51 protein-coding genes (1 of these 51 cut by a window edge) are annotated in these 57,391 nt (G+C 74.8%); 26 read left to right on the top strand and 25 right to left on the bottom strand.

Translation table 11 applies throughout. The annotated features are described in order from the left end of the window. Positions 1-90 precede the first annotated feature (90 nt). Positions 91-1,320: a PucR family transcriptional regulator gene (locus tag BUB17_RS05015; protein ID WP_072914324.1), complete on the top strand. Its 1,230-nt coding sequence runs from the start codon at positions 91-93 to the stop codon at positions 1,318-1,320. 256 nt (positions 1,321-1,576) lie between these two features. Here BUB17_RS05015 and BUB17_RS05010 read toward each other — a convergent pair whose 3' ends face one another. Both BUB17_RS05010 and BUB17_RS05005 read right to left on the bottom strand, forming a co-directional pair. After that, positions 1,577-1,861, bottom strand: coding sequence for a hypothetical protein (locus tag BUB17_RS05010; protein ID WP_072914321.1), 285 nt, complete (start codon positions 1,859-1,861; stop codon positions 1,577-1,579). Then, positions 1,858-2,274: a CBS domain-containing protein gene (locus tag BUB17_RS05005; RefSeq protein WP_175561279.1), complete on the bottom strand. Its 417-nt coding sequence runs from the start codon at positions 2,272-2,274 to the stop codon at positions 1,858-1,860. Before BUB17_RS05005 ends, BUB17_RS05010 begins: the two co-directional genes overlap by 4 nt. 509 nt (positions 2,275-2,783) lie before the next feature. Between BUB17_RS05005 and BUB17_RS26640 the strand changes: the two genes are divergently transcribed. From BUB17_RS26640 to BUB17_RS04980, 5 genes are all read left to right on the top strand, one after another. After that, positions 2,784-2,924 carry a hypothetical protein gene (locus BUB17_RS26640; protein WP_175561278.1) on the top strand — a complete coding sequence of 47 codons (141 nt, stop codon included), beginning with the start codon at positions 2,784-2,786 and terminating at the stop codon, positions 2,922-2,924. Between the two features lie 43 nt (positions 2,925-2,967). After that, positions 2,968-4,104 carry a baeRF3 domain-containing protein gene (locus BUB17_RS04995; protein ID WP_072914312.1) on the top strand — a complete coding sequence of 379 codons (1,137 nt, stop codon included), beginning with the start codon at positions 2,968-2,970 and terminating at the stop codon, positions 4,102-4,104. Between the two features lie 61 nt (positions 4,105-4,165). Beyond that, a complete protein-coding gene (locus tag BUB17_RS28515; RefSeq protein ID WP_072914308.1) occupies positions 4,166-4,363 on the top strand; it encodes an RGCVC family protein in 198 nt (65 codons plus the stop codon). Positions 4,364-4,605: 242 nt separating this feature from the next. Then, positions 4,606-5,898 (top strand): MFS transporter, encoded by a 1,293-nt coding sequence (locus BUB17_RS04985; RefSeq protein WP_072914305.1) that lies wholly within the window; start codon positions 4,606-4,608, stop codon positions 5,896-5,898. A 327-nt stretch (positions 5,899-6,225) separates the two neighbouring features. Further along, positions 6,226-6,594: a hypothetical protein gene (locus BUB17_RS04980; RefSeq protein WP_072914301.1), complete on the top strand. Its 369-nt coding sequence runs from the start codon at positions 6,226-6,228 to the stop codon at positions 6,592-6,594. 240 nt (positions 6,595-6,834) lie between these two features. On the opposite strand, the gene BUB17_RS04975 is transcribed toward BUB17_RS04980, so the two are convergent. Both BUB17_RS04975 and BUB17_RS04970 read right to left on the bottom strand, forming a co-directional pair. Continuing rightward, positions 6,835-7,440, bottom strand: a complete 606-nt coding sequence (locus BUB17_RS04975; RefSeq protein ID WP_072914298.1) for a carboxymuconolactone decarboxylase family protein — start codon at positions 7,438-7,440, stop codon at positions 6,835-6,837. 313 nt (positions 7,441-7,753) lie between these two features. Then, positions 7,754-8,302, bottom strand: coding sequence for a ComF family protein (locus BUB17_RS04970; protein ID WP_072914295.1), 549 nt, complete (start codon positions 8,300-8,302; stop codon positions 7,754-7,756). 458 nt (positions 8,303-8,760) lie between these two features. On the opposite strand from BUB17_RS04970, the gene BUB17_RS04965 reads away from it, so the two are divergent. Continuing rightward, a complete protein-coding gene (locus BUB17_RS04965) occupies positions 8,761-9,471 on the top strand; it encodes a histidine phosphatase family protein (protein ID WP_072914293.1) in 711 nt (236 codons plus the stop codon). Positions 9,472-9,540: 69 nt separating this feature from the next. Here BUB17_RS04965 and BUB17_RS04960 read toward each other — a convergent pair whose 3' ends face one another. Both BUB17_RS04960 and BUB17_RS04950 read right to left on the bottom strand, forming a co-directional pair. After that, positions 9,541-10,227, bottom strand: a complete 687-nt coding sequence (locus BUB17_RS04960; protein WP_244276930.1) for an NRDE family protein — start codon at positions 10,225-10,227, stop codon at positions 9,541-9,543. Between the two features lie 566 nt (positions 10,228-10,793). Further along, complete coding sequence (locus BUB17_RS04950) at positions 10,794-12,761, bottom strand: FAD-binding monooxygenase (protein WP_072914287.1); 1,968 nt, start codon at positions 12,759-12,761, stop codon at positions 10,794-10,796. 76 nt (positions 12,762-12,837) lie between these two features. Here BUB17_RS04950 and BUB17_RS04945 point away from each other — a divergent pair, with 76 nt between their 5' ends. Further along, complete coding sequence (locus BUB17_RS04945) at positions 12,838-13,578, top strand: IclR family transcriptional regulator (protein ID WP_072914284.1); 741 nt, start codon at positions 12,838-12,840, stop codon at positions 13,576-13,578. A gap of 334 nt (positions 13,579-13,912) precedes the next feature. Here the strand turns inward: BUB17_RS04945 and BUB17_RS28510 are convergent, their stop codons facing one another. Next, positions 13,913-14,422, bottom strand: a complete 510-nt coding sequence (locus BUB17_RS28510; protein WP_208983313.1) for an amidohydrolase family protein — start codon at positions 14,420-14,422, stop codon at positions 13,913-13,915. 352 nt (positions 14,423-14,774) lie between these two features. On the opposite strand from BUB17_RS28510, the gene BUB17_RS04935 reads away from it, so the two are divergent. The 3 genes from BUB17_RS04935 (at position 14,775) to BUB17_RS04930 (ending at position 19,793) form a co-directional block, all read left to right on the top strand. Then, complete coding sequence (locus BUB17_RS04935; protein ID WP_141242905.1) at positions 14,775-16,304, top strand: GGDEF domain-containing protein; 1,530 nt, start codon at positions 14,775-14,777, stop codon at positions 16,302-16,304. A gap of 457 nt (positions 16,305-16,761) precedes the next feature. After that, positions 16,762-16,935, top strand: coding sequence for a hypothetical protein (locus BUB17_RS26635; RefSeq protein WP_175561277.1), 174 nt, complete (start codon positions 16,762-16,764; stop codon positions 16,933-16,935). A 296-nt stretch (positions 16,936-17,231) separates the two neighbouring features. Beyond that, on the top strand, positions 17,232-19,793 hold the full coding sequence (locus BUB17_RS04930; RefSeq protein ID WP_083606029.1) for a SpoIIE family protein phosphatase: 2,562 nt from the start codon (positions 17,232-17,234) through the stop codon (positions 19,791-19,793). 138 nt (positions 19,794-19,931) lie between these two features. Here the strand turns inward: BUB17_RS04930 and BUB17_RS04925 are convergent, their stop codons facing one another. Continuing rightward, a complete protein-coding gene (locus tag BUB17_RS04925; RefSeq protein ID WP_141242903.1) occupies positions 19,932-20,306 on the bottom strand; it encodes a DUF3040 domain-containing protein in 375 nt (124 codons plus the stop codon). Between the two features lie 716 nt (positions 20,307-21,022). Here BUB17_RS04925 and BUB17_RS26630 point away from each other — a divergent pair. After that, on the top strand, positions 21,023-21,391 hold the full coding sequence (locus tag BUB17_RS26630; protein ID WP_072914273.1) for a hypothetical protein: 369 nt from the start codon (positions 21,023-21,025) through the stop codon (positions 21,389-21,391). 262 nt (positions 21,392-21,653) lie between these two features. Here the strand turns inward: BUB17_RS26630 and BUB17_RS04915 are convergent, their stop codons facing one another. Then, on the bottom strand, positions 21,654-21,908 hold the full coding sequence (locus tag BUB17_RS04915) for a hypothetical protein (RefSeq protein ID WP_072914269.1): 255 nt from the start codon (positions 21,906-21,908) through the stop codon (positions 21,654-21,656). 292 nt (positions 21,909-22,200) lie between these two features. Between BUB17_RS04915 and BUB17_RS04910 the strand changes: the two genes are divergently transcribed. From BUB17_RS04910 to BUB17_RS04900, 3 genes are all read left to right on the top strand, one after another. Next, positions 22,201-24,501 (top strand): winged helix-turn-helix domain-containing protein, encoded by a 2,301-nt coding sequence (locus tag BUB17_RS04910; RefSeq protein WP_072914265.1) that lies wholly within the window; start codon positions 22,201-22,203, stop codon positions 24,499-24,501. A 90-nt stretch (positions 24,502-24,591) separates the two neighbouring features. Continuing rightward, the gene (locus tag BUB17_RS04905) at positions 24,592-25,536 is read left to right on the top strand and encodes an alpha/beta fold hydrolase (protein ID WP_083606028.1); all 945 of its coding nucleotides are present in this window, start codon (positions 24,592-24,594) and stop codon (positions 25,534-25,536) included. Continuing rightward, positions 25,533-26,384 carry a CPBP family intramembrane glutamic endopeptidase gene (locus BUB17_RS04900; RefSeq protein ID WP_072914261.1) on the top strand — a complete coding sequence of 284 codons (852 nt, stop codon included), beginning with the start codon at positions 25,533-25,535 and terminating at the stop codon, positions 26,382-26,384. Before BUB17_RS04905 ends, BUB17_RS04900 begins: the two co-directional genes overlap by 4 nt. 75 nt (positions 26,385-26,459) lie before the next feature. On the opposite strand, the gene BUB17_RS04895 is transcribed toward BUB17_RS04900, so the two are convergent. The 4 genes from BUB17_RS04895 to BUB17_RS04880 form a co-directional block, all read right to left on the bottom strand. Continuing rightward, the gene (locus tag BUB17_RS04895) at positions 26,460-27,365 is read right to left on the bottom strand and encodes a CPBP family intramembrane glutamic endopeptidase (protein ID WP_072914257.1); all 906 of its coding nucleotides are present in this window, start codon (positions 27,363-27,365) and stop codon (positions 26,460-26,462) included. 347 nt (positions 27,366-27,712) lie between these two features. Further along, positions 27,713-28,177, bottom strand: coding sequence for an STAS domain-containing protein (locus BUB17_RS04890; protein WP_072914254.1), 465 nt, complete (start codon positions 28,175-28,177; stop codon positions 27,713-27,715). A gap of 29 nt (positions 28,178-28,206) precedes the next feature. Next, on the bottom strand, positions 28,207-29,487 hold the full coding sequence (locus BUB17_RS04885) for an NAD(P)/FAD-dependent oxidoreductase (RefSeq protein ID WP_072914250.1): 1,281 nt from the start codon (positions 29,485-29,487) through the stop codon (positions 28,207-28,209). Positions 29,488-29,645: 158 nt separating this feature from the next. Then, on the bottom strand, positions 29,646-29,966 hold the full coding sequence (locus tag BUB17_RS04880; RefSeq protein WP_072914248.1) for a TraR/DksA family transcriptional regulator: 321 nt from the start codon (positions 29,964-29,966) through the stop codon (positions 29,646-29,648). 892 nt (positions 29,967-30,858) lie between these two features. Here BUB17_RS04880 and BUB17_RS04870 point away from each other — a divergent pair. Then, positions 30,859-31,188, top strand: a complete 330-nt coding sequence (locus tag BUB17_RS04870; RefSeq protein WP_072914243.1) for a cupin domain-containing protein — start codon at positions 30,859-30,861, stop codon at positions 31,186-31,188. A gap of 108 nt (positions 31,189-31,296) precedes the next feature. Here the strand turns inward: BUB17_RS04870 and BUB17_RS04865 are convergent, their stop codons facing one another. Beyond that, positions 31,297-32,007 carry a helix-turn-helix transcriptional regulator gene (locus tag BUB17_RS04865; RefSeq protein ID WP_072914240.1) on the bottom strand — a complete coding sequence of 237 codons (711 nt, stop codon included), beginning with the start codon at positions 32,005-32,007 and terminating at the stop codon, positions 31,297-31,299. Between the two features lie 122 nt (positions 32,008-32,129). On the opposite strand from BUB17_RS04865, the gene BUB17_RS04860 reads away from it, so the two are divergent. Genes BUB17_RS04860 through BUB17_RS04840 form a run of 5 tightly spaced genes read left to right on the top strand, consistent with a single transcriptional unit; the run spans position 32,130 to position 40,231 of the window. Then, on the top strand, positions 32,130-35,864 hold the full coding sequence (locus tag BUB17_RS04860) for a nitrate reductase subunit alpha (RefSeq protein WP_072914237.1): 3,735 nt from the start codon (positions 32,130-32,132) through the stop codon (positions 35,862-35,864). Then, a complete protein-coding gene (gene narH, locus BUB17_RS04855) occupies positions 35,864-37,591 on the top strand; it encodes a nitrate reductase subunit beta (protein WP_072914234.1) in 1,728 nt (575 codons plus the stop codon). The genes BUB17_RS04860 and narH overlap by 1 nt, the downstream gene beginning before the upstream one ends. Then, positions 37,588-38,268 carry a nitrate reductase molybdenum cofactor assembly chaperone gene (narJ, locus tag BUB17_RS04850; protein WP_072914231.1) on the top strand — a complete coding sequence of 227 codons (681 nt, stop codon included), beginning with the start codon at positions 37,588-37,590 and terminating at the stop codon, positions 38,266-38,268. Before narH ends, narJ begins: the two co-directional genes overlap by 4 nt. Further along, positions 38,265-39,005 (top strand): respiratory nitrate reductase subunit gamma, encoded by a 741-nt coding sequence (gene narI / locus BUB17_RS04845; RefSeq protein ID WP_072914228.1) that lies wholly within the window; start codon positions 38,265-38,267, stop codon positions 39,003-39,005. The genes narJ and narI overlap by 4 nt, the downstream gene beginning before the upstream one ends. Continuing rightward, positions 39,002-40,231, top strand: a complete 1,230-nt coding sequence (locus BUB17_RS04840) for an MFS transporter (protein WP_244276928.1) — start codon at positions 39,002-39,004, stop codon at positions 40,229-40,231. The genes narI and BUB17_RS04840 overlap by 4 nt, the downstream gene beginning before the upstream one ends. Here BUB17_RS04840 and BUB17_RS04835 read toward each other — a convergent pair. Continuing rightward, on the bottom strand, positions 40,228-41,601 hold the full coding sequence (locus BUB17_RS04835; RefSeq protein WP_208983312.1) for a DUF2254 domain-containing protein: 1,374 nt from the start codon (positions 41,599-41,601) through the stop codon (positions 40,228-40,230). The genes BUB17_RS04840 and BUB17_RS04835 overlap by 4 nt on opposite strands. 327 nt (positions 41,602-41,928) lie before the next feature. Between BUB17_RS04835 and BUB17_RS04830 the strand changes: the two genes are divergently transcribed. Further along, positions 41,929-42,849 (top strand): universal stress protein, encoded by a 921-nt coding sequence (locus BUB17_RS04830; RefSeq protein ID WP_072914225.1) that lies wholly within the window; start codon positions 41,929-41,931, stop codon positions 42,847-42,849. A gap of 168 nt (positions 42,850-43,017) precedes the next feature. Next, complete coding sequence (locus BUB17_RS04825; protein ID WP_072914223.1) at positions 43,018-43,827, top strand: inositol monophosphatase family protein; 810 nt, start codon at positions 43,018-43,020, stop codon at positions 43,825-43,827. A gap of 207 nt (positions 43,828-44,034) precedes the next feature. Here BUB17_RS04825 and BUB17_RS04820 read toward each other — a convergent pair whose 3' ends face one another. Next, entirely contained in the window at positions 44,035-44,535 is a 501-nt protein-coding gene (locus BUB17_RS04820) for a MarR family winged helix-turn-helix transcriptional regulator (RefSeq protein ID WP_175561275.1), read from the bottom strand. Positions 44,536-44,578: 43 nt separating this feature from the next. On the opposite strand from BUB17_RS04820, the gene BUB17_RS04815 reads away from it, so the two are divergent. Both BUB17_RS04815 and BUB17_RS04810 read left to right on the top strand, forming a co-directional pair. After that, complete coding sequence (locus BUB17_RS04815; RefSeq protein WP_072914217.1) at positions 44,579-45,055, top strand: YflT domain-containing protein; 477 nt, start codon at positions 44,579-44,581, stop codon at positions 45,053-45,055. Positions 45,056-45,203: 148 nt separating this feature from the next. Next, complete coding sequence (locus BUB17_RS04810; protein WP_244276926.1) at positions 45,204-45,794, top strand: copper chaperone PCu(A)C domain-containing protein; 591 nt, start codon at positions 45,204-45,206, stop codon at positions 45,792-45,794. A 17-nt stretch (positions 45,795-45,811) separates the two neighbouring features. On the opposite strand, the gene BUB17_RS04805 is transcribed toward BUB17_RS04810, so the two are convergent. Then, a complete protein-coding gene (locus tag BUB17_RS04805) occupies positions 45,812-47,167 on the bottom strand; it encodes a glucose-6-phosphate dehydrogenase (RefSeq protein ID WP_072914215.1) in 1,356 nt (451 codons plus the stop codon). Continuing rightward, on the bottom strand, positions 47,164-49,008 hold the full coding sequence (locus BUB17_RS04800; protein ID WP_072914212.1) for a glycoside hydrolase family 15 protein: 1,845 nt from the start codon (positions 49,006-49,008) through the stop codon (positions 47,164-47,166). Before BUB17_RS04800 ends, BUB17_RS04805 begins: the two co-directional genes overlap by 4 nt. Positions 49,009-49,303: 295 nt before the next feature. On the opposite strand from BUB17_RS04800, the gene BUB17_RS04795 reads away from it, so the two are divergent. Continuing rightward, positions 49,304-49,957 carry a trimeric intracellular cation channel family protein gene (locus BUB17_RS04795; protein WP_072914209.1) on the top strand — a complete coding sequence of 218 codons (654 nt, stop codon included), beginning with the start codon at positions 49,304-49,306 and terminating at the stop codon, positions 49,955-49,957. Between the two features lie 10 nt (positions 49,958-49,967). Here the strand turns inward: BUB17_RS04795 and BUB17_RS04790 are convergent, their stop codons facing one another. From BUB17_RS04790 to BUB17_RS04760, 7 genes are all read right to left on the bottom strand, one after another. Next, the gene (locus BUB17_RS04790) at positions 49,968-51,227 is read right to left on the bottom strand and encodes an amidohydrolase (protein ID WP_072914207.1); all 1,260 of its coding nucleotides are present in this window, start codon (positions 51,225-51,227) and stop codon (positions 49,968-49,970) included. A 115-nt stretch (positions 51,228-51,342) separates the two neighbouring features. After that, on the bottom strand, positions 51,343-52,974 hold the full coding sequence (locus BUB17_RS04785) for a phospholipase D-like domain-containing protein (RefSeq protein ID WP_072914204.1): 1,632 nt from the start codon (positions 52,972-52,974) through the stop codon (positions 51,343-51,345). 290 nt (positions 52,975-53,264) lie between these two features. Next, positions 53,265-54,740 (bottom strand): MFS transporter, encoded by a 1,476-nt coding sequence (locus BUB17_RS04780; protein ID WP_208983311.1) that lies wholly within the window; start codon positions 54,738-54,740, stop codon positions 53,265-53,267. Positions 54,741-54,846: 106 nt separating this feature from the next. Then, a complete protein-coding gene (catC, locus tag BUB17_RS04775) occupies positions 54,847-55,275 on the bottom strand; it encodes a muconolactone Delta-isomerase (RefSeq protein ID WP_244276924.1) in 429 nt (142 codons plus the stop codon). Continuing rightward, on the bottom strand, positions 55,272-56,126 hold the full coding sequence (gene catA / locus BUB17_RS04770; protein ID WP_072914201.1) for a catechol 1,2-dioxygenase: 855 nt from the start codon (positions 56,124-56,126) through the stop codon (positions 55,272-55,274). Before catA ends, catC begins: the two co-directional genes overlap by 4 nt. A 47-nt stretch (positions 56,127-56,173) precedes the next feature. Further along, positions 56,174-57,274, bottom strand: a complete 1,101-nt coding sequence (locus BUB17_RS04765; RefSeq protein WP_072914199.1) for a mandelate racemase/muconate lactonizing enzyme family protein — start codon at positions 57,272-57,274, stop codon at positions 56,174-56,176. Next, positions 57,271-57,391, bottom strand: the end of a protein-coding gene (locus BUB17_RS04760; RefSeq protein WP_072914195.1) for a LysR substrate-binding domain-containing protein. The gene runs 824 nt beyond the window's last position; 121 of the gene's 945 nt are visible here — the last part of the coding sequence; the start codon falls outside the window, past its right edge; it ends in the stop codon at positions 57,271-57,273. Before BUB17_RS04760 ends, BUB17_RS04765 begins: the two co-directional genes overlap by 4 nt.

Below are 57,391 nucleotides of genomic sequence, written 5' to 3'. Positions count from 1 at the left end.
CGTCGGGCGGGGGCTGGACACCACGGGTCCCGTCGGTCAGATGAGGCAGACTGTTCTTGCCGATCGTCGGCAATGTCGTGAGGAGGGATCATGACCCGCAGTCAGCCTGACCCGCGTTCCGGCCGGCCGGCGGCGCCGTCGGCCGACGATGACTGGCTGGCCCCGGTCGGGGCCTCGGCGGCCGCCGCCTGCAAGGCGCCGGTGGAGCTGCTCGGCGGGTATCTGCCGCTGCTGGCCGACGCCGCGATCAACGGCCGCCGTCCCGACTCGTTCGAGCTCGACGCCGTCCGCGAGCTCGGGCGGCGCGCGGCCGCGCAGGGAGTCGGCGCCCGCCGTGCGGTGGAGCTCTACCTGTCCGCCGCGTGGCGGCTGTGGCGGCAGCTGCCCGTGGTCGTCCGCTCGTCCGATCCGGAGAAGGTCCGCCGCTCCGCCGAGGCGGTGCTGCGGGTGCTCGACGACGCCGTCGGCGTGCTGGTCGACGGCCACCAGGCCGAGCGGCGGGAGATGATCCGCCACGAGGAGGCGCAGCGAGCCGAGTTCGTCGACGACCTGCTGCGCGGTGACGCCGACGTCTCCTGGCTGGTGGAGCGCGCCGAGCCGTTCGGTCTCGACCTCGGCAAGCACCACCACGTCGTCCTCGTGGACTCGCGCGATCCCAACGGCGCGGCCGAGCGTGCGGCTCCCGCCCTGGAACGGGCCGTGGTCGAGCGGTTCGGCGACCGGGAGGTGCTCGTCGCGACCAAGGACGGCCGCGTGGTCGTCATCGTCCCCGGTCGATCGGCGCCGGCGTTCGCCCGGACACCGGGTGATGACGTGGGCATCGTGCTCCACGAGGACCTGCGCCGACTGCGGGTCGCCGGCAGCTGGCGGGTGGCGGCCGGTCGCGCCTTCCCCGGGGCCTACGGCATCCCCCGCTCCTACGAGGAGGCCCGCGAGGCGCTCGTGTTCGCCGACCGGCTCGGCCTCGACACCGACGTCGTCCACGCCCGCGACCTGCTCGTCTACCGGGTGCTGGGCCGCGACCAGGCGGCCATCCTCGACCTGGTCCGCGACGTGCTCAGCCCCCTGGACCAGGTGCGCGGCGGCGCGGAGGTGCTGCTGGAGACCCTGCGGGAGTACTTCAACGCCGGCGAGGTCGCGACCGAGGCCGCCCGCCGTCTGCACGTCTCGGTCCGCACGGTCACCTACCGCCTGGCCCGGGTCGCTCAGCTCACCGGGTACAGCGTCTCCCGGCCCGACCAGCGGTTCTCGCTGCACGCGGCCGTGCTGGGCGCCCGGCTGCTCGACTGGCCCGCCACGCCGCTGCCCTCCGAACCCTGACCCGCTCCCGGCGTGCGGGGAGGCCGACCGGAGCGCGCCACACCGAGAGGAGGTCCGCCGGCCGCCACGCCCACCGCCGTGGCGGCCAGGCGGGGGAGGCCTCGTGCCGTCGCCGGGACCGGCGGCCGCGGAGGGCCCACCGGCGCGCGAGGCCACCCGGTTCCCACGCCGAGGGCCAGGGCGGTTCCAACGGGCGTGAGGACCAACAGCACGGCTCGGCGCAGTCGGCTGGTGGCGACGATGTCCTCCCGTTCCGTCAGCCAGGGGCGGTGGGCCTGGACACCGGGGAGTCGCCGCCCACGCGAACGCCGCCGATGTCCGCCGCGGTCCGGTCGAGGTGCGCGCGCACTCGGGCCTCGGTGATGCCGGCCGGTCCGCGGCGCACCCCGGCACGCAGCAGCTCGGCGCGGCAGCGGGTCACCGCACGGATGACGGTCCCGGCCGGCAGGGCGGGATGGAACTCGCGGACGAGGGACTCGGTGCGCGCGAGCAGCGCCTTGCGCTCGGCGACGATGATCGCGGCGTGACCCACCGCGGTCACCCCTCGCCCGTCGGTCGGGCCGCGGATCCTCCCGGTGGACCTTGCCGGCCGCCGCCCGCGGCCAGGTCAGCGAAGTGCCACAGCGTGACCAGGCCGAACAGGCGTCCGTCCCGGTCGACGACGGGTACCGCGTCGGCCCGGGCGCCCAGCATGGTCCGAGCCACCGCGGCCACGTCGTCAGCGCCGCGTACCCGGGGCCGGAGCCGGTCGCGCAGCAGCGTGTGCACCGGCGCCCGGCGTGCACCCATCGGTCCCGGCGGCCATTCCAGCGCGATGGTGCGGTCGTCGAGCACCCCGATCGGGCGCTGGCGATCATCGACCACGACCAGGTGCTGGGTGCGAGTCCCCTGCAGCCGATCCCAGGCGGTCCACATCGAGGCGCTCTGGTGCACCGTCGCGGGGAAGCGGGTCATCACATCGGCGGCGGTCCTCGCCCGGCGCCGGGATGTCCCTGCAGGGATCAGGGTGCCGTGAACGGCCTCCGCTTCCGTCTCCTCAGGGCCCTCCGGCTCCCCGCGCGTGATGGCCGCTCGACCCCGATGGACCAACGAGCTCATCTCGCCTCCCCTTCCGCGGACTCCGCTGCGTTCCACCCGGAGTGTGCGTGGGGACGAGGGGGTCCTCGACGTCGTCCACCGGACGAGCTGCCCGGAGGTTGCTTGCCGGAGGTCGGAAACGCGAACAGCAGACCGCCGGTATCGCTCGGTGTCCGGCCACCTCAGCGAGATACCACCCGGGTGAGCGAGGGCTGCATCCTGCCGGTCATCGGCAGCTGTGGCGTGTCCGAGTTGACCGGGCGCGGCCGTGGGCGATCCGGACGGCCGGGAGCACGCTGGGGAGCACACCCGGAAGAAGTGGAGAGACCGACATGTACCTCGCGCTTCCCAGAGACCTGGAACCGGGGTCCTCCCAGGTCGCAGTGGTGGACCTCCGGGCTGCCCCCAGCGGCGTGCTCACGCCCCGGCCGGCCGACCGGGTCGGGCAGGGCCGTCGGCTGATCGACATCGTCGAGGAGTGGGGATTGCAGTCCTTTCCCGCCAGCGATCCGCCGGCGAACTGGTGAGACCACCCACGGGACGGTGATGGCGAGAGCTGACGGAGGCGACGTGAACGAGGTGCTGTCGGGCGATCTGGTGCGGCTGAAGCGGGAGACAGGGGGTCCCCGGTTGTCCCTCTTCCTCCCGCTGTCACCCGGTTCGCCGCGATCGATGAAGACCCGGGTCCGCGCGAAGAACCTGCTCGCCGGGGCCGGGCACGCCCTGCTCTCCGACGGCCTGTCGAGCGTCGAGGTGACCGACCTGGTGGGCCGGGTCCGCCAGGCGCTGGAGCAGGCGCGACCGTTGAGCGACAACCACCTGGGGCTGGCGGTGTTCGCCGACACGGATCACGTACGCGCCTACCACGTCCCCCTGCGCCCGCGCGAGCTCGCCGTGGTCGGCGACCGGTTCACCATCGCGCCCTTGCTGCCCACGATCAACGTGCAGGGACAGTTCTTCCTGCTGACGCTGACCCAGGACGACATCCGGTTGTTCACGGGCACGGCGCTGGCGCTGGCGCGGGTGGACGTGGAGGGGCTGGAGTTGGCGGCGTGGACCACCATGCCGCGACCCCGTGCACCACAGGTGCACGCCTTCCTCGCCGACCGGGGTGGCCGAGGAACCCGCGCCGTCTTCCACGGTGTCGGACGCGACTCCGACGAGCGGAAGACCCGGGCGCTGCAGCACTTCCGCGGCATCGACCGAGCCCTACGAGAGGTGCTCGGCGAGCAGGCACCCCTGGTCCTGGCCGGCGTGCGGCACCTGCAGGCTCTGTACCGCGCCGTCAACACCCACCCCCGTCTCCTCGACGAAGGCATCGACGGCAACCCGGAGCAGCGGAGCCGGGCAGAACTGCACCGGCGCGCGTGGGCACTGGTCGAGTCGGAGATGCGCCGCGACGCGTCCACCGCGATCGAGCGCTACCACGACCTCCGGGGCACCGGCCGCACCGTGGACGGCCTGCAGGAGAGCCTCCGAGCCGCCATCGAGGGGCGGGTGGAGACGCTGCTGGTCAACGTGGCAGCCTGCACCTGGGCATCCCCGAGCAGTGGTCGACCGGTTCTCCGGCTCGGTTCCCCGCCGACGGTGGAGGAGCGACTGGAGTCCGCCGTCGTCACCACCCTCAGCCGCGACGGTGCGGTGTTCGTCGTCCCCGATCTCGAGATGCCCGGGTCATCCCCAGCAGTCGCGATCGTGAGGTCCTGACCCGCAGCGCCGCGCGGGAACGCACCAGATCCCCACCCCTCACCCCTCGCGAAGGAGCCCCATGCCAGCCTCGGCATCGACCGCCTCCCGTACCGTCCGGCACGAGCGGCCGCTGGCGGCCACGCCCCCGTCCGTGGACGACCCGCGTTGCGACGTGTGCCCCCACCCGGTCGACGACCACGACGCGATCGCGCTCCGGTTCTGCCGAGCCACCCTGGCCGCGGCCATCACCCGAGGCTGCGTCTGCCAACCCGCCTGAGGCCCGACGGGAAGGGGCCGGCAGCGGGCTCACGCACGGGAGCGGCCCACGGACCACCAGCCGCACGGCGAGCACAGGCAGCGGCCGGCCGCCCAGCGCGCCGGCGGTGACCCCGTGGGCGTGGACCCGTGCGTGCACCCAGCAGCACGGGAGCGAAGCCCTGCCCCCGTCGCCGAGGGCTTCTCGCGGTGGCCGCGACCGTGTGGTGCGGAGCGGAGGATGACGATCAGGAAGACCGGCTGATGACGACGGCGAGCCTCTACGAGCGGCTGGTCCGTGCACCCGACGGCGCCCGCGCCGGCATGACGGACGACACCGCCCGCGACGTCGCCGCCAACGGTCTGCGCCAGATCGCCGCCCATGCACTGCAGAGCACCGGCGACCAGGTGGTCAACGCCAAGACGGTGTTGCCGTGGCTGTTCTCCGCGCTGGGTGTCCCGGCTGCGCTGGTGGGCCTGCTCGTGCCGATCCGCGAGTCCGGTTCCATGCTGCCCCAAGCGCTGATGGTGCCCTGGGTGCGCCGCCGACGGGTGCGCAAGTGGCTGTGGGTGGCGGGCTCCGCCGGCCAGGCAGCGGCCATCGCCGTCATGGCCGTCACCGCGGCGACCGCGACCGGCGCGGCGGCCGGCGTCGCGATCCTCGGAGCCCTCGCCGTCTTCTCCCTCTTCCGTGCCCTGACCTCGCTGGCCAGCAAGGACGTCCTCGGCCGCACCATCCCCAAGGGGCAGCGCGGGCAGATCACCGGGCTCGCCACGGTCGTCTCCGGCTTCGTCGCGATCACCGTCGGGATCGGCATCCGCCTGCTCGGCGGCGATGACGCCGGACCGCTCGTCGCCCTGCTCGCCGCCGCGGCGCTCGCCTGGACCGCAGCGCTCGCCGTCTACGCGGGGATCCGTGAGCCCACCGAGGACGCCCGCCCGACCGCGGACGACGGCCCGGGCTGGGCCCGGCGCTCCCTCGAGGTCCTGCGGGCGGACGCCGCCTTCCGGCGCTTCGTCCTCGTGCGGACCCTGCTGCTGGTCTCGGCCCTGAGCCCACCCTTCGTCGTCGCCCTCGCCGCCGAGCACGGCGGCGGGCTGGGCGGGCTGGGCTCGTTCGTCATCGCGTCAGGGGTGGCGAGCCTCGTCGGCGGGCGCCTGTTCGGCCGCTGGGCCGACCGCTCGAGCCGGCAGGTGATGATCTCGGGTGCCGCCGCCTCCTCCACCGTGATCCTCGCGTTCCTCGCGCTGCTCGCCGTCCCCGGGGCGCGGGGGTGGATGCTGCTCCACCTCTCGGTCTACCTGCTGCTGGCGCTGACCCACACCGGGGTGCGAGTGGCGCGCAAGACGTACGTCGTCGACATGGCAGGGGGAGACCGCCGCACCGAGTACGTCGCCGTGGCGAACACGGCGATGGGCGTGCTGCTCCTCGGGGCCGGGGCGGTCTCCAGCGTCCTGGCCTCGTTCGGTCCCGAGGTGGCGCTGGTGTTCCTCGCGCTGCTCGGGGCGGTCGGCGTGGTCACCGCGCGCATGCTGCCCGAGGTCAGCGCCCGCTGACCGATCCCGGGCCGTCATGCCCGGGGTCGGCGGTTGCTCGCCGGCCACGCCGGCAGCGGGGACGCAGCGCGTCCGGCCGGCCAACGGCCGCCCGGTGCCCGGGGGACCCCACCGGCTCCGGTGGAGGCGTCCAGGACCGACCACTGCACGCGGTCGGACCAGCCGGGGTCGGTGGCGTCGCTGCCCCGGTGCGGCGCGGGGATGGCCGTCCCGTCGTTCGCTGCGGTTGCCGACTCCCGGCAACGACCGCGTGCATCACCTGACCGACGAGGCCCCTCGTCCACCTGTCCGGCCTCGGGCAGGCTGGGGACCAGCAGGAGGTGGACGATGCTCAGCCACGACGAACAGCGAGCCTGGGACGAGATCCGGCGTCGTTATGCGAGGGAGGCCGAGGAGCCCGCTCTCCCGGTCATCGACCTGGAGGTCCGGCGGCCACGCTCCCCGACGCCGGCCGCCCTCGCCGCGGTCGTCGCCGGCGGCAGCCTCGCCGTTCTGCTGGTCGTCCTCGGAGCTCCGGTCGCCGGACTGGCCATCGCCGTCGCCACCGTCCCCCAGTGGCTGCTGTGGCGCTACTGGCCGCTGCTGGACGGCGGTCTCGCGCTCTCCGCACGGACGGCGACCCGGGACGTCCCCCGCGACGGTGAGCACCACCCGTCGTCGGAGCCCCGGCACCGACGCAGCCCGCGGACGGCGTGAGGGTGCTCGGCGTCACATCCCGGGTCCACGTGCAGTCGGCGAAGGCGTCGTCAGCGAGCGCCTCGGCGGCGGCCGGGACGTCGTCGAGCGCCGCCGCGCGCACCTGCGGTGTCATTCGGTGCGAACCGGCGGCCGACGGCTGGGCGTCGAGGGCCGCGGGATCACATCCCGTCAGCCCGACAGCGAGACCGCCGCTCAGGGGCGGGTCAGCCGTCGTCGTGGGCTCACACGGAGGCAGCATCAATCCCGTGACGGTCCACCAGGGCTGTCAGCGGTGTCGTCTGCTCGGTCGTCTTCCACCGGGACACGGCAGGCATCGAGCACCCGCGGCACCATGGCATAGAAGCCCGCAGTGAGGATGAGCTCGACGCGCTCGGCATCGGTGAAGTGCCGCCCCAGTTCGTCGTGCACCGCATCAGGGACGTGCCCGGTGAGCATGGCGTCCGTGAGCATCAACGCCGCTCGTTCATCCGGCTGATACAGCTCCGAGGTCTGCCACGCCACCACGGCGTCCACCTTCTCCCTGGGTACGCCGGCGTTCCGGGCCATGGCGACGTGCTGGTGCCACTCGTAGTCCGAACGCATGACCACCGCGGTGCGGAGGATCATGATCTCGCGAAGAGTGCGTGGCGTCTGGCAGCGTTCGCGCAGGGTCCAGGCCCCGTCGATCCACGCGGTCAGCAACTCGGGCGTGTGGGCCAGGGCGCGGTACAGGTTGACCTGCTTGGCGCCGAGTCCCCGGACCCGCTCGGCGAGGGGCCCCTCGAGGTCCACGAGAGGCACGCCGCGGCCAGCAGACCCGCGCGGATCCGTGGAGTCGCCCGGGGCGGCTGCGGATTGGGTCATGAGCTCGGTCTCCTCGACGGTGTGGCGGGGTCCGTACGCAGGCTCGAGGCAAGGATGGCTGCGTCCCCCGCTCCGGTGTGCACCGGCGGCACCGGGGCGTGCTCACGAAGCGGCCGGCCCGGATCCTCCATCGCCCCGCTCTCGAGCACGCGCGCCTTTGCGGTGGCGGCGAAGACGCGGAACCCGCCGACGCGGAACCGCGGCCCGCACCTCGATCGTCGCGGGGGCGAGGTCCACGACGGGTCGGGCCTGCCCGGGCTCGATCGCGGCTGCCGGCTCCACGCGTGCGGGGCCGCTCGGCCGCAACGCTGTGTCAGCCGCCCTTGCGGCGGGTCAGCACCAGACCCGCCACTTCGGTGGCGCCGGCCGCCAGCAGGACGCGGGCCATCTCCCTCAGGGAGAAGCCCTCGGAGTACACGTCGTCGAAGACCAGGACCCGCCGGCCGGCGATGCGGGCCGGCTCCGGGACGGACAGGGCGGCACGCAGCTCGCCTTCGGCGATCTGCTGACGGGCCTGCGGGCTGATGCCGAGGAACCGCGCCGTCGGCCCGGACTTGGCGATCAGCCCGGGTGCGAAGGGCCAGTGCGGCCCCTCGCGCGCGGCCGCGTCTAGGATCAGCGAGAGGTAGTCCCACAGCCGCTGTGCTCGTGGCCCCACGTAGATGGCACCGGTCGTGATCAGGTCGTAGCGCTCGAAGTCCTCCCGACGGTCGTCGAGGAACCCGACGAGGATCCGCCCGAGGACGTCGGCCCACGAGCGGTCCTCGCCGTACTTGTAGCTCGTGATCGCGTCCCACATCTCCTCCGGTCGGTCGCAGACGGTGTGGATGCGGGCGAACAACGGATCGTCGAGGGTGCACACCCTGTTCAGGCAGGGACCGGCCCCCTCCAGTGGCTGACCGCACAGGGCGCACGTCGGTGCGCTGACCACCGGGCTCCCCGCGGTGGCACACGGGAAGCAGATGGCCGGTGTGCCCGACCTCCGGTACACGCACGCCGGGCACGCGTGGAAGCCGACCGCAGACGGCTCCAGTTCTTCCAGGTCAGCTGGCATCCCAGACTCCGACGAGCCGCTCGGTGAACAGGCGTGGGGCCGCACCGTAGGGCACGGACGGTCCCGTCGAGCGCTTCCGGCGCGTGCGGGCGCCGGCCGACCGACTGGCCGCTCCAGGTGGGAGGTCTCAGCCGCGGCCCTCCTGGTGCGGCGGCGCGCGTGCCTTCCGCACCCGGGCCGGCCGGTGCCCTCCCCGCCACAGCAGTGCACCGGACTGTGCGGAACGCTGTCGCGGCGGGGTGGCGGGAGTCTCCGGGGAGGACGCGGTGGCGACGGAACTGTTCCTGGTGCGGCACGGCGAGGCCGTGGCCAACGTCGAGCCGGTGATCGGCGGCATGCGTGGGGACGCGGGCCTGACGCCGCGGGGGAGGGAGCAGGCCCGCCTGCTGCAGGAGCGGCTGTCGGACCGGCCGATGCAGGCCGACCGGCTCGTCGCCAGCACTCTGCCGCGGGCGCTGCAGACCGCCGAGTACGTCGCGCGGGCGCTCGGCCTGCCGGTGCTGCGGGACGACGGGCTGCACGAGCTGCGTCCTGGGGAGGCCGACGGGCTGACCGTGGAGCAGTGGCGGGCGAGGTACCGCGCCGGCGAGGAGCCGCCGGGGACGCGGGACCCCTACCGGGTGTTCTCCCCGGGCGGCGAGAGCTGGGCGACGTTCCTGGCCCGCGCGGGCGGCGCGCTGTCCCGTCTCGTCGCGCGGCACCGGGAGGAGACGGTGGTCGCGGTGTGCCACGCGGGGGTCGTGGAGGCGTCGTTCGCGCTGGCGTTCGGCCTGGGCGCGAGCGGGAACCGGGTGGACTGCGCACCGCTGAACACCAGCCTCACCCACTGGCGGCACCGGGTCACCCCCACCGGCGAGCCGGAGTGGACGCTGGTCTCGTTCAACGACGCCGACCACCTGAGGGGCAGCGCCGTGCCTGCCTCCCCACCGCACGACGCCGTGCCGCTTCCCGGCGAGGAGCCTGCCGCGGACGATTGAGCAGCGAGCGGCTGCTGCCGAGTCCGAGCGGTGCGCTCGATCAGCGGCCCTGCGGTTCATCCGCGCGACTCACGACCAACACTCGACCGGTGACCACGGATGGAGCCAGGGCCGGCGGCTGTGCTCCATGCGGAGCCGACCCGGTCGGGCCTCGATGAGCGCGCCGAAGACCGTCGCGAAGACCAGACCGTCCTGTTCGTGGTGGACCGCCAGGGCGCCGGGGTCGTCCCGCGGAGGTGCTGCCTGCACGAGTCGGCGCCAGCCGTCCGGGTGCCCGGCGTCGGTGAACAGCGGCAGGAACCGGTCGGCCTTGTTGTCCTCCGGACCGCCGGAGGTGACCATCCAGGTGCCCTCCGGGTGCTCGGTGGTCACCAGTCGCTCGCCGTCGAAGTCCCAGGTGGTCATGCGGTCCGGAGCCGCCAGGACGAGGAGGAAGCTGGCCATGCCGTCGAGGCGGACGGCCGACGGCCAGGCGGCTCCGTGTTCGGCGCCGAGCAGCGGCAGGGCTCCCCGGCTCGGTGCTCCGGGGTCGGCCACCTGCTTCTGCGGCCGGTTGAGCACCAGGGCGGTGGCCCCGGTGTCGACGCGGGTCGCGCACCACGTCCCGCCCGCGAGACGGTCACGGCCCCCGACGAGGGCGGGGTGCTCCGGCCACCACCGCCCGGGGTCGTCGAACTCCCGGCTGGTCAGCTCGTCCCGGAGGGCGAGCAGCCGCACGGGCGCTCCGCGGGTCCACCGCACGACCACCGTGCACATGCCGCCGATCGTCCCAGGTCCGGCTCCTGCGCCCGTGGGAGCGGTCGGCCCCAGTGACGCGGAGCAGCCGCACGGGTCGGGACCGGTGCACGTCGGGCGCGAGGGGGACGCGTCGCCACCGGTCGCGCCGGGACGGCGACGAGTGCGCGCCCGTCTCAGGGGCGACGGACGCCCCGCACCATCGACCTCGTGAGCAGGCCGGCCGCGGCGGCCGCGGCAGCGGCGATCGCGGATCGGAGCACACGGTGCCTGCGGCTCATGGCATCCTCCCGGGGCAGGGCGTGCCGCATCTCTACTCCTGCCGGCCCGACCGGCTCAACAGTCGGCCATGTCCAGTCGTTGCCACGAGCAGCGCCTCGGACCACGGCAGAAAGGCCAGGACCGGGCGGGCGGCGCGGTCGCCGCCGCGGTCACCGACAGCGTCGGACCGGCCCGGCGGCTGGCCGTGGCCTTCTGCGGCGACGCTGCTCGGCCGCCCGGTCGAGCACGTCCTCGCCCGGGCGCTGGGGCTCGCGGAGCGGTTCAGCTCCTTCGACGACGACCCGGTGCCCGACCGACTGCGCAGGTCACGCCCCGAGACGAGCGCCTCGGTCGCCGGACCGGTCTGCGGCATCGACCAGGACCCCGGCGAAGAAGTCGGCCAGTTCCTCGTGCGCATCGAGAGGCAGCACGTGCGCCACGTACTGGTCCGGGCGGACGACGACCACGCACCCCGCATCGCGGTCGATGCCGCGCAGGTCGAAGACGTCGCCCGCCCTCGGGTCCGGGCAGAAGGCCTTCTCGTAGTCGATCAGTCCGAACCGGCCCTTGCGCGGCAGCAGGGCCGGCGGCAGCTCCTCGACAGCCAACTCGCGGTGTCCCTGCTGGAACACGGCGCGGACGTCGATCACCGAGTCGGGGTCGGCGCCGGCCGGCGTGGACCGCGCGAGCGGCGACTTGTCCGATTCCAGGAACTCGCACAGCGCACGGGCGCGCGACTGCGGGCTCGCCGGGTCGTGCCGGTCAGCGAACACGTAGAGCCGCCAGGCGCCGTCCGCCCGGGCGACGTGGCCGAGCTGCACCGGCTTGGCGTCGGCCAGCCGGACCACCGGAGCGGAGTGGAAGCGCATCCCCACCGGGAAGCCCTCCGCCAGGTGCTGGGAGTCGGTGCGGCCGGTGATCATCGACGGTGCGTACCGGGTCGCGACGCCCGCGGTGAAGCGGCCCTGCCGCACGAAGTAGCGCTGGAACTCCGCCGGGTCGACCCCGTCGCCCTCGGCGTCGTCGTAGGACTCCTTCGGCGGGGCGCTGAACATCCGGGCGAACTCGAGGTCGAAGTCGATGAGCTCCTGGGCGACCACCTGCCGCTCCTCGGAGTAGGTGTGCAGCAGTTCCGGGCGGGCGGTGCCGCGCAGGACCGCGGCCAGCTTCCACCCGAGGTTCCAGGCGTCGGCCATGGAGACGTTCATGCCCTGGCCGGCCTTGGCGCTGTGGGTGTGGCAGGCGTCGCCGGCGATGAACACGTGCGGCAGGCGGGTGTCGGTCTCCTCCGCCGGCACGTCGTCGAACCTGTCGCACAGCCGCTGGCCGATCTCGTACACCGACCACCAACCGACGTCCCGTACGTCGATCGTGTACGGGGAGAGGATCCGGTTGGCCACGGCGGCCAGCTTCTCCGGGGTGACGCTCCTGTTGTCGAGCATCTCGCGGTCGTGGACCTGGTCCAGCTCGATGTAGAGCCGGACCAGGTAGCCGCCCTCGCGGGGGATGATCAGCAGGTTGCCCTGGTTGGCCGAGTGGATCGCCGCCTTCAGCCGGATGTCCGGGAAGTCGGTGACCGCCAGGACGTCCATGACGCCCCAGGACTGGTTCATCGGGTCGCCGACGAGCTCCCGGCCGATCGCCGTCCGGATGCTGCTGCGCGAGCCGTCGCAGCCGACGACGTACCGCGCCCGGATCGTCGACGTCCGGCCGGTCTCCCGGCCGCCGTCCAGGTGCTGCAGGGTGAGGGTCACCGGGGAGTCCGACGCGCCGCTGGGGTCGACGTGGAGGGCGGCGGCGTGCAGCCCGTAGAACGGCTGCAGCCGGCCGGCGGACCGCGCCATGTGCTCGCGGAGCCAGGCCTGCATCCGCGCCTGGTTGACGATCACGTGCGGGAACTCCGACAGGCCCTCCTCGGTGTCCTGGACGCGCCCGGTCCGGGTGATGCGGGTGCGGTCCTCCGGGTCCGGGCGCCAGAAGGAGACCTCGTTGACCCAGTAGGCCTCGGCGACCAGCCGGTCGGCGAGGCCGAACGCCTCGAACATCTCGACGGTGCGGCAGGCGACGCCGTCGGCCTGACCCACCTCGAGCGGCCCGTCGCGGCGGTCGACGACGACTGTGCGGATGTCGGGGAAGGCAGCGAGCTGTGCGGCCAGGACGAGGCCGGCCGGACCGCAGCCGACGATCACGACATCGGCCTCCTCCGGCAGGGCCTCCGACCGCTCGGCGACCGAGGGGTGCGGCGGTTCGATCGACGGGTCGCCGGTCCGGTAACCATCCAGGTAGAACTGCACGATTCAACTCCCTCGGGGTGGGCGATCACCTCCAACCGTGCCCGCCGTCCCGGAGGCAGGGATAGCCTTTTCTGCTGTGAAGAACCGACCGGCCTACGCCATCGCGTCCGTCGACTCCGCGCTGCTGCTCGCGACCCTCCTGCAGCAGGAGGGCGCGATGCGGGTGACCGACGCCGCCGCACGGTTGGAGGTCTCGGTCTCCACGGCGCACCGGCTGCTGGGGATGCTCGTGTACCGGGACTTCGCCGAGCAGCTGCCCGATCGTCGATACGGCCCCGGGCCGGTCCTGCGCCGTGGCCCGGTGCAGCAGGCGTCGGTCGCCACCCTGCGCGACGCCGCCCTGCCGCACCTGCGGGAGCTGGTCGAGGCGGTGGGGGAGACGGCCAACGTCATGGTGCTGACCGGGCCGGACGTCCGGTTCGTGGCGACCGTGGAGAGCGCCCATGTGCTGCGGGTCGGCGACCGCACCGGCCGGACGCTGCCGGCGCACCTCAGCTCGGGCGGCAAGGCGGTACTGGCCACGCTCGACGCCGAGCGGCTCGGTGCCGTTCTCGCACCCCTGGACGGAGCCGTGTCGGCGAGGCTGGAGCGGGAGCTGGCCAGGGTCCGGCGCCGCGGGTTCGCGGTCAACGACCAGGGGACGGAGGCGGGGCTGACCGCGGTGGGCGTCGCCGTCCCGCCCGCCGGCGGGTTCGACGGCGCCGCGCTCTCCGTCGCCGCGCCCAGGGTGCGGTACTCCACCGACCGGCTACCACTGTGGACGGCCCGCTTGGCCGAGGCGGCCGGGGCCGTCGCACATGACCTGAGTGCTGGTTGATGCCGAGCGGGCGCGCGGTCGCCCGCCGGCGTGGCCGCGTGGACGCGTCGGGAACAGCCGAACTTTCTCGACCACTTCGTTGCGCGGCGCTCCTGACCGGACGCAGCCGCGGGGAGGGCAGGGCACATCGTGTCTCACGCCCCTGGAGGGGTGGCCGACGTCGGAGGGCCCCGAGTGCGCCTCCCGCACGAGTCCCAGCAACCGGCACGTCGGCTCGAGGCTCGAGCCGCGGAGGTCCGGGGCGGTGGGTCCTCGATGGGCGGACCACCGCCCACTGCGGCAGGGCGCGACCTGTCGGGCATCGCGCCGGGGCGGGCCGCGGGCGGCGCGGCGCTCAGGCGCCTCGGTGGGTCGTGATCCCACCGGCCACGGTCCGGACCACGGCGGCGTCGAGCAGGGAGTCGACACCTTCGGTGAACGGGTTCCGGTCGATGACGGTGAAGTCCGCGCGACGGCCGGCGGAGAGCAGCCCCCGCTCGTGCTCGGCTGCACAGGACCAGGCGGCGTCGTAGGTCGCATGAGGGAGGGCGTCGGCCAGTGGCAGCGCGAAGCGGGGACGTCGGGCGGCAGCGACGGGTCCAGAGCCGACCGACGCGTCGCGGCGATGTACAGGTTGCGCAGCGGGGAGTGCGGCGCGGTGGGCGCATCGGTCCCGAAGGCGAGCCGGGCGCCGGCGCCGGAGAACTCGGGCCAGCGGGAGGACCCTCTGGCTGGAGGTGTACCGGGTCGGCCGTGACCGGCCTCGGCCGCGTGGCCGTCGACCACCGACTGCGCGAGGCCGTCGAGCCCCGCGTCCTCGCCGGGGTCGGGGGCGTCGTCGGCCGGGGGCGCGGCCGTCCGTCACGGTGCGTGCGGCCGGCGCACCGAGGCCGGCCGGCGTCTCCACGGCCTGGCGGGCGACGTCGGGGGGTGCGGAGCCGTCGAAGTCGCCGGGAATCGCGCTCGACGTGGCCGAGGATGTCCCCGGCCACGTCGAGCGGAATGCCGCGCAGGAGCACCAGGCCGGCGGCCGGGTGCCGGAGCGTGGGCAGCCCACCGTGCGGCAGGCCGGCCGTCACCGCCGCGACCCGTTCCTCCCGATCACGGCGAGCGCGGTCGGTCACCCCTCCGAGGGGTGCAGACTCATGATCGGCGGTGGCGGGCCGATCGCGGAAGCAGGAGAGCCGTCGGTGCTCTCGCGAGGGAAGGCGCTCGCCATGACGGACCGGTTCGCCCGCCCACCCCGTGCCGGGGTCGTCGTGGCCGCGGTCGTCGTCGCCGCGTTCCTCCTGGCCACCTCCCGGCTCCCCCCCACGTCGTCGGCGATCACCTCGGACGTCGTGCAGCTGCTCGTGGCCGGCGCCGCGGCAGCCACGACCGCCACCCGTGCACGGCGCTGCCCACCCGGGCGGGTGCGCACCGCCTGGCTGCTGCTGGCCCTCAGCTGTGCGTCCTGGTGCGCCGGCCAGGGGTACTGGAGCTGGCTGTCCGCCCGTGGTGAGGCGCCCTTCCCCTCACTCGCCGACGCCGGCTTCCTCGGCTTCGCCGTGCTCGCCGTGGCCGGACTCGTGGTGCACCCCGCCGGTGGTGGTCGCACCGGCTCGTGGCAGCGGGTCCTCGACTCGGTGATGACCTGTGGTGCGGTGAGCCTGCTGAGCTGGGAGACCGTGCTCGGCGCCGTCGTCGCCGTCGACAACGGGTACGACGACATCGCCCGGACCCTGTTGCTGGCGTACCCGGTCGCCGACGTGGTGATGGTCGTGCTCGCCGTCCTGCTGCTCGCCCACACCCGCGGCGACCGGACGGCGCTCAACCTGGTCGGCCTCGGTGTCCTCGCCCAGGCGATCGCCGACAGCACCTTCGCCTACCTCACCGCCACGAGCAACTACGACGGCGGCTCGGTCGACGTCGGCTGGGTGGTCGCCTTCCTCCTGATCGCCCTGGCCGGGACGTGTCCGGTCGACAGCCCCCGGCCGGCGGACCGGCGCCCCGGCGCTGGGCCGCCGAGCGTCCCGGTGTCCGTCGTCCCCTACATCCCCGTGGTCGCCGCCTTCGGCGTCGCACTCGGCGCGACGTTCTCGGGCCACCCGCTGACCTCGGGTGAGCTCCTGGTGGTCACGGTCGTGGTCGGGACGCTCCTGGCCCGCCAGTACGCCACCGTCCGGGAGAACACCCGACTGGCCGCCGACCTCGCCGCCCGCGAGGTGGAGCTGGAGCACCTGGCCTTCCACGACCCGCTGACCGGCCTGGCCAACCGTGCCCTGTTCCGCGACCGGCTCGAGCACGCCCTGGAACTGCACACGCGCGACCCCCGCGGGGTGGCGCTGGTCTTCCTCGACCTCGACGACTTCAAGGCCGTCAACGACACCTTCGGCCACGGCGTCGGCGACGAGCTGCTGACCCGGGTGTCCGAGCGGATCACCGGCGCGCTGCGCGGTGGCGACACGATCGCACGACTCGGCGGCGACGAGTTCGCCGTCCTGCTCGAGGACGGCGGCGATGGCCTGACCTCCGCGACCCGGATCGCCGACGCCCTGCGGGCACCGTTCGTGCTCGCCGGCCGCACGCTGCAGGTCGGGGCGAGCATCGGCGTCTGCGCTCTGGAGCCGACCGACCCGTCGGTCGGCGCCGACGCCCTCCTGGCCCGCTCCGATGCCGCCATGTACCAGGCCAAGCACAACGGCAAGGCACGCGTGGTGAGCTACGACGTCGAGGCCCCCGCGTCCCCGGCAGCACCCGTCGGCTGACCCCGGCCCACGAGGGCGACGTCCACCCGCACGGCGCCCACGCCCGTGTGCGGCTGACGACGTCGGCAGCTCCGGTCGGGTGCAGACCGTCCGAGCAGTCCGGACGCACACGGGACCAGCAGCGTCCGCCGGGCCGGAACCCGTCTCCCTGGTGCGTTCCGTGCGCCAGCGGCAGCGGTGGAGGCGCGCGGCGAGGTCCAGCACCGAGCGGCGGGTCCAGCACCGAACCGTCCCGGGACCGTCCCGGGCCGCTTCGGATGGCAGTACCTCCGGACTCCCGTCACGCTGTGTGCATGCGCCCCGAAGGTGCCCCGTTCCCCACGCTCCTCGACAGGCAGGCCGGCCGCTACCCGTCGAGGGCCGCGGGGTACCGGCAGGTGTTCCCGGCGGCACGCCACCGTCGGCGGGCCGCCCGCCTCCGGGAACCCCTGGCCGTCGCTGACGACGAGCTGTCGCGATGAGCTTCGATCTCCACCGAGCAGACGGAGAGGTCATCCGCTACGGCGACGAGGCGCGGTTCAGCTTCACCGCCACCGGCCACCTCGTGATCTACGACGGCGGGCACAAGGTCGTCTTCAGCCACCACAGCTGGGACCGCCTCGAGGAACCGGTCCCGTCACCCGGGAAGTGATCCCCGGGCCTCGCCGTCATCCGAGGGCCCGCCGTCCCAGGGCGGGGGTGCTCCGTCGTTCTGCTCGATGACCCCGACCGTGTCAGGTGCTCCCGAGCTCCCACTAGCATGCGCTGACGGTTCCCCGAGGGCCTGTCCTCCCAGCGGGCCGCGGGGACGGCGAGCCGCCTGCGCGTGCGGGCGGACTCCAGGGGCGGACCCGGGCAGGGGCCTGGACGAGGGAGGCGCAGGGGTTGGGGACTGACCCGACCGGCCCGGTCCGACCCCCGCGTCCGGCCGCGGTGCCCGGTTCCCCGGTGCGGTCCGTCCCGCCCGAGGGGGCCGGCGGTGGGGGCGGCCGAGGGCTCACCGGCGCACGGCGCACGACGGCGCTGAACCAGATCGCGGCGCTGGCTGCCCGTCTCGTCGGGTCATCGGCGTCCCAGGTGTCCCTGCTGTCCGACGTGCAGACCGTCGCCGGCGGTAGCGGCCTGGCGCCCGGTGCGGTCGGCAGCCAGGGGCCGCTCGAGGACTCCCTGTGCACGGTGACCGCCGACCTCGGTGGGCCGCTCGTCGTGCCCGACGCGGCCCTCGACCCGCGGGTGTCCGGCCTGCCGCCGGTGGCCTCCGGCGCGGTCGGGTCCTATCTCGGGGTCCCGCTGGCCGATACCGACGGCCGGCCCCTCGGGGCACTGTGCGTGTTCGACCCCGGGCCCCGGCAGTGGTCGCCGTCGGACGTCGCGGTGCTGCAGCAGCTCGCCCGCGCGGTCGTCACCGAGCTGGAGTTCGCCGCGGTCAGTGCCGCACACCGCGCCGACCGGGCGCGATGGGACCTCGCCGCCGAGGCCGGGGGAGTGGGGACCTTCGACCTGGACCTCACCAACGGTGCGCTGCTCCTGGACGACCGGCTGCTGGAGTTGTCCGGGCTCGACCGGGCCTCCTTCGGCGGCCGGGCCGAGGACGTGTACGCCCACGTCCACCCCGACGACGTCGAGGACGTCATCTCCCGCGTACAACGCGCGGTCGACACGGCCGGCTCCTACGAGGCCGAGTACCGCATCGTGCTGGCCGGCGGGTCCCACCGGTGGGTCACCGCCCGCGGCCGGGTGGTGGACGACGACGGCGCCGCGCACCTGGTCGGCGTCGCGCACGACACCACCGCCCAGCGGGAGCCGATGCAGCGCACCGCGGAGATGCTCGAGGGTCTGGCCGTGGCGTTCATCGCGATGGACCGCGACTGGGTGATGACCCACGTGAACGCCGAGGCCGAGCGGATCGCCGGCCGGCCCCGCGCGGAGCTGCTCGGCCGCACGCTGTGGGAGGTGTTCCCCGCCACGGTCGGGACGGAGTTCGAGGAGAACTACCGCCGCGCCGCCGGCACCGGCGTGCCCGTCGTCTTCGACGCCCACTACCCCGCGCCGCTCGACGTCTGGGTGGAGGTGCGCGCGGTCCCCGGACCGCACGGGCTGGCCCTGTACTTCCTGGACATCACCGAGCGGGTCCGCTCGCAGCGACGCGTCGAGCTGCTGGCGCAGGTCGCCGCGGAGCTGTCCGGCACCCTGGACGCGGCGGTGGCCGTCGCCCGACTGGCGCAGCTGGTGGTGCCGGCGCTGGCCGACTGGTGCCTGGTGACGCTGGTGGGGGAGGACTGGCGGTCCGGCCCCCGGCGCGGGCTGCGGGACGTGGGGTGGTGGCACGCCGACCCGGACCTCCTCCCGGTCGTCGCCGACTACGCCCGGGAACGCGTCCCCGCGCTCACGGACACGTCCTTCGTCGCTCGCGCGCTGAGCACCGGTCGGCCGGTGGTCGTCGAGGAGGACGCGACCGCCCGCATCAGGGCGGTGCTGTCGCCGGGTCCCGCCCACGAGCTGCTCGAGCAGCTCGCGCCGGACGGCTTCGCCGTCCTGCCGCTACGGGGGCGGGGACGCACCGTCGGCCTGCTGACCCTCTTCACCGGCTCCGGTCGGGGGCCGATCAGCGCGGTCGACCTCGCCACGGCCACCGACATCGCCGGCCGGGCCGGCCTGGCGCTGGACAACGCGCGCCTGTACCGCCAGCAGCGGCAGCTCGCCGAGGACCTGCAGCGGTCGCTGCTGACCGCCCCGGCGCAGCCGGACCACCTGCAGGTCGTCGTGCGGTACACGCCGGCGGCTGCGGCGGCTCAGGTCGGCGGTGACTGGTACGACGCCTTCCTGCAGCCCGGCGGCGCGACCGTCGTCACCATCGGCGACGTGCTCGGGCACAACACCGAGGCGGCCGCGGTGATGGGCCAGCTCCGGTCCATGCTGCGGGCCATCGCGGTGACCACCGGGGCCGGGCCGGCAGAGGTCCTGCGCCGAGTCGACGAGGCGATGACCACGCTGCAGATGGGCACCACCGCCACCGCCGTCGTCGTCCGCCTCGAGCAGACCGAGGACCAGGCGCTCCGTGGCGTCACGCAGGTGCACTGGTCCAACGCCGGGCACCCGCCACCCATGGTGGTCAACCCCGACGGCACGGTGCTGCCCCTCACCGGCCTGAGGGCCGACCTGCTGCTGGGCGTCGACGACAGCGCGCGGCGCCGCCAGTACGAGGTCACCCTGGACCGAGACGCCGTCCTGGTCCTCTACACCGACGGCCTCGTCGAACGCCGGGACCAGGATCTCGACCACGGACTGGACCGGCTGCGGGAGGCGTTGGAGGACCTCGCCGGCCGGGACCTGGACGAGCTGTGCGACGAACTGCTGACCCGCATGCTCGACGGGCACTCCGACGACGACGTCGCGCTGATCGCGCTGCGCCTGCACCGCCAGGACCGCCCTCGGCCGCCCGCGGCCGGTCCGAATCGCATCCCGCCGAACGTGGCCGACAGCCCCGACGTCGTCCCGCAGCCGGACTGACCGGCGCGAGCTCTGCGGCGCGGTGCCATCGACTCCGGCACATCCGGGCGGTTCCGAACCCACCTCCGCCGAGGCGGTCGCACGACGGTCCACCGGGCGCCGAGCACCGGGGATCGCCCCACCACCCACGGCAGGGGGTCAGTCGGTGTCCGACGCACGCCGCAACCGCCGGTGCCACGGCTCGTCCGCACGCACACGAACCGCCGCCTCGCCCGTCGGCCCCGCCGCGGCGACGTCCCGTCCGCCGCGCAGCAGCGACCAGTGGCGCCACAGCCACCAGCCCAGCGCCGTGGCCGCACCGACCGCGAAGCCGGCGACCAGGACGCCGAACAGGATCAGCAGGATCGCGCTCCACGCGCCCGCCACCACCGCGACCGGCAGGTCGCCCGCTCCGCGGCCGTCGCGCCGGTGCCGGAGCGCCGGGTGCGGGACGGGCAGGACGGGCTCCTCGGCCTCGGCGGCGTAGAACCGCTCGATGTCGTCCCAGATCCGCTGTTCGTCCCTGCTGAGCACGATCCACCTCCTGCTGATCCTCACCATGCCCGGCGGGGCGTGCGCCCCACCAGGGACGGCGCCGGTCAGCTGGTGCCGGCCGGCCTTGCCGACCGTCGGCAACGGCTGCGCGGAGTGAGCGTGCAGGCAGGGAGGGACGACGTCCGACCGGCAACCGAGGTCCATGGGAGCTCCGGCGGGCCGGGCACGGGGGACGTCCGGCCGGCGACGGTCGCGGCGTCCGCCGCGACCGAGGCCGCGCTCGGCGCCTGCACGTCTCCGTCCGCACCGTGACCTGCCGGCCGGCCCGGGTCTGCCAGCTGACCGGGTACAGCGTTCCCTGGCCCGACCAGCGGTTGCCGCTGCACGCGGCCGTGCTCGGCGCCCGGCTCCTCGAGTGGCCGGCGCGGCCACTGCCCGTCGACCCCTGCCCGCCGGTCGCGCCCACGGTTCGGCCGTCCCGCTCCCCGGCAGGCGCGGCGCCGCGGGTCCGGCCGCGCCCGCACCGGACGGCGTCCACCCGGCAGCCCCCTCCGAGCGGCACGCCCGCGGATCCCCCGGGTCGGTGGCGTCGTCGCGTCGATGAGGACGACGACCGGCCTGCCGCCGGCCGCGGTTGCCGACCCTCGGAAACGACGGAGTGCCGAGCCTGGCCGGTGGAGACCCTCGTGCACCTGCCCGGTCGCGGGCAGGCTGGGCCGGCAGCAGGTGGACGGTGCTCCCGCAGGAGGTGGACGGTGCTCAGTTCCGACGAACGACGCGCCTGGGACGAGATCCGGCGTCGCTGTGCGGAGGAGGTCGAGGAGCCCGCTCGCCCGGTCCTCGGCACGAGGGACCGGCGGCCACCCTCCGCGGCGCCGGTGAGCCTTCTCGCCACGGTCGTCGCCGGCGGCTGTCTCGCCGTCCTGCTGGTCGTCTGCGGCGCCCCCCTCGCCGGCCTGGCCGTCGCCGTCGCCGTCGCACCCCGGTGGCTGCTGTGGCGCTACTGGTCGCTGCTGGACGGGATCGCCGGGCCGTCCGCACCGACGGCGACCCGGGACGTCCCCCTCGACGGCGGGGTTCACCCGTCGTCGGGGTCGTGCCGGCGGGCGCCGCGGACGGCGTGACGGGAACGCGACGCCGCAGGAATCCTGCCGGTGTCCGGGGCGCCTCAGGTCGATCCGCGATCGACTGGTCGTCGGCGAGCGGAGATCCTGAGCGGACGGCGCGGCGCGGGGGACCCGGTCGGGTCCCGGTAGCGGAGAGCCGCACCAGCACCTGGCCAGCGGGGACGCTGGTCGGCGGCGCCGGTGCCGGCGTTCCACCGGAACGCCGACGGCTCCGGGTCGAGCAGCTCCTGCCAGGCCCGCGGCGGCACTCGCGGACCGGCTAGCGGGCCAGGCGCAGCGCCGGCGCGGCCGGGACGGGGCCGTCGGGCGGTGCCGACCCTCCGGGGAGGACGACGAGCGCCGGACGGGCACCGGCCGCGCGCGGTCCGCCGAGCCCGGCGTCGAGGAACGTGTTCGCGTAGCCGGCAGGGAGCCGGTGACACTCGTCGTGGGCGGGCGACGGCGCCGCGGGCGCGGCGGGGTACTGCGCCAGGTGGACGTAGACGATGTGGTCCGCGGGGTCGTAGGTCCGCATCTCGTCCTCGCCTCCTCCTGGACCCGCCGGTGCGGTGGCCGCGTCTGCGATGGCGACACCGGCGGTGCGATCCGGTCAGGCACAGCATGGCCGGGGGGTACGACAGAAGCAGTCCCCGGCGTGCAGTGGTGCAGCAGGGGTGGAGGCGGTCGCCGGGCCCCGTTCCGGTGCGGACCGGGCCGCTCGCGGTGCGGCTCGTCCGGACGACGGGGTGCACAGCATGGACGGCCGGCGCCCGCGCCGGTACACCTCCTGCCGAGGGCGGCACGCGCCGGCCCGGGGAGGAGCGGTCGTGTCGGGGCCGACGGGCGCAGGCGGTCCACTGCTGGCCGGGAAGCTCACCGTGCCGCCGGTACCTCCGTCGCTCGTTCCTCGCCCCCGCCTGCAGCACCAGCTCGACGCCGTCCGCACGACACCGGTGACCGTGGTCGCGGCGGGTGCCGGGTACGGCAAGTCGACGCTGCTCGCCGCCTGGGCCCGGCACGCCGGGATGCCGGTCGCGTGGGTCACCCTCGAGCGCAGCGAGGACGATCCGGCGCGGTTCTGGACGTACGTGGCCACCGCCCTGGCCGGCTCCGCCCCGGACGTGGCCGGTCCTGCCCTGCGCGCGCTGACCGTGCCCTCGGTCGACCCGCTCGACGTCGCCGTCCCCGAGCTCCTCAACGGCTTCGCGGCTCGCGACGAACCCACCGTGCTGGTCCTCGACGACCTGCACGAGGTCACGGACGCCCGGGTCGCCGAGGGGCTGGAGTTCCTCCTGGACCACCTGCCCCCCGCCCTGCGCGTGGTCCTCGCCAGCCGCACGGAGCCGCCGATCGGCCTCGCCCGGCTGCGGGCCCGCGGCCGGCTGGCCGAGCTGGTCGCCGCTGACCTGCGCTTCACCGCGAGGGAGGCCCGCGCCCTGCTGACCTCGGTGGTCCACGGCGGTCCTGGCGATCCCGGGCCCGAGCCGGCAGCGCTGGCCGGGCTGCTCGCCCGCACCGAGGGCTGGGCCGCCGGCCTCGTCCTCGGCGCCCTCACGCTGCGCGACCGTGCCCGCGGCCGGGCGGTACCGCACGGTCCGCCCGGTCTGCGTTCCGCTGTGGACTACCTGATCGTCGAGGTGCTCGCGGGCCAGGCGCCGGACCGGCGCGAGCTGCTGCTGCGCAGTGCCCCGCTCGACCGGCTGTGCGGTCCGCTCTGCGACGCGGTGCTCGACCGTGCCGGCTCCGGCGCGATCCTGGCCGGTCTGGAGCGGGACGGCGTCTTCGTCACCGCGGTGGACGGCGCCGGGCGCTGGTACCGCGTGCACCCGCTGTTCCGGGCGGCGCTGCGACGTGAGCTGGACGACCCTGCGGGCGTCGCCAGGGTGCGGCACCGGGCTGCGCTGTGGTTCTGGGAGCAGGGCCTGGTCGAGGAGGCGATCCGCGCCCGGCTCGACGCCGGCGACTCCGCCGGGGCCGCCGACTGGCTGGTACGGAGCACCGGGACGTTCCTCGCCACGGCGCGCGTCGGCGTGTTCGCCGAGCTCGGCAACCGGCTCGACCCGGCCGTGGTCGCGGACTCGGTCCCGCTGCTGCTGTCGCTCGCCTGGGCTGCCGGGGTCACCGGCCGGCTGGACCGGGTGCCCGAGCTGCTCGACCGGGCCGCCGAGCAGGTCCGCGCGGGCCGCCACGGCGCCGGCTTCCCCGGCTTCGCCGGCCCCGTGGGGGCGATCGCCGCCCTGCGCGCGGTCTACGGGACGACGGCCGAGGCCTCCCCGGAGGTCGCCCTGGACACCGCCCGCGAGGCGGTGGCGGCCGAGACCGATCCGGAACTGCCCGGCTGGGTCGTCGCCCGGGTCGCCCTGGGCGGCGCGCTGCTCACCGCCGGACGGCAGGCGGAGGCGCTGGCCGAACTCGACGCTGCCTGGCAGGCCCCCGCCGCATCCGCCCTGCCGGTCTTCTCCCGCCTGGAGGTGGCCGGGCTGCTCGCCTGGTGCCTGGTGCAGCCCGGCGACGGCGACCCCGACCCGGACCGCGACGCGCGCGCCGAGCGGCTGCTGCGGTCGACCCGGGCGGACGCCGCGGCCCTGGAGGCGCACCTGGGGGACGCCGCCGCGGCAGCGCTGGCACTGCTGCACGCCGCCGCCGCGGTGCTCGACCGGCGCGCCGGCCGCCTCGGGTCCGCCCGCGCGCGCTCGGACCGTGCCGCCGTCCTGGTCGGCGTCCAGGCGCACCCCGCAGTCGCCGTGCTCGTGCTGGTCAGCGCGGCGGAGACCGCCCTGGCAGCCGACGACCCGACGGCCGCGCTGGGCTTCCTCGACCGGGCCCGCGAGGCGCAACTGAGCGCGCCGCCCGCCCCGGTGCTGGACCGGCAGGTCGCCGCCGTGGAGGCGCGGGCCGGCCGGCGCGCCGCCACGCGGGTGCGGCCGGCACTGCTGGAACCGCTGACCGAGCGGGAGGTCTCGGTGCTCCGGGCGCTGCGCGGCCCGCTCAGCCAGCGAGAGGTGGGCGCGGCGCTGCACCTGTCGATCAACACGGTGAAGAGCTACACCAGGAGCCTGTACCGCAAGCTGGACGTCGGATCCCGGCGCGAGGCCGTCGAGCGGGGACGCGCACTGGGGCTCTGCTGAGCCCACCCGGGGTGGTCCGGCGGGCGGAGTGGTGCGCGACCACCCCGGGGACCGGGAGCGTTCCGGGCACCCGATCCCGAGGAGCCTCCCGTGTCCCTCCCTCCCGCCCTCACCAGCCCCGGGACGCCGGTGGCGTGGCCACCCGGCGCCGTCTCAGCGACCACCGACCTCGACGGTCCCGTCCGTCATCTCGACCTGGGCGGTCCGGCCGGCGCGCCGGTCGTGCTCTGCGTGCACGGCCTGGGCGGCTCGGCCCTCAACTGGGGCCTGCTCGCCCCCTTCCTGTCCCGGACCCACCGGGTCCTCGCCGTCGACCTGTTCGGCCACGGCGGCAGCGGGGTGCCCACCGGGTCCCGGCCGGACGCGGTTCCCGCGGACCGGCGGCTCCTCGACCGGTTCGTCCGCGAGGTCGTGGGCGGTCCGGTCGTCCTGGTCGGGCACTCGATGGGCGGCGTCCTCACCGTCCTGCAGGCGGCCGCGGCACCGGAGACGGTCCGCCGGCTGGTGCTGCTCAGCCCGCCGGTGCCGGGCACGGCCGGCCGGCTGGACCCGGCCATCGCGGCGAAGCTGGCGTTCCTCCGGCTGCCCGGTGTGGCCGGCGCGGTCGCCCGTCGGATGGCCGCGCTGCCGCCCGAGCAGGTGGTCGACCGGCAGCTGCGCCAGGCGACGCCGCACCTGCACCGGATCCCTGCCGACGGCATCGCGGCCGCCGTCGCCGAGACCCGCGACCGGGCCGCCCGCCCCGACGCCGCCGCCGGTCGGGCCGAGCAGTGGGCGGCCCTGCTGGGCACCATGGCCCTCCTCGCCCGGCCGCGTGCCTGGCGGCGGACGGTCGCCGCCGTTCCCGTCCCGACGCTGTGGCTGCACGGAGCGGACGACCCGCTGGCGGAGGTCGGCCGGGCCAGGGCGCTCGCCGCGACCCGGCCCGACTGGACGTTCGAGGTGCGGCCGGGCATCGGGCACCTGCTCGCCCTCGAGGACCCGGCCTGGACGGCCGACCGGATCCTCGCCGGCGACGGGCCGGGCTCCCGGTGACCGGGACCCGCACCCCGGTCGCCCGGTCCGCACGCGAAGGGGGAGCGCTCACCGGCTTCCTGCTGCTGGCCTTCGCGATCACCTGGGCGGTGTGGGTGCCGCGTGCGCTGGAGTCGACGGGGGTGCTGGACACCCGGTGGGCGTCCGGGCTGGGCGCGGGGTGGACGTACGGCCCGGCGATCGCCGCCGTCCTGACCGCGGCGTGGACCGGTCGTCCGGCGCTCCGGGAGCTGGGCGCCCGGCTGACCCGGTGGCGGGTCGGCGTCCGCTGGTGGGCCGTGGTGCTCGCCGGGCCCGCCGTGCTGTGGCTGACCACCGCGGGGCTGCACGGAGTCCTCGGTGGCGGGTGGGCCGAGGTCCGGCCCCGGGCGGTCGAGGCCGGCCTGGCCGGACTGGTCCCGCTGTTCCTCGTGCTGGCCCTGACGGACGGACTCGGTGAGGAGCTGGGCTGGCGCGGGTTCGCGCTCCCACGGCTGCTGCGGCGCAGCGGGCCGGTCGGAGCCAGCCTGCTGCTCGGCGCCGTCTGGGCGGTCTGGCACGCCCCGCTGTACTGGACCAGCGGGGCGGTGCTCGAGCACACGCCGGTCTGGCTGCTGCTGGTGCAGCTGCCGGCCTGCGCCGTCGGGTACACCTGGGTGTTCCTGCACACCGGCGGCTCGGTGCTCCCGGCGGTCGCCCTGCACAGCGCGCTCAGCCTGTTCGCCGTCTCGCTGCCCCGGACCGACGGCGACTGGCGCCCCTACCTGCTGTCCGTCGGACTCCAGGTCGCCGTCGCGGCCGTGCTGGTGGCGACCGGCGGGCTCCGGCTGCCGCGGTCGGACGGCGGTAGCAGGTCCACACCGGGCTGAGGACGTGCGCGGGCGGGCACGCCGGCGACCAGCGCCTGAGCCCATCCGCGCCGCACCGCGCCGGTGCCCTCCTGGTCAGCTGCTGACGACGGCGATCGACGCGAAGACGACGAGGTCGACGGCGAAGTGGATCAGGAGCGGCCAGCCCAGCCCCCTGGTCGCGACCATCGCGCCGCCCAGCAGGAGTGCCAGCGCGCCGGACTGGAGCACTCCATCGAACCCCTCGGGGACCGAGCCGGAGTAGTGGGCGAGCCCGAACCAGACCGACGTCAGGAGGACCGCCTGGCGTGAGCCCACGACGCCGATCAGCGTGGCCAGGGGGCCGGATCGGTAGACCACCTCCTCGCTGAGTGCGTTGAAGGCCGCGCAAGCGATGACGAGCGGCAGCACGGGAACGAGCCGTTCCCACGCCGCCGGCTCCAGGCCGGACTCCAGCCAGACCGACGTCGCCAGGAGAGCGAAGAGGCCGCCGGCCGCGACGGGCCCCAGGACCGCCCAGCTCACCCCGCGCGACCTCCCCGGCAGTCTCAGCCCGCTCGGTGCGGCCAGGTGCCCGGGCGTGAGGAGCGCCTCCCTCGGTGTCATCCGGAGGCCTCCGACGAGCAGGCCGGCGACCGCCGCCGCGACGACGAGGAAGACCGTCTTGCTGGCGAGGGCCTGGCTCAGGGCCGATCCGCCGGTCCCGGTCCAGCCGCCGAGCAGCGGGGGGAGCAGGTAGGCCACGCCGAAGACGACGAGCATCACCAGCAGGTACCGCCGGACGGGTCGGGCCGGCCGCCAGGCCCAGGCGAGAGCGGACAGGGGGACGGCGGCAGCGGCCGTTCCCCAGTGGGCAGCATCAGGACGCACTCCGGCGAGCTCGACCGCGACGATCGCGGGCAGGCTGCTCAGGACCAGGGTCACCAGCCAGGCGAAGGCCAGCGTGCGTCCACAACGCCGGACGCCTGCGGACCGGCTGCCGATCAGGCTCGTCGAGGTCACGGCTGTCCTCCCAGGGATCTCGAGCAGTGCGGCGGTCGTCGTCCGCCCCCGCGATCACGGTGGGTCCCACCCGGGTGGACCGGCACCACCCAGCCGGTCGGGTCACCCGGGTGGTGCGCGGGGACGACGCCCGACCGGCCGGGTCGACCGGCGGCGGTCCCGGGGGAGGAGGCCGACCCGGGGCCGGATCGTCGCCGTCCCGCGGTCCCGGCGCCCACTCGAGCGGACGAACACCGAGCACCGTCGCCTGCAGGGAGGGAGGAGCGCGGGCTACGCGACGAGGCCCACCATGCACCGGTGGGCCGCCACCCCGGCGCGCATCGGCAGCGGCGGCCGGACCGTGCCGCTCAGCGGCACACCCGGCGGGGGCGCCGGATCGGTGCCTGCCGCGGCCGGGGGCGTGGTCGCGCGGCCGTCCGCGGACCCCGGACCTGCGGCTCCAGCTCGGTCGGGTCGACCGCGACGAGGTCGGCGAACCCGGTGAGCTGCAGCGCGCGGAGCAACCGGCGCTCCCCGCCGGTGTGGACCACCAGCCGGGCGCCGCGCATCCGGCACCGGCGGTGTGCCTGGGCCAGCGCGGTGATGCCGGCGGCGCCGAGGAAGGCCACCTGGCTCAGGTCGACGACGACCTCGTGGACGCCTCGCCGTCTGGTCTGCGAGTGCAGGCAGGCGTCCAGCACCGGAGCGGTGTGGGCATCGACCTCGCCGGTGACCTCGACGAACACCGAACCGGGGCGGGTGCCCGGCACGGCGGTGACCGACAACAGCTGACCGGCGTCGGGCGCGGCCGGGGAGGCGGGCGTGTGCAGCACGGGGAGCTCCGAGCGGGGAGGGGAGGAGGTCAGCGCAACGGGTCGAACGGGGCCAGTTCCGGTGGGGCCTCGCCCTTGAGCACGGTCTGGGCGACCAGCTGCCCGGTCAGCGGGCCGAGCGCGATGCCCCACATGCCGTGGCCGCCGGCGACGTGGACCCGCGGGGAGGCGGTGGGGCCGAGCAGGGGGAGCCCGTCGGCGGTGCACGGGCGCGAGCCGACCCACTCGTCGCGCCGGTCGTCGAGGTCGGCTCCGCTGAGGAACGGGCGGACGGCGTCGACGATCGCGGCGATCCGGCGGGGGTCCAGCGGGTCGCCGGGGCGGCGGAACTCCATCATCCCGGCCACGCGCAGCCGGTCGCCCAGCGGCGTGCAGGCCACCCGCTGGGCCGGGAAGTAGAGCGGGCCGCGGGGCATCTGCTGCACCGGCACGCTGAAGCTGTAGCCGCGCCCGGCCTGCACCGGCTGCCGCACGCCGAACCGTCCGGCCAGCCGGCCGAGCTCGGCGCCGGTGGCGACGACGACCGCATCGTGCCGCTCCCGCTCGCCGGTGGTGGTGGTGACGGTGACCCCGCCGCCGGTGTCCTGCAGGTCGGCCACGCCGACGTCCTCGGCCACCTCCGCACCGCGTTGCCGCACCGCGGAGGCCAGGGACCGCACGTACTCCGGTGGGTGCAGGTACCGCTGTCCGGAGATCTGCACCGCGGCGCCGACGCGGTCGCTCAGCGCCGGCTCCAGCGCGCGGGCCCGCTGTCCGGTCACCGGCTGGAAGCCGACCTCCTGCCCGGTGTCGCGGATGTGCGCCAGCTCGGCCAGCAGCACCCGGGCGTCGCGCTCCCGGCGGAAGCAGGCCAGGAACGGCTCCGCCCGCTGCGTCGCCGCGGGCACCCCGCCGGCGGCGAGCACGTCGAAGGCCTCCAGCGCCCGCTCGTTCAACGGCACGTAGGCGGCCATCCCGCGCCGCCACCGCCGGGCGGTGCTGTGCGCGGCGAACCCGGTGAGGAAGCGCAGCAGCGTGCGGTCGGCGCGCAGCGGCAGGTACACCGGTGAGCGGGGGTCGAGCACCGCGCGCAGCCCGTAGCGCAGCACCGCAGGCTCGGGCAGTGGCGCGGTCAGCGCCGGGGTGAGCCAGCCGGCATTGCCCCAGGAGGCGCCGGCGCCGATGGAGTCGCGCTCGTAGACGGTGACCTGCACGCCGGCCTCCTGCAGGAACCAGGCGCAGGAGAGGCCGACCATGCCGGCGCCGACCACGGCGACCTGCCGTGGCGCGCCGGGCACGAACACCGGACCGTGCTGCTGGGACGAGGACATGCCCGCTCCTTCCCCGGCGCTCGGGTCGCCGGGACGGGTCGATCGGGCAGTGACCGGCACCGGATGCGTGCCGGCACCGGTCGGACGCGCGGGCCGGACCGGTGGCTGCCCGGGAGGTGGATGGCCGGGGTGGAACGCGCGGCCGCGGCGTGGTCCGCTCAGCGGGTCTGCTGACAGGAGACGCAGGCGGCCGCGAACGGCCGGAACTCCAGCCGCTCGGTGGGGACGGCGCTGCCGCAGTGGACGCACGTGCCGTAGGTGCCGGCGGCGATGCGCTCCAGCGCCGCGTCGATCTCCTCGATCGTGCGCAGCAGGCTGGCCGCACGGTTGACCGCGACCGGGTCCGGCATCGACGTGGCCGTCTCGGCCAGGGCGAGCTCGCGCTGGCCGACGCAGTCGGCCCGCTGGGCCTCGAGCAGCACCCGGAACGGCGCCCAGTCCGGGGTGGCGGGGGTGGGAGCAGGGCTGAGGGTGGTCATGGAGTTCTCCTGGTATGACGAGAGCGCGTCCCACCGGAGCGGAACGCGCGGAACGAGGGCGGACGACCCGGAGGGGTCAGGCACTCGCCGGCGGTGCGCGGTCCTGACTGCGGCGCAGCACGTCCAGGCCGCGCAGGCCCCGGCCCCGCAGGCTCGTGGCCAGCAGTCCGCCGCCGGTCACCGGGAACGGACAGCGCGCGGGTGACCCGGCGGGTACGGCCGGGCCACCGGGCGAGGCCTGTGCGTTCACCGGGGTCACCCCTTCCTCCCGTCGTGGGTCGGCGCGGGCTGGGGAGCCCTCGGCCGGCTGGAGCAGGTGGGCCGGCAGCAGCCGGTCCACCGGTGTGCCGGTGGTGCACCGAGCACTCCCGTGCGCGATCACGTCGCGGCCGGCAGCCGAGGTCCGGAGGAGCGCGGGTGTGCCACGCCCTCCGCGGACCTAAGCCCACCGTGCCCGCCCAGCACGGGCCCGGACACGGCAGCGGTCGGCCAACTCCGGCGGCCCGAGGTTGCCGACGACCGGCAACGGACCGGACGAGTGTCGCGGGTGGCGGCCGTGGCCGGGACCGCAGGACCGCCTCGACGATCGCCAAGGACAGCGGGCCACCCGGCCGCACGTCGACGCGGTCGCCGGAGCCGGGCGACCCCGCCGGCGTCCTCGGCGACGGCGGGCAGCGTGGCCCGGACGACGCGTCGGGATCGGTCGGGAAGCACGCGAACTCCCCGGCCCCGGGCGGACGGCCTGGCCGTCGGGTCCGCGCGGCCCCGACCGCAACAATCCTCTGTCGTAGTTACGACTCGTACTGGTACAAACGGACCGCCGGAGTTCTGTCGTCCGCACCGGGGCGGCGGTCCTGGGGTGTCGTTCCCGTGTTCGACGACAGGGGGGCCCGTGCAGAAGATCAGCCTCGAGGCGCTGGCTCGGCAGCTGCGGCAGACGGCCGGCAGCAACGGGAGCGGACGCGCTGCCGACACCGTCCACGGCGGCCACGAGAAGGCGCTGCGGCAGACGGTGGTCGTCCTGGTCGCCGGTCAGGTCCTGGCCGAGCACGAGAACCCGGGAGAGGCCACCGTGCTGGTCCTCGACGGCCGCGTGCGGCTCGTCGCGGGCGAGGACTCCTGGGAGGGCCGTCGCGGAGACCTGCTGCTCGTCCCCCCGGCGCGCCACCGGCTGGAGGCGATGGCCGACGCGACCGTGCTGCTCACCGTGGTGAAGCGGTGACCGGCGCCCGGCGGGACCCGTGCTCCGCGAAGCCACCGGACTGCGGGCGCGTCGGCGCTGAGCCGGCGGCTGCCCACCCGTCGCGAGCGACCGGGACCTGACCCCGTGTCAGCGCGACGGGGGCGGTGGCGTCGGCGCCGTGTCGATCGGCGCCAGGTGGGCCACGCACAGCGACGGCTCGACGAAGGGGACCAGCCGATCGGCCGTCACCGGCGCCCCCATCTCGGCCAGCGCACCGCGCATGAGGCCCAGGTGGATGGCGCAGACGACCTCGCGGTGGGCCTCGGCCACCTCGCGGAAGGGACAGTGGGGGATCCGGATCTGCCGGGGGTCCTCGGCGGCCAGCTCGGGGGCGAAGCCGATGTCGTCGAGGATGCGCAGCAGCCGGGTGACCGCCTCCTCCTCCGGGACGCGCCGGTAGGGCGCCGGTCGCTCGGTGAGGTAGCGGCCCCACGTGTGTCCCGCCTCCACGGCGGCGGCCGCCGGCCGGTCGACCGTCCCGGCGACGTAGCTGGCGAGGATCTCGGCGAGGAACTGGTAGTTGCGGCTGTCGCGGGCGGGGTCCGGCCGCGGGGCGGCGGTGAAGGACAGCCGGGGTCGGCCCGGCTCGGCCCGCTCCTCGACGTGCCGCTGGGCCAGCCCGTCGGCGACCAGGCGGTCGAGGTGGAAGCGCACGGTGTTGGTGTGCAGGCCGGTCCGGTCGGCGAGATCCTGCACGCCGAGCCCCTCCGGAGTCGCGCGCAGCAGTTCCAGGACCCGCTGCCGGCTGACACCGGCCCGCACGGACTCCTGTGCGGACCCCTGCGGAGGCACGGCCATCCCACGAGTCTCACAGACCGGCGCGGCGGCATCCCGTCGTCCGCCACTCACCTCGCTCGTCGGGGTCGGGGAGCCGACCGCCCGTCCACGTCTGGCGGCACCCGCCGCCCGGGAGGAGCAGCGTGACCAGCACCCGCCGTCCCGAGGCCGGCCCGACCGACTCCGCAGCCGGCTTCGACAGCGGGCTCTCCGAGGCGCTGGTCCGCACCTCCCGCTTCTTCCGCAAGGGGGAGGTGAGCGCCGACCTGCGGTCGCTGCACCAGATCGGCGGCCGGGACGCCGACAGCTTCTACCGGGACCGCTGGGCGCACGACAAGGTCGTCCGCTCCACGCACGGGGTGAACTGCACCGGCTCGTGCTCGTGGAAGGTCTACGTCAAGGACGGGATCATCACCTGGGAGGCGCAGCAGACCGACTACCCGTCCACCGGGCCGGACCGGCCCGAGTACGAGCCCCGCGGCTGCCCCCGGGGCGCGGCCTTCTCCTGGTACACGTACTCGCCCACCCGCGTCCGCTACCCGTACGTCCGCGGCTCGCTGCTGCAGATGTACCGGGAGGCCAGGCAGCGCCTCGGGGACCCCGTGCTCGCCTGGGCCGACGTGGTCTCCGATCCGGTCCGGGCGCGCGTCTACAAGTCCGAGCGGGGCAGGGGCGGGCTGGTCCGGGCGAGCTGGGACGAGGCGACCGAGATGATCGCCGCCGCCCACGTGCACACCATCAAGGAGCACGGCCCCGACCGGATCGCCGGCTTCTCGCCGATCCCGGCCATGTCGATGGTGTCCCACGCCGCCGGCGCCCGGTTCATGTCGCTCATCGGCGCCCCGATGCTGTCGTTCTACGACTGGTACGCCGACCTGCCGGTCGCCTCCCCGCAGGTCTTCGGCGACCAGACCGACGTCCCCGAGTCCGGTGACTGGTGGGACGCGGCCTACCTCGTCCTGTGGGGCTCCAACGTGCCGGTCACCCGCACGCCCGACGCGCACTGGATGACCGAGGCCCGCTACCGCGGCCAGAAGGTCGTCGTGATGAGCCCCGACTACTCCGACGCCACCAAGTTCGCCGACGACTGGCTGGCTCCGCACCCGGGCACCGACGGCGCGCTCGCGATGGCGATGGGACACGTCGTCCTCAGGGAGTTCTTCGTCGACCGGCAGGTGCCGCGCTTCGTCGACTACGTCAAGCGCTACACCGACCTGCCGTTCCTGCTCACCCTGACCCCGCGCGGCGAGGACCCGGGAGCCGGGTACGCCCCCGGCAAGTTCCTCACCGCCGCCGACCTCGGCGACGTCGACGAGGGCGCGGAGTGGAAGACCGTGCTGGTCGACTCCCGCACCGACCGGCCGCACGTGCCGAACGGCACGCTGGGCGACCGGTTCACCGAGTCCGGCAAGGGCCGGTGGAACCTCGACCTGGGGGACGTCGACCCGCTGCTGAGCCTCTACGCCGAGGGCGCCGAGGGCGCCGAGGTCGCCCCGGTCGACCTGGCCCGCTTCGACACCCCGCGCGGCGAGGGCGCGGTGCTGCGGCGCGGGGTGCCGGTGCGGCGGATCGGCAAGCACCTGGTGACGACGGTGCACGACCTGCTGCTCGCCCAGTTCGGCGTGGCCCGCTCCGGGCTGCCGGGGGAGTGGCCGACCGGCCCGGACGACCCGACGCAGCCCTACACCCCGGCCTGGCAGGAGCAGTTCACCGGCGTCCCGGCCGCCGCCGCGGCGCGGATCGGACGGGAGTTCGCGCGGAACGCCGAGGAGTCGAACGGCCGCTCCATGATCATCATGGGCGCCGGGACCAACCACTGGTTCCACTCCGACACGATCTACCGGGCCTTCCTCACGCTCACCACGCTGACCGGCTGCCAGGGGGTCAACGGCGGCGGCTGGGCGCACTACGTGGGGCAGGAGAAGTGCCGGCCGGTCACCGGCTGGATGACGCTGGCGTCGGCACTGGACTGGGCGCGGCCGCCGCGGCAGATGATCCAGACCGCCTACTGGTACCTGCACACCGACCAGTGGCGTTACGACCGCACCACCCTCGACTCCTTCGCCTCACCGCTCGGCGAGGGCCGGTTCGCCGGCCGGGCCCCCGCCGACGTCCTCGCCCAGTCCGCGCGCATGGGGTGGATGCCGAGCCACCCGACCTTCGACCGCAACCCCCTCGACCTGGCCGACCAGGCAGCCGAGGCGGGCAGGGAGCCGGGCGAGTACGTGGTCGGGGAGCTGAGGGCCGGCCGGCTGCGGTTCGCCTGCGAGGACCCGGACGCCCCCGAGAACTGGCCGCGGGTGCTCACCGTCTGGCGGGCCAACCTGCTCGGCTCGTCGGCGAAGGGCAACGAGTACTTCCTCGAGCACCTGCTGGGCACCGACTCCAACCTGCGGGCGACCGAGGCCTCGCCCGGGGCGCGGCCCCGGGACGTCGTCTGGCGGGACGAGGCACCCCGCGGGAAGTTGGACCTGCTGCTGGCGCTGGACTTCCGGATGACCAGCACCACGGTCTTCGCCGACATCACGCTGCCCGCGGCCACCTGGTACGAGAAGCACGACCTCAACACCACGGACATGCACCCGTACGTGCACTCGTTCAACCCGGCGATCGCGCCGCCGTGGGAGACCCGCACCGACTTCGACGCGTTCGGCACCATCGCCCGCCAGTTCAGCCGGCTGGCCGCGCACCACCTGGGCGTCCGCAGGGACCTCGTCGCCGTGCCGCTGCTGCACGACACCCCGGACGAGACGGCCAACCCGCGGGGCGTCGTCCGGGACTGGAAGGCGGGGGAGTGCGACCCCGTGCCGGGCCGCACGATGCCGAGGTTCGTCGTCCAGGAGCGGGACTACGGCGCGGTCGCGCAGAAGTGGGCCGCGCTCGGGCCGCTGGTCGAGGAGCTGGGCCTGCAGGTCAAGGGCGTGACGACGAAACCGGACGAGGAGGTGGAGTACCTGCGGCACCGCAACGGCGTCGTCCGCGACGGCGTCGCGGAGGGGCGGCCGGCGCTCGCCCGCGACGTGCACTGGTGCGAGACGATCCTGGCCCTGTCCGGGACGACGAACGGCCGGCTGGCCACCCAGGGTTTCCACGTCGCCGAGGAGCGCACCGGAACCCGGATGGCCGACCTCGCCGCCGAGCACGAGGGCAAGCTCATCACCTTCGCCGACACCCAGTCGCGGCCGACGCCGGTCATCACCTCGCCGGAGTGGTCGGGCAGCGAGCACGGCGGGCGCCGGTACTCGCCGTTCACCATCAACGTCGAGCGGCTCAAGCCCTGGCACACGCTGACCGGGCGGATGCACTTCTTCCTCGACCACGACTGGATGACCGAGGCCGGCGAGAACCTGCCGGTGTTCCGCCCGCCGCTTGACATGACCGCGCTCTACGGCGAGCCGCGGATCGGCGAGGTCAGCGACCTCGGCGTCGCGGTGCGGTACCTGACCCCGCACAACAAGTGGTCGATCCACTCGGAGTACCAGGACAACCTGTTCATGCTCTCGCTGTCCCGCGGCGGGCCGACGATCTGGATGAGCACCCAGGACGCAGCGAAGGTCGGGGTGCGGGACAACGACTGGATCGAGGCGGTCAACCGCAACGGGGTGATCGTCGCCCGGGCCATCGTCTCGGCGCGGATGCCCGAGGGGACCGTGTACATGTACCACGCCCAGGACCGGCTGATCGACGTCCCGCGGTCGGAGACCACCGGCAGGCGCGGCGGGATCCACAACTCCGGCACCCGGCTGTTCCTCAAGCCGACCCACCTCATCGGCGGCTACGCGCAGCTGTCCTTCGCCTTCAACTACCTGGGCCCCACCGGCAACCAGCGCGACGAGGTCACGGTCATCCGCCGCCGCAACCAGGAGGTGACGTACTGATGCGCGTCATGGCCCAGATGGGCATGGTCATGAACCTCGACAAGTGCATCGGGTGCCACACCTGCTCGGTGACGTGCAAGCAGGCGTGGACCAACCGCGCCGGCGTCGAGTACGTCTGGTTCAACAACGTCGAGACCCGGCCCGGGCAGGGCTACCCACGCACCTACGAGGACCAGGACAGGTGGAAGGGCGGCTGGGAGGTCGGCCGCAACGGCAGGCTGAGCCTGCGCACCGGCAGCCGGCTCAAGCGGCTGCTGACGATCTTCTCCAACCCGATCCAGCCCTCGATCGACGACTACTACGAGCCCTGGACCTACGACTACGAGACGCTGACCAACGCGCCGGTGCAGGAGCACACCCCGGTCGCGCGGCCGCGCTCGCTGTTGAGCAACGAGCCGATGAAGGTCGAGTGGAGCGCCAACTGGGACGACGACCTCGGCGGCGCCCCCGAGCTCACCCAGGCCGACCCGGTGCTGCGGAAGATCTCGGCCCAGGTCAAGCAGCAGTTCGAGCAGACGTACATGTTCTACCTGCCGCGCATCTGCGAGCACTGCATCAACCCGTCGTGCGCGGCGTCCTGCCCGTCGGGGGCGATCTACAAGCGGACCGAGGACGGCATCGTGCTGGTCGACCAGGACCGCTGCCGCGGCTGGCGGATGTGCGTGACCGGCTGCCCGTACAAGAAGGTCTACTTCAACCACCGCACCGGCAAGGCGGAGAAGTGCACCTTCTGCTTCCCGCGGGTCGAGGTCGGCATCCCGACGGTCTGCTCGGAGACCTGCGTGGGGCGGCTGCGCTACATCGGGATCGTCCTGTACGACGCCGACCGGGTGCTCGAGGCGGCGTCGACGCCGGACGAGGAGGACCTCTACGACGCGCAGCGGTCGCTGATCCTCGACCCGCACGACCCGGAGGTGATCCGGGCCGCCCAGCAGGCCGGCATCCCGCGGGACTGGATCGACGCGGCGCAGCGCTCGCCGATCCACGCGCTGATCAACCGCTACGAGGTCGCCCTGCCGCTGCACCCGGAGTACCGGACCATGCCGATGGTCTGGTACATCCCGCCGCTGTCGCCGGTCGTCGACGCGCTGACCGCGACGGGGCACGACGGGGAGGACGTCGGCAACGTCTTCGGGGCCATCGAGTCGCTGCGGATCCCGGTCGAGTACCTCGCCGAGCTGTTCACCGCCGGCGACACCGAGCGGGTCACCGGCGTGCTGCGCCGGCTCGGGGCGATGCGGTCCTACATGCGCGACCTCAACCTCGGCCGCCCGGCGGACGAGTCGATCGCCGCCGCGGTCGGGATGACCGGTCGTGACATCCAGGATCTGCACCGGCTGCTCGCCGTCGCCAAGTACGACGAGCGCTACGTCATCCCGACCGCGCACGCCGAGCAGGGCCCGGAGATGGAGGAGCTCGACACCGGCTGCTCACTGGACTACGAGGGCGGCCCGGGGATGGGGGGCTGGGGACCGTTCGGCGAGACCTCGGGCGGGGTCACGCCGATCGCGGTGGAGAACTTCCACATGCTCGCCCGCCGGCAGACGACCGACACCCTGGCCGCTCCGGGGGACAGGGACCAGCGGGTCAACCTGCTCAACTGGGACGGCAAGGGATCGCCGGAGGGGCTGTTCCCGCCCCGCCCCGACGAGCGGGAGGGCCTGCACGGCCCGGACGGCGGAGGCGTGGGCCCCGACTCGCCGAGCGCGACGGAGCCCAGGCCGTGAGGCGGCAGGTCGCCTCCCCGGCCCACCTCGCCACGGCCCGCCAGGTCGCGTCCCTGCTGCTGGGGTACCCGGACGGGGAGCTGCTGGACCGGCTGCCGCTGCTGCGGGCCGTGACCGCGCCGCTGCCGGCCGGGCTGGCCGGGCCGCTGTTGCGGTTCCTCGACCACCTGGAGACCACGCCGCCGGCCGACCTGCAGGCCGACTACGTCGCGACCTTCGACCTGCGTCGCCGGTGCAGCCTCTACCTGACCTACTACGCCCACGGGGACACCCGGCGGCGCGGGATGGCGCTGCTGCAGGTCAAGCACCTGTACGGCCGGGCCGGGATGCAGCTGGCCGACGGGGAGCTGCCCGACCACCTCGCCGTCGTCCTGGAGTTCACCGCCACCGGGGACGCGGCCCGTGGTGAGCGGCTGCTGACCGAGTACCGGGCCGCCCTGGAGCTGATCCGGTTGGCGCTGGAGGAGCGGCGCTCGCCCTGGGCCGCGGTGCTCCAGGCCGTCTCGGCGACCCTCCCGCCGGTCGCCGCGGCCGACCGGGAGGCAGTCCTGCGGCTGGCCCAGCAGGGTCCGCCGACCGAGGAGGTCGGCCTCGACCCGTACGGCACGACGCCGTTCGCCCCGCCCGAGTACATGCCCTCGCCCGTCGCCGGCGCGCCGACCGGAGCTCCTCGATGAACGTCCTCGACATCCTGCTGTGGGTCGTCCTGCCCTACGTCAGCCTGGCCGTCTTCGTCGTCGGTCACTACTGGCGCTACCGCTACGACAAGTTCGGCTGGACGACGCGGTCCACCCAGCTCTACGAGCGCCGACTGCTGCGCTGGGGCAGCCCGCTGTTCCACTTCGGCATCCTGTTCGTGCTCGTCGGGCACATCGTCGGACTCGGCATCCCGAAGTCTTGGACGAACGCCGTCGGGCTGTCCGAGGAGGCCTACCACGCCGTCGCCATCGGGATCGGCGCCATCGCCGGCTTCTGCACCCTCGCGGGCCTCGCCGTCCTGATCTACCGGCGCCGCACCGTGGGACCGGTTTTCTCCGCCACGACCAGGAACGACAAGTTCATGTACGTCGTGCTCACCGCGACGATCCTGTTCGGCCTGAGCAACACCGTGCTGGGCGCGCTGGGTCACGAGGGTGCCGACTACCGGGACACCGTCTCGCCGTGGTTCCGGAGCATCTTCTTCTTCCAGCCGCAGCCGGAGCTGATGAGCCAGGCCGGCCTGGGCTTCCAGCTGCACGCCCTCTCGGCGCTCGTGCTCTTCGCGATCTGGCCCTTCACCCGGCTGGTGCACGTCTTCAGCGCGCCTCTCGGGTACCTCACCCGGCCCTACATCGTGTACCGCAGCCGCGACCAGCAGCTGGGCGCGCGAACGCCCGCCCGCGGCTGGGAGCGGGCGGGAGGTGGTCGGCGGTGAGCGGCGCGAGCGCCGGCCGGACGACGACCACGGCGGCCGTGCCGCGCGAGGCGTGGCGGATGCTGGCCGTCGCCACCGTCGGCTTCGCGATCAACTTCTGGGCCTGGGCGCTGGTCAGCCCGCTGGGCGCCTTCTACAGCGAGGCCCTCGGGCTCAGCGCGCTGGAGAAGTCGTTGCTCGTCGCCGTCCCGGTCGTCGTGGGGTCGCTCGGCCGCATCCCGGTCGGCGCCCTCACCGACCGCTTCGGCGCGCGCGTCATGTTCCCGGTGGTCAGCGCGCTGACCATCGTGCCGGTGCTGTTCATCGGCTACGTGGCCAGCGACTCCTACCCGCTGATGCTGCTCGGCGGCTTCGTGCTCGGCCTGGGCGGCACGACGTTCGCGATCGGCGTCCCGCTGGTCAACGCCTGGTTCCCGCCGGCCAAGCGCGGAACGGCGCTGGGCGTCTTCGGCGCGGGCATGGGCGGCACCGCCATCTCGGCCTTCAGCACCGTGCAGCTGCGCCGGTCCGTCGGCCTGGAGTTCCCGTTCACGCTGGTCGCCGTCCTGCTCGCGGTCTACGCCGTCGCCTCCTGGCTGCTGCTCCGGGACGCACCGGACCGGCCGTCCTCGCCGGGTGGCGGCGTGGTGCGCAGGACGTGGGAGACGTTCCGGCTGCCGGTCACCCTGCAGATGTCGTTCCTCTACGCGGTCGGCTTCGGCGGGTTCGTCGCCTTCAGCGTCTACCTCCCGACCTACCTGCGCGACGCGTTCGGACTGGATGCGGGCGATGCCGCCCTGCGCACCGCCGGCTTCGTGGTCCTCGCCGTGGTGATGCGCCCGGTCGGTGGCTGGCTGTCCGACCGGCTGCACCCGGTGCCGGTGCTGGCGGCCTGCTTCACGGTGGTGACCGTCTTCGCCGCGGTGTCGGCGCTCGAGCGCCCGCTGCAGCCGATCGGGACCCTCGCCTTCCTCGCCATGGCGGCGGCGCTCGGCGCGTCGTCCGGGGCCGTGTTCGCCCTCGTCGCGCTCGCCGCCCCTCCCGGCGAGGTCGGCGCGGTGACCGGCATCGTGGGTGCCGCCGGCGGGTTGGGCGGCTTCGCCCCGCCGCTGGTGATGGGCCTCGTCTACGGCTGGACGGGGAACTACCGGCCCGGGCTGTGGCTGCTGTCGGCGACGGCGCTGATCGCCGCCGTCTACACCGCCCGGGGCATGCGCACCGTGGGACGGGCCGTCTCCTCGACCTAGCGGACCTGCGCGCCGGCGGCCCCGTCGTCACCGCGCCCGCCGGCGTCGTGGTCGGCCGGGTCCCGGGGCGCGTGCGCGATGGTCTCCAGCCGGGCGAGGTCCTCCGGGTGCAGCCCGGCCTGCCGGACGGCATCCAGCAGGCGGTCGCTGTGGCTCTGCAGCACCGGCACCAGCTCGGGCCGCCGGCTGCCCTCGGCGTGCAGCGCGAGCATGCGCAGGACCCGCAGCAGCGTGGCGACCACCTGGCTCTGGGACGGCGCCGCCTGGCGGAGCTGGTCGAAGGCGTGCGCGACGTACTCGTCGTGCGACAGGTCCCACGGCCGCAGCAGCACCCGGCCCTCCGCCCCGGCCACGGTCCGGGGTGGCAGCTCGGTGTCGAACAGCTTGCGCAGCAGGCTGCCCAGCCGCAGCGTGACCTCGACGGCGGTGGTCGGGTCGTTGATCGCCGAGCTGAGCGCCCGCAGCCCGATGTCGACGAGCTGCCGGATCACGAAGTCGACGTCCTCCTGCATCGTCCGGGTGTTGGCCACCACCACGGTGGCGGCCAGCCTGTCCCGCGCCGCCTCGGCGTCGGCCGGCACCGGCCAGAGGGTGACCAGCGGCTCGCCCTCGTGCACGTAGGCGCCGTTGCGGGTCTCGAACCGCACCGTGGTGCCCGGCGGGACCGCCGCGAGCATCCGGTCGCTGGGCGCCTGCGTCACCCACCCGTCCCGTGGCGCCGGTACGAGGAGGCCGCCCCTGGGGTCGGGTGACCTGACGTCGGGCCCCGGGTGCTCGCCGAGCGACCCCTGCACCATCGCGTCGATCACCTGCTCGCCCTCGCCCGCGATGCTCCGTGCCACCTCGCCGACCTGCAGGCCGCGGGCGAGGTGGTCCAGGTGCGCGACGATGAGCAGGACCGTGGTGACGGTCAGCACGACGGCGACGGTCAGGGAGATCCGGGGCCCCGGTGCCGTCGCCTCCCCGCTGATGTGCCGCAGCGTCAGCACGCTGTACACGAAGGTGGCGATGAGCAGGCCGATCACCACCTGGCTCAGCCGGTCCCGGATGAACGAGCGCATCACCCGGGGCGAGAACTGGCTGCTCGCCAGCTGCAGGCTCACCACCGTCAGCGAGAACACGACGCCGGCGGTGGTGATCGTCGCGCCGGCGACGGTGCTGAGCAGCCAGGTGGCTGCGTTGCTGTTGATGTCCAGGGTCAGCGGGATGGACCGCTCGCTGCTCAGTGCCTGGTCGAGCGCCGCGGTCGCCTCCGCCAGACCGGCGCCGACGAGCACGATGATCGCGGGGAGGAAGAAGAGGCTCTCCCGGAACCGGTAGAAGGCCGCCGCGATCCGCAACTCCGGCAGCGGCCTGGGCCGCCTGCTCACCCGGCCGCCCCCCTGGTCCACCGCATCGGCGGTCCGTCCCGGGCGACGAGGGCAGAGGTGGTGCCGTCGGCGTCGAGCGCGTGGTGCTCGATGGGCAGGGGCCCGTCGACGCGGGACGGCGGTCGACCTGGCATGCCGCACCGGTCCTCTGTTCATCGGCTCGTCGGGAGGTGCCTGCCCGCCACCCGGTGTCCTCAACCGCTCGGCACCGACGCCCGCACGACCTCTCCGCGTCATGCAGGGGATCCGGCGCGCTCGTCGGGGTAGAGGTCGGCCGGACGGGACCGCGGACCGCGGACCTCGGAGTTGCCCGCGGAGGGAGCACGGATGGACGAGGTGGTGACGACCGACGAGGTCGTGGTGGGGGTGGACGGTTCGGACGGCGCGCGCACCGCCCTCGCCTGGGGCCTCCGGGAAGCGCAGCTGCGCGGAGCAGCGGTCCGGCCGGTCACCGTCTGGCCGGAGGACCAGCCGCCGCACGCCCACGAGGGCGGGATCGGCCGGCCGAGCATCGCCGACTTCGAGCAGGACGTGCGGTCGAGGATGAGCGCCGAGGCCGCCGAGGTCGCGGCGGCCACGGGGTGCCAGGCCGTCCCGGTCCGCCCGGAGGTGCGGTACGGGCAGTCGGCCCAGCAGCTGGTCGACACCGCCGGCGGGGGGCTGCTGGTGCTCGGCTCCCGTGGCCGGGGCGGCCTGCGTGGTGCCGTCTTGGGCTCGGTCAGCCAGCAGTGTGCCCAGCACGCCCGGGGACCGGTGGTCGTCGTGCGCGACGACCCCACCACGCACGGCGCCGTCCTGTGGCAGGGAACCGCCAGCCGGGTCCTGGTCGGTGTCGACGGCTCGGCCGGCTCGGTCGCCGCACTGCGGTTCGCCGCGGCGGAGGCCCGGCTGCGCGGCGGCGAGCTGCACGTGGTGCACGCCTGGACGGACACCGTGTCCGGCTACGGCGGTGCTCCGTGGGCGCGGCCGGTCACCACGCTGCGGGAGGAGGCCGACACCACCCTCCGGCAGAGCCTGCAGGACGCGTGGCGGAACGGGTCTCCCGGTGTCCAGGTCCGCGCGGAGACCATCGAGGGCGTCGAGTGGGACGTCCTGACCGAGGTCGCCGACGCGGCCGACCTGCTCGTGGTCGGGTCGCGCGGGCGAACCGGCTGGTCGAGCCTCCTCCTGGGGTCGGTCAGCCTGCGCTGCATCACGTACGCCCCGTGCCCCGTGGCGGTGGTCCGCGCGTCCCGGGCCGAGGGGTGAACCGTCCGATCCAGCGCTCCTCGGTCGTCCAGGTCCGACCCGGCTGTCCGTCCGGGCCGGGTGGGACCCGTCGTCCAGCGGTGTGCGCACTGCGCTCCGCTGCGATGATGCTCGCTCAGTCGGCTTCGCTGGGAGGCCGGGGAGTCCACCGTGACCTGGTGATCGCTCATGACGTGCGGTGACGCCCAGCCGAGGCCGACCTCGGCGGGTCCGGACGGCGGGCTCCGGGACACCGCTGTCGAAGCCGTGCGGGCCGGGGCGCTCGCCGTCCGGGACGTCCTGGCCGGTGGGCGGTTCGACGTGCGCGGGAAGTCCGCCAGTCACGATCTCGTGACCGACGCCGATCGAGCCTCGGAGCGGGCGGTGCTCGCCGTGCTGCGCAACCAGCGTCCCGATGACGCCGTACTGGCCGAGGAGAGCGGCGTCCACGAGGGGAGGTCCGGTGTCCGTTGGCTGGTCGACCCGCTCGACGGAACCACGAACTTCGTCCACGGACGCCGCGACCACGCCGTGTCGGTGGCCGCAGAGATCGGTGGCGACTTCATCGCTGCCGCGATCCACCGGCCGAGCGACGGCGAGTGGGCGGCAGCCGGCAGCGGTGACCTCATCGGGAGCGCAGACGTCGTGGGGATCACGGCACCACCGGACCTCCGACGCGCCCTGGTCGGCGTCGGGTTCCCCTACGACCTCGAACTGCGCATGCAGGCGCTCTCGTCTCTCGGCCGTCTGATCCCCGCCATCCGGGACTTCCGGAGGATCGGCTCCGCTGCCTGCGACACGCTCGCCCTCGTCCAGGGCCGGCTGCACGTGTTCGTCGGCTTCGGCTTGGCCGAGTGGGACACGGCGGCAGCACGGGCGATCGTCCCTGCGGCAGGCGGGGTCTGCGCCGACCTCACGACAGCACGTGGCCTGACCGCCTTCGTCGCCGGAGCGGACAGCGTCGTGGATGCCGTCGTGAGGCTCGTCCGTGAGGGGTGAGGGTGCACGGCGCGCGGACGGTGCTCCGCAGGGGGTGGAGCTGCGGGTACGACGACTGCTCCCCGAGGCGCGGTAGGGCATCGGTCCGTTCCGGTGCGGCTGGCCGCTCACGGATCGCTCCGTCCACGCGGTCGTAGGACCCCGCTGGGCGTCCCGGCCCGGTGTCTCCTCGGCTGCGCCCGGGCGGGGACCCCGCTCCGCCGTTGATCACCGGGCCCGCGGGCCGGGGCCGAGGTCGTCGGCGAACCGCGACACCAGCCGGGCGAGGTCGCGCCGGTCGGCCGGGTCCCAGTCGGCCAGCAACCCGGCGAGCACGCGGGCGCCCTGGCGACTCACGTCGCGGTGCAGGAGGCGCCCGGCGTCGCTGGCGCTGACCAGCACGGCTCGGGCGTCGGAGGGGTCGGCGCGGCGGACGACGAGCCCCCGGTCGGCGAGCCGGCGCAGCTGGACGGTCACCGTCGACTTGTCCACCCCCTGCCAGGTGGCGATGTCGCCCATGCGGACCGGCCCGGAGCGGACGATGCCGTCGAGCAGCCACAGGTCGGTGGGGGAGAGCCCGGCCGCGGCAGGGCCGGCCAGCTCCCGCGCCACCGCCTCGCGCGAGGCCCACCGCAGCAGCTTCGTCAGTGCCGCGTGCAGGTCGACGTGCTCGACGGACACCTCGGTCGGGGAGCTCGCGCAGTGGGGAACACCCCGGTCCTCTGCCACGTTGGTGAGAGTAGACCAACTAATTCCTGGAGGGGAGATCGACATGACCATCGACCAGCGCACCGTGTCCGCTCCGGGGGTCCGGCTCCTGACCCTGGCCCGGTTCGACGCCTACGCCCGGGCCGCGCACCTCGTCGACCGGCTGTCCGACGCCGGGTTCCCGGTCGAGCACACCCGCATCGTCGGCAACGGCCTGCGCAGCGTGGAGGCCGTGACCGGCCGGCTCACCAAGGGCCGCGCCGCCCTCTACGGCGCCGGGACCGGCGCCTGGTTCGGCCTCTTCATCGCCCTGCTCTTCGCGATCTTCACGCTCGGGCCGGTCTGGTGGGGCGTCCTGGGCACCACCGTGCTGCTCGGCGCGTTGTTCGGCGCGATCGCCGGCTTCCTCGGGCACTGGGTGACCGGTGGACGCCGGGACTTCAGCAGCGTCAGCGCGCTGGAGGCCGCCGAGTACGAGGTGCAGGTGGACGCCGGCCGGTACGAGGAGGCCCTGCGGCTGGCCGGGGACGCGCTCCGCTGACCCCGGTCCCCGGTGCCGGGCCGCGGCGGGGACCTCGCCGCGGCCGGGCGCGCGAGGGGATCGCGGTGTCCGGCCCGGCCCCGTGTCGGTGCGCCCTGCAGGGGTAACCCCGTCCGATCTGCACCCGACCGTCGAGAGGTGGACCCACGTGACCGGAGCCGTCCTGGGACGTCGCCGCAGCACACCGGGCGTCGGTGCGGCCGGAGGACCTCGGCGCCGTGCCGGTGCGGTGCTCGGCGCGCTGCTGGCCGCGCCCGCCGTGCTGGCCGGCTGCGGGGCCGACGAGCAGCCGGCCGTGCCGGTCGGTGGCCCCGGCGTGGAGGCATCGATCGGCGACGTGGAGCTGCGCAACATCCGGCTGGACAACCCACCGGCGGGCATCTACGAGGTCGGGTCGGCCGCGCTCCTCGGGGTGGCGATGGTCAACGGCGGGACCGAGGACGACCAGCTCGTCGGGGTGTCCGGTCCGGACTTCACCGGCGTGGTGGTGGACGAAGGCGACATCACCACGAACCCGTCGGTGACCATCCCGGCGGGGGAGACGGTGTTCACCGACGGGCCCGAGGGGCCGGTCGTGGTCCTGGCACAGATCGACGAGACGCTGCGCAGCGCGGAGTCCCTGCCGGTGACGTTCACGTTCGAGCGGGCCGGCGAGGTCACGGTGGACGCCCCGGTGAGCGCGCCGCTGCGGTTGAGCCTCGACCGCTGGCTGCGGGAGCAGGCGGCCGAGCCCGACTGACGTTCCCGACCGGTCGCTCAGTCGGCCGGTCCCGCCGATCCGGCCCGGTACTCCCGCAGCGGGACCTCGCCGGTGGCCCAGGCGGCCAGGATCGGCTCGACGATGCGCCAGCTCTCCTCGGCCTCGACGTCGCTGATCGACAGGGTCGTGTGCCCGGCCAGCAGTTCGCGCAACAGGATCCCGTAGGCCGGCAGCTCCTGCCGGGGCAGGTCGACCTCCAGCACCTGGCGCTCGAGGTCGAAGGGGTCGCCGGCGCCGTTGAGGTTGAGCTCCAGGGCGATCCCGTCGGGCTCCAGGCGCATGCGCAGCACGCCGGGCTCGGGCTGGCCGGTGCCGAAGGGCAGGTGGGGGACCGGCTTGAAGTGGACGGCGATCTCCCGCCGGTCGGTCCCCAGGGCCTTGCCGGTGCGCAGCCGGAACGGCACCCCGGCCCAGCGCCAGTTGTCGACGGTGACGGTGAACTCCGCGTAGGTCTCGGTGTCGCGCGACGGGTCGACGCCCGCCTCGGCGGTGTAGTCCGGCAGCCGGCGCCCGCCGACGGAGCCCGCGGTGTACCGGGCGCGGACCGTGTCGCGCGCCATGTCCGCGGGCGGGTGGACGGCGCGCAGGACGTCGGCCTTGTGCGCGGGGAAGGTGGTGTCGTCGATGGCGTGCGGCGGCTCCATCGCCACCAGCGCGAGCAGCTGCAGCAGGTGGTTCTGCAGCATGTCGCGCAGTGCCCCCGCCGTGTCGTAGTAGCCGGCCCGCCCCTCCAGGGCGAGCGCCTCGTCGAAGACGATCTCGACCCGGTCGACGTGGGCGCCGTTCCACACCGGCTCGAACAGGCGGTTGGCGAAGCGCAGCCCCAGCAGGTTGAGCGCGGTCTGCATGGCCAGGAAGTGGTCGATGCGGAAGACGGCGTCCTCGGGCACCAGCCGGTGCAGCACCTCGTTGAGCGCGCGGGCGTCGGCGAGGTCGCGGCCGAACGGCTTCTCGACGACGACCCGGGCGCCGTCGGGCAGGCCCACCTCGACCAGCGCCTCGAGGGTCGGGTGGAAGACCGTGTTGGGCAGCGCCAGGTAGACGACCGGCGCGCCGGACACCTGCTCCAGCGCCGCGCGCAGCTGTCCGGCGTCGGTGACGTCGCCGCGGCTGTAGTGCAGGCGGGCGACCAGGCGCTCCCGGACCCGCTCGTCGACCTCCGGAGCGTGGGCGGCCAGCCGGGCACGGGCCCAATCGCGGTAGGCGTCGTCGTCCCAGTCGTCCTGACCGATCGCGCGCACCCCGACGTCCTCGGCGAGACCGCCGGTGGCGGTCAGGGCGGCGAGCGAGGGCAGCAGCAGCCGGCCGGTCAGGTCACCGGAGCCGCCGAGGACCACCAGGGAGCGCCTCACCGCCGGGCCTCCTCGGCGCGGGCCAGAGCCCAGCCGCTGGAGACGACCCCGACGTGGCTGAACGCCTGCGGGAAGTTGCCGAGGAAGGCGCCGCTGCCCGGGTCCACCTCCTCGGCCAGCAGCCCCAGCTCGGTGGCCCGCCCGCACAGCGACGCGTACAGCTCGTGCGCCTCCTCGAGGCGGCCCTGCCAGGTGAGGTTGTCCACCAGCCAGAAGCTGCAGAGCAGGAAGGCGCCCTCCTGACCGGGCAGCCCGTCGGGCGACTCGGTGTGCAGGTACCGGTACAGCAACCCGTCCCCGGCGCTCAGTTCGCGGCACACCGCCTCGACCGTGGAGACCATCCGCGGGTCGTCGGCGGCGACCACCCGGCGCAGCGGCAGCGCCAGCAGCGACCCGTCCAGACCGCCGTGTCCCTTCCCCTCGGCGTCGGCCAGGTGCTCGGTGAAGGTCCTGCGGTCGGGGTCCCAGGCCCGGTCGAGCAGGGTGGCCCGCATCCGGTCGAGCTCGGCGCGCCAGCGCTCCCGGGGATGGGGCAGGCTCCGGGCCTCGGCGATGCGCAGCGCCCGGTCGACGGCCACCGAGCACAGCGCGACCGAGTAGGTGAAGGGCCGACCGGTGCTGCGGATCTCCCACGGGCCGGCGTCAGGGGTGTCCCACCGCTCCGTGGCCTGGTCGGTGAGCCGGCTCAGCAGCTGCCACAGGTGCTCGGTCATCTCCCCGCCGGAGCGCACCCACTGGTAGGCCACGTCGAGCAGCTCACCGTAGACGTCGTGCTGCCGCTGGCCGGCCGCGCCGTTGCCCCAGCGGACCGGCGCCGAGCCCCGGTATCCGGCCAGCGCGGCGTCCTCCCACTCGGTGGAGGGCTGCCCGCCGTCGAGGGTGTACATGATGCTGACCCGGCCGTCGCGCTCGGCGTTGGTCAGCGTCCAGGCCAGGAACGACTCCGACTCGGCCGTCATGCCGATGCGGCGCAGCGCGTAGGTGGAGAAGGCCGCGTCGCGCACCCAGGTGTAGCGGTAGTCCCAGTTGCGCACGCCACCGATCACCTCGGGCAGCGAGGACGTCGCCGCGGCCATCAGCGCGCCGGTGGGGTGGTGGTCGAGCAGCTTCAGGGTCAGCGCCGAACGTCGGACCAGGTCCGCCTGCGGCCCCTCGTACCGCAGCCGGCCGGCCCAGTGGCGCCAGGCGGCCGCGGTGCGTTCCACCAGCTGGTTCGGGTCGCTGCGGTACAGCACCCGGGTGTGCCCCGACCAGTGCAGAGCGACGGTCAGCTGCTCCCCGGCGCGCAGGGTCACCCGGCCGCCGATCGCGCCGTCCCGGGCCGGCGCCAGGTCGTGCGAGCACCACAGCAGCAGGTGCAGCTGCGGACGGGCCGACCACGAGATCCGCCAGGCCCCACCCTCCCGGGTGACCGACACCGGGTCCAGCGGCGCGAGCCGGACGTCGACCTCCACCGTGCCGCTGACCACCCGCGCCAGCCGCAGGAGCTCACCGCGACCGGAGGGCACCAGCTCGTCGAGGTCGGCGCCCGAGCGCAGCGTCATGGCGTCGGTCACCTCCAGCACGCCCTCGGGGCCGTGCAGCTCGGTGACCAGGACGCCGGTGTCCTCGACGTAGCGCTGCCCGGCCTCGCGGAGGTCCACCGGGGCGACGGTGAAACTGCCACCGCGCTCGGGGTCGAGCAGCCCGGCCAGGAACGGCCGGCTGTCGAAGTCGGGCAGGCAGAGCCACGGGATCGACCCGTCGCGAGCCACCAGCGCGCACGTCGCGCCGTCGCCGATCAGTCCGTGGTCCTCGATGGGCAGGGCGCCGTCGATGCGGGTCAGCGGGCGGGTCGGCACGGCGGCAGGCTCCTCCGGTCACGTGGACGGCCACCGCTGCCTGCCCGTCCGGAGGTGGTTCGAACCCCGGGGCTGCCCGCACCCGGTGCCGACGTGCTGCCGGACACCGCCGCGGGGATCCGGTGTGCGGGGGCGACGCGGACCCCCGGTGCGAAGCGAGCGCGGGAGCGCCGGCCGGGCGGCGGGCCGGGTGCCGGGTCGCTGTCCGGGCGCCGCCCCCGGACCTGCGCACGCCGTACGGACGCCGCGCCGGGCAGGGGACGGCCCCGGTCACCGCCCCTGGTAGAACCGCCGGATGACGACGGGGATCCCGGCGCTGCTCGCCCTGGACCTCCTGGGCACCTTCGCCTTCGCCCTCAACGGCGCGCTGACCGCGTTGCGCGTGGCCCGGCTGGACATCGTCGGCGTCGTCACCCTCGGCATGATCACCGCGCTCGGCGGCGGCATCATCCGCGACGTCCTGCTCGACGTCCCGCCGGTCACCTTCAACGACTGGCGCTACCTGGCCGTCGCGGCCGGCGGTGGCCTGATCGCCTTCGTCTTCGGCCGGTACCTCGACCGGCTGAACACACCCATCACCGTGCTGGACGCCGCCGGCCTGAGCCTGTTCGCCGTCACCGGGGCCGGCAGGGCGCTCGAGCTGGGCCTGGGCCCGGTCCAGGCGGTCCTCCTCGGCGCGCTCACCGGGGTGGGGGGCGGCACGTTGCGTGACGTCATGGTCCGGCAGGTCCCGTCGGTGCTGAGCAGCGGGCTCTACGCCATCCCCGCCCTGATCGGGGCCACGGCCACCGTCGTGCTGACCCTGCTCGACGTCCACGGCCCGGCCACCGCGGTCGGCGCGGCGGTGCTGTGCTTCGGCATCCGCATGGTCGGTGTCCACTACGACCTGGACGCACCGATGCCCCCCCGGGCCTTCGATCCGCGGCCCGACGACGACGGACCGCGCTGACCGGCGGTCGCTACGCGGCCAGCCAGGCCAGCGCGGCCACGACCAGCGCCTGGGTGCCGGTGTCGAGGGTCGGCTGGACGACCGGCGCGAAGGCGGCGGAGTGGTTGACCGGGACGTCCTGGGCGACCCGGCCGGCCGCCTCGGCCGCGTCGTACACCTCGGCGTCGATCCCGCCGACGAACCAGTAGGTGTAGGGCACGCCCAGGGCGGTCGGGATGTCGCTGAAGTCCTCGCTGGCCGACTGCCGGCCGGCCGGCCCGGCCCGCTCGCCGAAGAAGTCCTCGAACGCCGCGGCCACCCGCTCGGTGGTTCCGGCGTCGTTGTCGGTGAGCGGGAAGCGGTCGAACAGCTCGAATGCCGGCTCCCGCGGGCAGCCGGACGCCTGGCACTCCGCCCGCACGATCCGCTCGACGGCGTCCGGGACCCTGCGGCGGGTCGCGTCGTCGAACGTGCACACGTTGAGCTGCAGCGTGGCCCGGTCCGGGATGACGTTGCTCTTCGTCCCGGCCTGGATGCTGCCGACCGTCAGCACCGCGGTCTCGGTCGGCGCGACCTCGCGGGAGACGACGGTCTGCAGCCGGACGACGATCATCGCGGCCAGGACCACGGGGTCGACGGCAGCCTGCGGCATCGAGCCGTGGGCGCCGCGCCCGTGCACGGTGATCCGCATGCTGTCGGCCGCGGACAGCACGGCGCCGGCGTGCGTGCCCACCTGCCCGGCGCGTCCCGCCACCACGTGCTGGGCCAGGGCCACCTGCGGGGTCGGGACGAGGTCCGCGAGCCCGGCGTCGACCATGCCCCTGGCGCCGTCGCCGGTCTCCTCCGCGGGTTGGAAGAGGGCGACCAGGGTGCCGCTCCAGTGCTGCGTGCCCTCGGCGAGCAGCTGCGCGGCCCCGGCCAGGCAGGCCACGTGCGCGTCGTGGGCGCAGGCGTGCATCACCGGCACCTCGTCGCCGTCGCCGTCGGCGTCGGGACCGGTGACCTGGCTGGCGTAGGGCAGCCCGGTCGCCTCGCGCACGGGGAGGGCGTCCATGTCCGCCCGCAGCAGCACCGTCGCGCCGTCCCCGTTGCGCAGCACGCCGACCACCCCAGTGCCGCCCACCTGCTCGTGCACCTCGAAGCCGGCGCCGCGGAGCCGGCCGGCCACCAGGCCCGCGGTCCGGGTCTCCTGGTGCGAGAGCTCCGGGTGGCGGTGGACGTCCCGGTACAGCTCCTCCTGCCACGGCCTCGTCCGCTCCAGGCCGGCGAGGACGGACGAGACGGCGGTCATGGTCCACTCCGATCCGGGGACGGACGGCCGGGCAGCTCCCCGCGCCAGTGTGCGCGCGGGTCGCCGTCCGCGCCCCGCCCGGCCGGCACCCCCCGGCGCGGCCCGGAGGCGGTCCTCACAGCTCGTGCCGGAGGCGCATCGACCACGGGCGGCCGTCCGGGTCGTAGGCCAGGCCGTACACCGGGGTGACCAGGGCGCGGGGCAACCACCCGCCACCGGTCCGCCGGGGGTGGGCGCGCACCTGGCCGGGCGGACGGGGACCGCGGCGGCCGTCGTCGTGCCAGGCGTCCAGGTCGGCGGCGGCCCGGCGCATCGTCCCGGCTGCCTCCCCGAGGTCGAGCAGGTCGGTGTCGTCACCGTCGGTCCGGCCGAGGTGCTCGCGCATCAGGGCCAGCCGGAGCTCGCGTGCGAAGGCCCGTGCGCCGTCGCCCAGCCCGCCGGGGTCGAGCGGCCGGCGGCCGTCCCGCTGCTCGTCGAGGACGGCGGCGGTGAGCTCCGAGTCGTGGGTCCAGGACCGCCGGTTGAGGTTGGCGCTGCCCACGGCGGCCCACACGTCGTCGACGACGCAGACCTTGGCGTGCACGTAGACCGGGCGGCCGGCCTCGTTCTCCAGGTCGAACAGCTGCACCCGGTCCCCGCCGGCCGCCAGCACGGTCTTCCAGGCGGTGTTCTGCCCGAGCAGGGACGCGGGGAAGTCCAGGCCGCCCTCCCGGTCGACGTACCGGGGCACGACGGCGACCAGGCGCAGCGTGGGGGAGCGGCGCAGCGCGGCGGCGAAGATGCGCGCGACGTCGCGTGACCAGAGGTACTGGTCCTCGACGTAGACCAGCCGGCGAGCCCGGGCGAGGGCTTTGGCGTAGCCCCGGGCCACGCTGCGCTCGCCGTCCGGCGCGAACGGGTACCGGGGCCGCCGCCGGGGGTAGGTGCGCAGCAGCTGGACCGTGCAGGTGCCTGCCGGGTCCGGCGGCGGCGCGGGCGGCGGGAGGGGACCGGGCGCGCGGTCGATCCCGTGCAGCCGGTCGGGGACGGTGTGCCAGGGCCACCGGGTCGGCGGAGCCGGATCGGTCCACCGCTGCCGGAACACCGTCTCGACGTCGCGGACGGCGGGGCCGCGCACCTGCAGCTGGACGTCGTGCCAGGCCGGGGTCGGGCCGTACACCCGGGCGAAGGACCGGGCCTGCGGGTCCCCTCGGTGTCCGGCGCCGTCGCGCCGGGAGCGGGCCGTGTCGATGCCCCCGACGAACGCCAGCTCGTCCGCGCCACCGTCGCCGGTCACCACGACGGACTTCTGGTGGTGGGAACCCAGCGGCCGCACCCGCTGGTCGAGCAGCACGCGGCCGCCTGCGGCCGTCACCGCCCGGGCCAGGGCCCGGTTCGCCTCCAGGGTGTAGCCGAGCGCCTCGGGGTGCGAGCGCCACAGCAGCCCGCGCACCAGCGCCCCGCGGCGTGCCGCCGCGACCAGCGCGGCGGCCAGCGGCGGTCCGCCGTCGTCGAGCAGCTCCTCGGCCTCGGCACGCCAGCCGGTGAACAGGACGGCGTCCCCCTGCCCCGTGCGCGCCAGGGCCTCGGCCAGCACCGGCAGGTAGCTGCGGCCGTCCACCAGGGCGCGCACCGCGTTGCCCTCGCGCCAGGCCGGCAGCCCGGCGTGCTCGTTGCCCCGCTGTGCGGAGGAGAGCAACCACGGGTGCCCGCCGCGCAGTTCCCGCGCCCAGCGTGGCTCCCGCCGGGAGCCAGGCGACCTGGGCATGACCGCGAACCACCCCTCGTCCTCCCCGCACCCACCGCCCGCCCGGGGCCGGCCTGGTCCTCGGTGCCGCTACCCCTGCCCGAGCCCGGGCACACCGCCGGCGACGAGGCGGGGGTGCGCCCCCCGTGGTCAGCCGGGCAGCTGCCGCGGGCGGTGCGTCCGGTCAGCTGTCGGTGAGGGGCACGGTGGAATGCTGGCCGCGCTGCCTGCGCTCGTGCCGACCGCTCGCCCGTGCCGCCGGGATCCGGCGTCCGGGGCCGACCTGTCGTGCGTCCGTGGCTGCCGACCCGCTACCGGGTCCGGTGGGCGAGCAGGTCGCCCGGCTCCAGGGCCAGCGCGGCGGGCGCCGTCCGGCGGGCCGCCTGCGCGTGCCGAGCGTCCGCCGTCGGCACGACCAGCGTGAGCAGTGCGCCGAGGACGGCCAGCGCGGTCAGCACGGAGAAGATGGCGTTGAGCGCCATGCCGGAGGCGACGAGGAGGCCGCCGATGAGCGGACCGCCGATGCCGCCGAGCCGGCCGAACCCGGCGCACCAGGCGACCCCCGCGCTGCGCACGTTCGTGCGGTAGTAGGTCGCGACGAAGCCGTAGATGAGGATCTGGGTCCCGCTCGTCCCCAGGCCCACGACCGCGACGAACGCCAGGTGCACCCCCAGCGGGAGGCCCACGGTCAGCAGCACGATCGCCGCTGCTCCCAGCGCGAAGGACGCGGCCACCACCCGCTTGGGCCCGAACCGGTCGGCGAACCGGGAGGCGGCCAGCGCGCCCAGGACCGCACCGCCGTTGAGGACCAGCAGGAAGGCCAGCGACCCGTTGGTGGAGAAGCCGGCGCGGCCCCTCAGCTCGGGCAGCCAGGTGTTGAGCGTGTAGACCAGCAGAAGGCCGGTCGCGCTGAGCAGGCCCAGCAGCAGGTACGTGCGGCCGGCCAGCCCGGCGAAGCCCGCACGGCCCTCGGCGACCGGGTCGGGAACACGGGGGCCCTCGGTGCCCGGCACGGCGAGCGACACCCCGGTCCGCGCCGCGACGGCCCGCGCCTCGTCCAGGCGTCCCCGCGACGCCAGCCAGGCCGGCGACTCGGGCATCTTGAGGAAGGCGAGCGGGAGCAGCGTCACGAGGGGCAGTGCGCCGATCCAGAACATCCCCCGCCAGCCGATGACGTCCAGCAGCAGGATGGCCAGCAGCGCAGCGAGCAGGCTGCCCAGCGGTACCCCCGAGTAGGAGATCGCGTTGGCCAGGTTCTTCTTCCCCGCGGGTGCGAACTCGGCGACCAGCGCCCCGGTGGTGGCGACCAGCGCGCCGACCCCGATGCCGGTGAAGAAGCGGAGCAGGCCGAAGGTCGTCGCGGTGGTGGCCAGCGCGGTGAGCGCCATGCCGACGGAGAACCACGCGTAGGCGGTGAGCATGACCTTCCGCCGGCCGATGACGTCGGCCACGCTCCCGGCCAGCAAAGCGCCGACGAGCACGCCGATCAGCGCGTAGCTGCCCAGCGCGCCGGCCAGGGCCGGCGTCACCTCGCCGATGTGACCGGGATCGCGCAGGAAGAGCGGGACGACGGTCCCGTAGACGACCAGGTCGTAGCCGTCGAAGACCAGGCCGACCGTGGCCAGCGAGACGATCCAGGTGACCGACCGGCGACGGAGAGCGTCCTGGCGGACGGCTCCGTCCTGTGTGGGGTGATGCCACTGCTGTTCTCCTCGGGACGGGCCCTGGCGCGGGACGGCCGGGTGGCCGTGGCAGGGCAGGGGGCACCCGGCGACCGACGTCGCCACGGGTGAGGGGAGGGGGGACGCGCCGGGCGGAGGTGTCGACGCCCGGCGGCCTGGTGGTGCGGTGGTGCGGGTGGTGTCGTGGTGCGGGTCGTGCGGTGGTGCCGGTTCAGTCGGAGGACGTGTCGCCCGCAGGGCTGCCCTCGGACGCCGGGTCCTGCGCGGTGCTGTCGTGCGCCGGACCCGGCGCGGTGCCGTCCTGCGCGGTGCTGTCGTGCGCCGGGTCCTGCGCGGTGCTGTCGTGCGCCGGGTCCTGCGCGATGTCCGACGGGTGCGCGGCCAGCGGCGTGACCGTGATGCTCATGTGGGGGAACAGCGGCAGGCCCCAGAGGATCTGGTGCAGCTGCTCGTTGCTGTCGACGGCGAAGACGCTGAGGTTGGCGTACTGCCCGACGCACCGCCAGATGTGCGGCCAGTGGCCCGAGCGCTGCCAGCGCTGCGAGTACGCCTTCTCCCGGGCCAGGAGGTCGTCGCGTGCCGCCGGGTCCATGTCCGGCGGCAGCGCGACGTCCATCCGCACCGCGTACAGCTCGGTCACGATGCGGGGTCCAGCGCGAAGTCGTAGGTGACCTCCTCGCCGGTGCCCGAAGCGGCCGGGGTCGGCCGGAGGATCAGCTCCGGCTTCACCGCCTGGGCGACGTCGTCCTCGACGTGGGACCCGCCCTCGAAGTACAGCTGGGTGGTGATCAGCTGCTTGCCCGGCGCGGACACCTTGAGGTGCAGGTGCGCCGGCCGCCAGGGGTGCCAGCCGGCCGCCGCGATGAACGCGCCGCACGAGCCGTCGGTCGGGATCTGGTACGGCGCCGGCTGGACCGTGGAGAAGGCGAACCGGCCGTCGGGACCGGTGAGGATCGCCCCCCGCAGGTTCCACTCCGGGATGCCCGGCGCGAACTGCGAGTAGTAGCCGTCGGCGTCGGCGTGCCAGAGCTCGACCTTGGCGTCCTCGATCGGCTCGCCGTCGAGGTCGGTGACCGTGCCCTGGAACAGGAACGGCGTCCCCTTCTCGTCCTCGCGCATCGGCAGGGTGGCCTCGCTGCGGAACTCCGGGGAACCCGGGATGTAGTACGGGCCCTCGATGGAGCCCTTGGTGCCCTCGCGGGAGGCGTTGGCGACCTCCTCGACCACGTGCTCCACCCAGACGTCGAGGAACAGCGGCCACTCGCCGTCCTCGCCGACGCGGATCAGCCACGCCTTGAGGGCGTCGTACTCGTCGTAGGTCACCTGGTGCTTGCGGATGACCTCGTGCAGCGCGCTGAGGGCGTCGGTGGCGATCGCCGAGACCCGCGCGTGGTCGACATCGGCGGCGCTGCGCTGCTTCTGCGCGAAGCGCTCGGTCGCGTTGCGGCCGGAGCCGGCCGCGGTCGGGTTGAGCTGGGTGGGTGTGGTCACGGGGTCTCCTCGGGTGGTGGGGCGGGACGGCACCTGCGGTGCCGGGTTCAGTCCTGGCGGTAGCGGGCGAGCTTGTCGGGGTCGATCTCGACGCCGATCCCCGGTCCGGGACGGACGACGAGCTCTCCGCCGGAAATCTCCAGCGGCTCGGTGAGCAGGTCGTCGCTCATGTCCAGGAAGTTCGACAGCTCCCCGGCCCGGCGCGACGAGCTGCGGTGGGCGGCGCCGAAGGCCACGGTGCAGGCGGTGCCGACCTGGCCGTCGATCTGGTTGCCCATCACGACCTCGACGCCCAGGCCCTCGCACTGGTGCAGGATGCGCTGGGAGGTGGTGAAGCCGCTGCGGGCCGTCTTGATGCTGATCGCGGTCGCCGCGCCGCCGAGCAGCTCCCGGGTGACCTCACCGGGGGTGGTGGCGCTCTCGTCGGCCACCGTCGGCACCGACGTCTGGGCGGTGAGCCAGCGACGGCCGAGCACGTCGTCGGCCGGGCACAGCTCCTCCGACAGCGTCAGGTCCAGATCGGCCATCGCGCGCAGGGCGCGCGCCGCCTCCGACGGCGTCCAGCCGCGGTTGCCGTCGACGTAGAGCTCCACGTCCGGCCCGAGGGCCTCCCGCAGGGCGCGGCAGGCGCCCACGTCGAGCTCGACCGGGCGCCGCCCCACCTTCACCTTGAACACGCTGATGCCGTAGGTGTCGCGGACCCGCTCGGTCTCGGTCACCATCTCGGCGTCGGAGGCGAACCCGACCATGTGGGAGACCCGCATGCGATCGGTGAACCCGCCCAGCAGCTGGGAGACCGACACACCGAGCGTGCGGCCGAGCGCGTCCCAGATGGCCATGTCCACCGCCGCCTTCGCGGCCGGGTTGCCCACGGTCCGGTTCATCCGGGCGTGGACGACCTCCCGTTCCAGGAGGGACAGACCCAGCAGCTCCGGCGCGAAGAGCTTGTCGACCACCGCGACGATGGAGGCCTGCGTCTCGCCGTAGGTGTACGGCCGCGGCGGGGCCTCCGCGACGCCGACCACGCCGTCGTCGGTGCGCACGCGGACCAGCACGTGGTCGGCGACGTGGACCTCGCCGCTGGCGAAGCGCAGCGGCTTGCGGTACGGGATCGCGAACGGGATCGCCTCGACCTCGACGATCTTCATCGGGTTCCTCCCAGTGGGGTGACGTCTGCTGCGGTCGGGTCGGGGACGCTCGCGTCGGGCACGAGGAAGCCGTTGGCCTCCAGCGCGTCGAGCAGCCGAGCGAGGGCGGGGGAGCGG

The organism is Geodermatophilus obscurus, from assembly GCF_900143215.1.
Lineage (GTDB): Bacteria > Actinomycetota > Actinomycetes > Mycobacteriales > Geodermatophilaceae > Geodermatophilus > Geodermatophilus obscurus_A.
The sequence above is the reverse complement of the archived record's forward strand: the minus strand, read 5'-3'. Positions and strand labels throughout refer to the sequence as shown.

Coding starts and splice junctions, on each gene's coding strand:
- narH (WP_072914234.1), top strand. CDS start 35,864: ATGCGCGTCATGGCCCAGATGGGCATGGTCATGAACCTCGACAAGTGC.
- BUB17_RS04830 (WP_072914225.1), top strand. CDS start 41,929: ATGGACGAGGTGGTGACGACCGACGAGGTCGTGGTGGGGGTGGACGGT.
- BUB17_RS04985 (WP_072914305.1), top strand. CDS start 4,606: ATGACGACGGCGAGCCTCTACGAGCGGCTGGTCCGTGCACCCGACGGC.
- BUB17_RS04825 (WP_072914223.1), top strand. CDS start 43,018: ATGACGTGCGGTGACGCCCAGCCGAGGCCGACCTCGGCGGGTCCGGAC.
- BUB17_RS04915 (WP_072914269.1), bottom strand. CDS start 21,908: ATGCGGACCTACGACCCCGCGGACCACATCGTCTACGTCCACCTGGCG.
- BUB17_RS04880 (WP_072914248.1), bottom strand. CDS start 29,966: ATGACCACCCTCAGCCCTGCTCCCACCCCCGCCACCCCGGACTGGGCG.
- BUB17_RS26635 (WP_175561277.1), top strand. CDS start 16,762: ATGAGCTTCGATCTCCACCGAGCAGACGGAGAGGTCATCCGCTACGGC.
- BUB17_RS28515 (WP_072914308.1), top strand. CDS start 4,166: ATGCCAGCCTCGGCATCGACCGCCTCCCGTACCGTCCGGCACGAGCGG.
- BUB17_RS04790 (WP_072914207.1), bottom strand. CDS start 51,227: ATGACCGCCGTCTCGTCCGTCCTCGCCGGCCTGGAGCGGACGAGGCCG.
- BUB17_RS04935 (WP_141242905.1), top strand. CDS start 14,775: ATGACGGACCGGTTCGCCCGCCCACCCCGTGCCGGGGTCGTCGTGGCC.
- BUB17_RS04765 (WP_072914199.1), bottom strand. CDS start 57,274: ATGAAGATCGTCGAGGTCGAGGCGATCCCGTTCGCGATCCCGTACCGC.
- BUB17_RS04795 (WP_072914209.1), top strand. CDS start 49,304: ATGACGACGGGGATCCCGGCGCTGCTCGCCCTGGACCTCCTGGGCACC.
- BUB17_RS04865 (WP_072914240.1), bottom strand. CDS start 32,007: ATGGCCGTGCCTCCGCAGGGGTCCGCACAGGAGTCCGTGCGGGCCGGT.
- BUB17_RS04960 (WP_244276930.1), bottom strand. CDS start 10,227: ATGTGCACGGTGGTCGTGCGGTGGACCCGCGGAGCGCCCGTGCGGCTG.
- BUB17_RS05005 (WP_175561279.1), bottom strand. CDS start 2,274: ATGACCCGCTTCCCCGCGACGGTGCACCAGAGCGCCTCGATGTGGACC.
- BUB17_RS04980 (WP_072914301.1), top strand. CDS start 6,226: ATGCTCAGCCACGACGAACAGCGAGCCTGGGACGAGATCCGGCGTCGT.
- BUB17_RS04815 (WP_072914217.1), top strand. CDS start 44,579: ATGACCATCGACCAGCGCACCGTGTCCGCTCCGGGGGTCCGGCTCCTG.
- BUB17_RS05015 (WP_072914324.1), top strand. CDS start 91: ATGACCCGCAGTCAGCCTGACCCGCGTTCCGGCCGGCCGGCGGCGCCG.
- BUB17_RS04785 (WP_072914204.1), bottom strand. CDS start 52,974: ATGCCCAGGTCGCCTGGCTCCCGGCGGGAGCCACGCTGGGCGCGGGAA.
- BUB17_RS04885 (WP_072914250.1), bottom strand. CDS start 29,487: ATGTCCTCGTCCCAGCAGCACGGTCCGGTGTTCGTGCCCGGCGCGCCA.
- narI (WP_072914228.1), top strand. CDS start 38,265: ATGAACGTCCTCGACATCCTGCTGTGGGTCGTCCTGCCCTACGTCAGC.
- BUB17_RS04975 (WP_072914298.1), bottom strand. CDS start 7,440: ATGACCCAATCCGCAGCCGCCCCGGGCGACTCCACGGATCCGCGCGGG.